Origin of the sequence: Erythrobacter sp. NE805, assembly GCF_046452355.1 — a bacterium.
Classification (GTDB): domain Bacteria; phylum Pseudomonadota; class Alphaproteobacteria; order Sphingomonadales; family Sphingomonadaceae; genus Erythrobacter.
In genome coordinates, this window is the sequence record NZ_JBKFDI010000001.1 from 1 (window position 1) to 54399 (window position 54399).

A 54399-nucleotide genomic window follows, 5' to 3' on the forward strand; every position below is an offset into this window, starting at 1 on the left:
CGCGTTCGGGCGCGCTTCAGCCCCCTCGCTTCAGCCCCCTCGCTTCAGCCCCCTCGCTTCAGCCCCCTCGCTTCAGCCCCCTCGCTTCAGCCCCAGCGGACCCTCTCCTCGTCGGCGGGAGCCTCGGCACGCGCGCAGCGGGAGAACCTCGCCTCCTCGCGCGCGGACAAGCGAAAGGGGCCGGCGATCCCTCGCCGGCCCCTTCTTCGTTCGCGCCGTCGACAGGAGATCAGAACGACAGCGCGAGCGAAGCCTGCACCGTGCGGCCGTTCGCCGCGCGGGCGAAACCGATGCCGTTGGCGGGGACGGTGGCCTGGTTGACCTCGTAGATGCCGAGCGTGTCGAACAGGTTCTGCGCGCTCACCGTGAGGCGCAGGTGCTCGGCCGGCTGGACCTCGAGGAAGGCTCCGACCTGGGTGAAGCCGGGCATCCTGAGCTGGTTCACGTCCTGCGCATAGCTGCCGGTGATGGTGACGATGTTCGCCCCCAGCGCGACCTTGCCGAAATCGAGCTGCGGCACTGCGACCAGCACCCAGTCGGGCTGGTGGCGCGGTTCCTTGCCGGTGAACACCCCGCCGATCCGGTCCTCGGTGATCTTGGCCTGGGTGTAGGTCGCCGAGGCGGTGAGGCTGAAGACCCCGCGGGTGAAGGTCCCCTCGAGCTCGACACCGTCGGCCTCGTAGACGCGGTTGGTCGAGGCGGCCGCGCCGTTGAGCACGTTCTGGTCCTCGGCCTCGACGTGGAAGGCCGTCGCGTTGACCGTCACCCCGTTCTTGCGGAACTTGAACCCGCCTTCGTACTGGATGACCGTGTCGTCCTTGTCGCCCGGGTTGACGACCGCCCCGGTGACGCTGCTCACCGCCGGGGTGAACAGCACCTTGTCGGCCGCCGCGCGGTGCCCGCGGCTGTAGCGGGCGAAGACCGAGAAGGGCTCGGCGAAGCGGTAGTTCACCCCGACCGAGTAGCTGAGGTAGCTGTAGTCGTAATCGACCGGCGCGGGGCGATCGAGCGGGAGGAAGGCGACGCGCTGCTCGGCGCGGCTGATCGTGCCGTTGCGGTCGATGTCGAAGCTGCCGAGGCCGACCCGGCCCCCGCCGAGATCGGCGCCGAACAGCTGGCCGCGCACCTTGCCGGTATCGTAGCGCAAGGAGCCGCCGATCGCGAGCTTGCCGACGTGCCAGTTGATCGAGCCATAGGGCGCGAGCACGTCGTAGCCGACGTCGAAGATGCGCCGGAACTGACCGGAATTGCCGCGCCCGTAGGCGAAATAGCCATTCTGCGTCTGCGCGACCCCGGCCGAATTGAAGATGTCGACCATCGCGGTCCGCCCGCCGCCCGCCACGTCGATGACCTGCGAGGTGTGCAGCCAGGTCGAGGAGATGTCCTGCGCCGCGTAGTAGAGCCCGGCGGTGGTGGTGAGCTTGCCGCCGCCGACGTTCCACACCCGCGTCGCGCGCAGGTCGTTGGTGAAGTTGTCGAGCGAGGAGGCGCGGTTGAACGAGGTGAAGTAGAGCGCGAGCAGCCCGTTGCCGTTGGCGTCCGTCGGCACGAGCTGGCCGGTCAGCGGTCCGCTCGCATAGCGCGCCGTCGCCCCCGCCCCGCCGATCGAGGCGGCGAAGTTTGCCACCGTGTCGGCGCGGTTCGGGAAGGTGCGGCTGAAGTCCCCGCCGTTGACCGCGTAGCGCGCCTTCTCGGTGATCGTCCAGCCGGCGACGTCGAACTGCGCCTCGATGCCGAGCGACTTCGACTTGACGCTCTGCCCGGTGTTGATGGGGTAGGCGGCGGGATTGTTGTTGCGGTCGAGCGTGATGATCGGGCCGAGGTTCGGCGAGAGCACCGCATCGTCCCTCAGGTCGAAGCCCGGAAAGTTGCGGTAGACCGGCTTGTCGTCGGTCCCGGTGATGTTGACGAAGTAGGGCGCATAGGTCGGCGAGCGGTCGTCGAGATACTTGAGATAGGCGCGCACGTAGCCGCCCGCGAACTCGCGGGTGATGTTGGCCTTGATCTGGCCGCCCTGCCAGCCGGTGATCCCGATGTCGCGCGGACCCTCGCCCGAGCGGTAGAAGCCGCCGACGTAGAAGCGCGTGTTCTCGCCGAGCTTGGCGCCGTAGTCGAAATCGAGCCGCTTGCTGTCGAAGTCGAGCCCGGCGGTGAGCTGGGCGCGAAAGCCGGTCTCGGTCCCGGTGCGCGAGATCACGTTGACGATCCCCCCCGGCGAGTTCGAGGCGAAGGTCGAGGCCGAGCCGCCGCGGATCGTCTCGATCGCGCTCACGGTGAAGTCGTTCCGCAGGAACACGTCGGTCGAGACGTTGAAGATGTCGCCGAACTCGAGGACCGGCAGGCCGTCCTCCTGGAACTGCATGTATTTCGAGCCGCCCGCCGCGAGCGGCAGCCCGCGCACGGTGTAGTTGTTGTTGCCCTCGCCGATGCCGCTCGCGACGCGCAGGCCCGCCATCGTGCGCAGCACCTCGGAGAGCGGGCGCGGGCCGAAGCGCTGGATGTCGTCGCCCTTCAGGGCGCTGGTCGAGGTCGCGCTGTCGAGCCGGTCGCGGCCCTTGGCCATGCCGGTGGAGAAGATCTCGACCGGCGGCTTGGCGGCGGAGGCATCCCCGGCCTGCGGGGCGGCGGCTTCCTCGGCGCTTTCCTCCGTGCTGTCGGCAGCGGTCTCGCGCTCGCCGGCCTTGGCGGCGACAGCCGGCGCGGCGAGCGCTCCGGTGGCGGCGAAGAGTAGCAGAGTGGTCCTCAGTCTCATGGGCTTGTGCTCCCCCTGTCCTGCCGGTGCCGACACCGGCCCGGCTTCCTCGAGTGCACCCTGCCGATAGTCCGCCGCCGGTTGGCGGAAGCGAAAGGTGCGGCTAGGGGATGGGGGCTAGGGGTTCGCCCGAGGGCGCGGCGAGGCCGTCATGGTCAGTCGAGCCCGCGCCATTCGATCCACTCGCCATAGGGGTGGCACAGCGCCGCGAGCCGCACTTCGCCCGCGCGCGGGCCGCCGTCCCACAGCGTGACCCTGAGCTCGACCGCGGCGCGATCGCCGCGCCATTCCATCCCGACCCTGACGAGCGGGCGCTCGCGCGTCGCCCGCGCCCCGGCGGCGGCGAGCGCCGCATCGAGCCGCGCGCGCTCGTGGGGATCGGCATATTGCATCACCATCGAGTGGAACACGACCCGCCTCAGCCCCGCGAGCTGCGGAGCAGCGAGCGCCCGCTCGAGCCACTCGCCCGCATGGCCCTGCGCGACCGCGGGCGGATGCCGGCGCGCCAGATCGAGCGCCGCGGTTAGGCGCCGGCTGCGGGCGCGCTCGCCGGGCCAGACATAGGCCTCGAGCCGCGCGCAGTCCGCCGGGCTCGCCGGATCGAGCGGATGGAGATCGACCCCCTGCGCGCGCACGACCTCGACCGGGCCGACCGGCGGCAGGCTTCCGCGCCATTCGGGCGCGAGTTCGACCGCGCTCCCCGGCGTGCCCGCGATTTGCTCGCCGATGCGGCAGGCATAGTGCGGGAAGTTGAGGTTGAGCCCGGCGCTCGCGCCCAGCTCGAGCACCTCGCAGGGCATCGCTTCCCCGGCGGCATCGAGCGCCATCAGCACCGCGACGAGCCCGGCGACGCGGGCGACCTCGTTGGTCTGGGTGGGATGGGCGATCCACGCCCCGAGCGCCACCGCGTGCTCGGTCAGCGCGGCGAGCACCGCGGCCTCGAGCGCGAGCGGATCGGGGAGCGCCGCCGCACCCTCCTCCTGCGCCTCGTCGGCAAAGAGAGCAGCGAGCCCCGGCGCGCGGCCGGTGCGGGCGAGCGCATGGAGCCCGGCAGACAGGCGGAAGGTGATCGCGTCCTGCGCAAGGTCGCCCGGCCAGGCGGCAAGCAGCCGGCCGATGGCGCCCGAGCGCGGCACGGTCCGCGCGAGGGCGCGCATCAGCAGCGCCGCGCGCGGCTTGCCGAAGGCATCGGCCTTGGCGGCCTCGACAAGCAGCTGGCGCGCGACGCGAACCTCGCCCTCGGCCGCGCGGGGCCCGCGCAATGCGGGCGCGAGCGGCGTGCGGGCGGCGGGGGGAAGAATCAAGAGCGGGGCACTTTCGCGAGATGGGGTGTCGTCCCGGCCATTAGCCCCCGCGCCCCAACAGCTTGCCACCGGCGCCTAGGGGAAAGCGCGCAGCCCGCACCCAGGCGCCGCCATCGTAGCAATACCGAGCCCCGCGCCCGCGCCGGGTTAAAGGGCGCGGGCTATCCGGCAGGCTGAAACCCCCACAAGAGCTCAAGGAGCCAGCCCTCTCATGCGTCACCTGCCTCTCCTCGCCGGAATGCTGCTCGCCAGCAGCGCCCTCGTCCCCGCGACCGCCTTCGCCGCAGAGAAAGGGGCAGCCGACGACAGCGGCGCGGATGGCGGCGCGGAGGGCGCGCAGGACAGCTCCGGCGCAAGCGCCCCCGCGCCCAAGGCCTTCACGACCGGCGTCGCCAAGGGCCGCGACCTCCTCGACACCGCGATCTCGGCGAGCGTCCTCGACGATCACGATCTCGCCCAGCTTTCGGTGAGCTCGATCGCCGCGATCATGCAGAACATCCCCGGCATCCGCTCCGAGACCTCGGACATCGACGGCTTCTCGGCGATCACCATCCGCGGCCTGCCGCTCGCCGCCGAGGGCTCGAAGTTCCTCCAGCTCCAGGAGGACGGCCTGCCGGTGCTCGAGTTCGGCGACATCCAGTTCGCCGGGATCGACCAGTTCCTGCGCGCCGACCTCACGCTTTCCCAGGTGCAGGCGATCCGCGGCGGCTCGGCCTCGACCTTCGCCTCGAACTCGCCGGGCGGGCTCATCAACTTCATCTCGAAGACCGGCGAGACCGCGGGCGGGGTGATGCAGGTTTCGAGCGGCGTCGGCTTCGACCTGAAGCGCGTCGACTTCGCCTATGGCGGCCCGCTCGGGGGCGGCTGGCGCTTCCACGCCGGCGGCTTCTACCGCAGCGGCGAGGGCCCGCGCGACATCGGCTACACCGGGTTCAAGGGCGGCCAGATCAAGGCCAACCTCACCAAGGAATTCGACGGCGGCGGCTACATCCGCTTCTACGCCAAGTATCTCGACGACCGGCAGCCCAACTACGGCACCGTCCCGGTGATTGTGACCGGCACCAACGCCGACCCGACGATCGGCTTCGTGAACGGCTTCGATCCGCGCAATCGCGCCTACCTGTCCGGGCTCACCGCGAGCATCCCGGAGGTCGACCGCAACAACAACCGCACCCTCATCGACACCAGGGACGGGCTCGCCGCGAAGGTCAAGTCGCTCGGATTCGAGGCGCAGTTCGACGTCGCCGGGTGGACCTTCACCAACCGCTTCCGCTTCTCCGACGTGAGCGGCGAGTACAACGACAACGTACCCTTCGTGACCGCGCCCGCGCCCTTCTTCGCGCAGTTCGGCGGGCCGGGCGGACGGCTCAGCTACGCGGGAGGTCCGCGCGCCGGACAGGCGATCACCGATGCGCGGCTGCTGGCGCTGTCGGCGCGGATCTATGCCGATCTCGAGAGCCTCGACAACGTCACCAACGACCTGCGCGCCACCCGCGTGTGGAATGCGGGCAAGGGCAAGCTGACCACGACCCTCGGCATCTACAATTCGCAGCAGGACATGCGGATGTTCTGGAACTTCGCCAGCACCCTGCAGGACCTCGCCGGCGGCAGCCGCAACGCGCCGGTCAACATCGCCACCGCCGGCGGTGTGCCGGTCACCGACGCGGGCCTGCTCGCCTACGGCTTTGCGGTGGGCCTGCCGTTCAGCATCTACCACAACCGCTACGACGTCACCTTCGACGTGCTCGCCCCCTATGGCTCGATCAACTACCAGATCGGCCGGCTGGCGATCGGCGCGAGCCTGCGCTGGGACAAGGGCGACGTGCAGGGCCAGGTCTTCTCCCCCGGCTTCGGCGGCGGCCGTCCGCAGTTCGTCGCCTTCGACGTCAACGGCGACGGTCAGGTCTCGATTCCCGAGGGCCGGGTCCCGGTGCTCCCGCTCTCCCGGCCCGCGGCGGTCGACTACGGCTACGACTATGTCTCCTGGTCGGCGGGGGTGAACTACCGCTTCGCCGACAGCCTCTCGGCCTTCGCCCGTTACAGTCGCGGCGGCCGCGCGACGGCGGAGAACGCGATCGGCACCGAGACGCTCGATCCGATCGCCGGGCGCCCGGCCAATCCGGAAATCCTCGTCTCGGTGGTCAAGCAGGCCGAGGCGGGCGTGAAGTACCGCAAGAACGGCCTCTCGCTGTTCCTGACCGGCTTCTGGGCCTCGACCGACGAGCGCAACGCGCAGATCACCGCCGATGCGACGGGACAGGCCTTCGTCGCCCAGATCAAGCGCACCTACAGCGCCAAGGGTCTCGAATTCGAGGGCGAATGGAAGAAGGGCCCCTTCACCCTGGTGGTCGGGGCGACCTACACCGACGCCAAGATCGACAAGGACGTGCTCGACCCCGCCTTCAACGGCAAGACCCCGCGCCACATCCCCGACCTCGCCTTCTTCGCGAGGCCCTCGGTGGAGCTCGGCCGGTTCACCCTCGGCGCCGCGGTCAACGGCACCACCGAGAGCTTCGCGCAGGACTCCAACCAGCTCGTCCAGCCCGGTTACGTGCTGGTCAGCCCCTTCGTGCAGTATCGCCCGACGGACAGCCTGACGGTCGCCGTCAACGCCTTCAACGTCTTCGACGAACTGGCGGTGGTGAGCCTCGGCGCGCCGACGATCCCGGCCTCGGGGATCGTCAATGCGCAGGTCATGAACGGCCGCACCGTCACCGCGTCGCTGCGCTACGCCTTCTGACGCAGGCCCTGCCCACCCCGGACGAGAGGAACCCGTGAGCCATGCTTGATCGTCTCAACATCCCGCGCCGCCTCGGCTTTGCCTTCGTGGCGCTCAACGTGGTCGCCGCGGCGGTGATGGTGGCCTGCGGCGTAAGCCTGGCGATGATCTCCTCGGTCACGGCGCGCAATTCCGAGAGCCAGGACATCCTCGCCGATGTCCTGGCGCTGGAGACCGCGCTGCTGCGCCAGAACAGCCAGCTGCGCGGCTTCCTCGTCACCGCCGACACGAGCTACCTCAAGTCCTACTACGAGGGCCGCGACGATTACGACAAGGCCTCGGCCGCGCTCGAGAAGCAGCTCGCCGACCCGCGCCTCGTCGACCTCGTCAAGCAGTCGCGCGCCGAGACCCTCAAGTGGCGCGCGGACTGGGGCGACAAGTATGTCGCGGTGGTCAAGGCCGGCAACCGCGACGGCGCGCAGGAGGCGATCCGGCAGGCGGGCAAGAAGGTGCTGATCAGCGCCGCGGTCAATCCCCTGCGCGACATCCGCGACGCCCAGCACGCCGCGATCGCGGAGCAGAGCGAGCGGCAGGAGACGGTCATCACCTGGGCCTGGATCGCGCTCGGCGCGGGCGCCGCGATCCTGATGGGCCTCGCGCTGGTCCTCTCGCGCAGCCTCGCCAACTCGATCGCCAAGCCGATCGCCGCGCTCACCCGCGCCGTCACCGACCTGTCGCGCGGGCAGAACGCGATCGACATCCCCGGCACCGAGCGCAGCGACGAGCTCGGCGCGATGGCCGAGGCGATGCTCGTCTTCCGCGACGCCGCGGTCGAGCGCCAGCGCGCTGTCGCCGAGCGCGAGGAGGCGGTCGCCCGGCTCGGCCGCAACCTCGCCGCGGTCGCCCATTCGGACCTCACCGTGCGCCTCACCGACATGCCGCCCGCCTTCCAGTCGCTCGCCAACGACTTCAACGACGCGATGGCGCGGCTGTGCGAGGCGATGGGCACGGTCAACGAGAGCATCGGCGCGATCAACCTCACCAGCGGCGAGATCGAGCACGCGATGACCGACCTCGCGAGCCGCTCGGAAGACCAGGCGAGCCGCCTCCAGCTTTCCTCCACCACCATGGCGAGCCTCACCGCCAATATCGAGGAGAACGCCCACCTCGCGGTCGGCGTCAGCGGCTCGATGCGCACCGCGCGCGAGGAGGCCGAGAGCGGCGGCGAGGTGGTCGGCCGCGCGATCCAGGCGATGGGCAAGATCGAGACCGCGACGGTCGAGATTTCCGAGATCACCGCGATGATCGACAACATCGCCTTCCAGACCAACCTGCTGGCCTTGAACGCCGGGGTCGAGGCGGCGCGCGCGGGCGAGGCGGGCAAGGGCTTCTCGGTGGTCGCCTCCGAGGTGCGCGCGCTCTCGATGCGCGCCACCGAGGCCGCGAACGAGATCAAGAAGCGCATCGAGGCGGTCGGCGCGCACGTCCAGACCGGGGTCAGCCTCGTCAACGAGACCGGCACCGCGCTCCAGACCATCAACGCGCGCGTCGCCGAGGTCACCGAGGCGGTCTCGCGCATCGCCGAGGCGGTGAGCGAGCAGAGCATGCAGCTGCGCCGCGTCTCCGAGACGATCGGGGCGATGGACAAGATGACCCAGCAGAACGCCGCGATGGTCGAGGAGACCAACGCCGCGACCAAGAACCTCAACCACGAGGCGCGCCAGCTCGCCCAGACCTTCGCCGCGTTCCGCATCGGCGATGCAAGCCCGGGCGCAGGCTACGGGGAGCCCGCCGGCTGGTCGCAGGCCCAGCTTCCCCCACCCGCGCGGCGCCACGCGGCGTGAGGTGCCCGAACTAGGGGCTTGCGCATAGGCGAGGCACAAGCCCGCCTTATCGCAGGTCCTGCAAAATCAGCGATGTGAACCCGCCCGCATTCCTTGCGGGTCAGGCCAGCACAGGACCAAGGCAGTCATGACGATCGAAAAGATTTCGCGCCTCGGGGCGCTCGCGCTGGGCGCAGTGATGGCGATCATCATCCTCGCGATCGGACTGTCGGTGAACCACCTGCGGGTGGGCGGTGCGCTCGACAAGCAGGAAGAGGCTGTCGCCGATTTCAGCGCCGACTTCATGCCGCCCTCGCTGTTCCTGGTCGAAGCCTTCGCCAATGCCAGCATCATGACCATCCACCGCGATTCCTACGCGGTCAATGATCAGCGCCTCAAGGTGCTGGAGCAGGAGTTCGATGCGGCTGCGCGCAGCTGGGCGGAAAAGCCGGTTTCCGAAAAGCTCAAGGCCGACATTGCGGCCAATGTCGAAACCAACGGCAAGGCCTTCTGGGAAGAGGTCAACCAGCGCCTCAAGCCGGCGGTGCAGCGCGGGGACGAGGCGGCGATCAAGGCCTCGCACAGCCGCCTGCTGGAAATCTACCGGGCGCAGCGCAAGGCCAATGACGCCCTGCGCGGGCAGATCGCCGAGCTGCGTCAGGAGACCCAAGACCAGATCGCCTCGACCACCATGCTGATCATGGGCGGCGCGCTCGTCGGCGCGCTGCTGCTGTTCGCGGCGCTCGCCGGGGCCTATTTGTGGGTGCGGCGCTCCATGCTCGCGCCGGTCGAGGCGATCGGCACCACCATGCGCGCCATGGCCGACGGCAACCACGATGCGGGGGTCACCACCCAGCACCGCAGCGACGAATTCGGCACCATGACCCGCGCGATCGAGACCTTCCGCGCCGCGCTGAAGTCCAACACCTCGCGCGCTGCCGCCCAGACCGAGATCGTCGAGACCATGTCGACCGCGCTCGACCGGCTGGCGAACGGCGATCTGACCTACCGGATCGACTATCTGCCCGAAGTGGTCGTCGAGGTCGAACGCCGGGCACAGCCGCGGCCCAATCTGCGCGAGATGTACAACACCTCGATCGCGCGGCTCGAAGACATGCTGAGCAAGGTGCGGGCGACGGCGGTGGGTGTCCAGACCAGCTCGGACGAGATCCGCGCCGCTTCGGAGGATCTGGCGCTGCGCAACGGGCAGCAGGCCGCGAGCCTCGAGGAGACCGCCGCCTCGGTCGGATCGACGGTCGCCCTCACCCGCCAGTCGGCCGAGAACGCGGTCCAGGCCCGCTCCGCCATCGCCCATACCCATGCGCGCGCCACCGAAGGCGGCGCGGTGGTCGGCAAGGCGGTCGCGGCGATGGACGCGATCGAGCAGTCGGCGAAGGAGATCACCCAGATCATCGACGTGATCGACGGGATCGCCTTCCAGACCAACCTCCTCGCCTTGAACGCGGGCGTCGAGGCGGCGCGTGCGGGCGAGGCCGGCAAGGGCTTCGCGGTGGTCGCCAACGAGGTGCGCGCCCTCGCCCAGCGCTCGGCCGACGCGGCGCGCGACATCAAGGCGCTGATCGGCAAGTCGACCGCCCATGTCGGCGACGGCGTGGCGCTGGTCGGCGAGACGGGCACGCTGCTCGCCGAGATCGTCGCGCAGGTCGGCGCGGTCACCGCGCAGGTCAACGAGATCGCCGAGACCACCGCCGCGCAGGCGAGCAACCTCGAGCAGGTCAATGTCGCGGTCGGCACGATCGACCGCATGACCCAGCAGAACGCGGCGATGGTCGAGCAGTCGACCGCGGCGACCCGCAGCCTCTCCTCCGAGGCGCAGCGACTGGGCGAACTGGTCGCGCAGTTCCGGGTGAGCGGGATCGGCGCGGGCGCAGGCGCGGGCGTCGCCAGCGCGCCCCCGCCCCCGCGTGCAGCCCAGGCGGCGCGCAAGGCCCCTGCGCCGCGCAAGCCCGCCGCGTCGCCCCCGCCGCCGCCGCCCGCTCCGCTTCCCGTCACCGGCAACCTCGCCCGCAAGCCCGCCCCGGCACCCGCACCCGCACCCGCCCCCACCCCGGGCCCCGCCAGCCTCCCCGACGAGGACGACTGGAGCGAATTCTAGGCGGATTGAGACCCCTCCCAGACCTCCTCCAGGCCCCTCCACACCCCGCTCGCCCCCCTTCGACCCCCCTTCACCCCCTTCAGACCCCCCTAAAATGCGCATGAGGTGGCAAAAATGATCGCCCTTCCCCCCGTCTGCGACCGCAGCGCCGCCGCCGCGCTCTACCCGGAAATCGCCGAGAGCCTCGGCACGAGCGCCCTCGGCGTGGACGCCGGGCGGGTCGAGAAGATCGGCCAGGCGATGCTGCAACTGCTTGTTTCGGCAGCGAGAAGTGAGGGCGGGATCACGGTCCACAACCCCAGCGCCGCCTTCACCGCGGCGCTCGCGCTGACCGGGCTCGAGCTCGTCATCTTGGAAGGGGGGATCGCGGCATGACCGAAGACGAAATCCAGCAGATCTTCTTCGTCGAATGTGACGAAGCCCTCGAAGCCGCCGAGACGGGCCTCGCCGCCTGCCGTGAAGGAACCCACGACGGGGAAACCATCAACGCGATCTTCCGCGGGGTCCATTCGATCAAGGGCGGCGCGGGGGCTTTCGGCTATATCCCGCTCCAGACCTTCACCCACCATTTCGAGACCCTCCTCGCCGACGTGCGCGAGGGCAAGGTGCCGCTCGAGCCGGGGCTGGTCGATCTGCTGCTGCTGTCGCTCGACTGCCTGCGCGACCATGTCGAGACCGCGCGCGGCGGCGGCACCCCGCCCGACGACGCGGACCTCATCGCCCGGCTCGAGGCTGCGCTCGCCTGCAATGCGGGCGCAGCGCCCGCCCCGATCCCCGTCGCCGCCGAGGCTCCCCCGGCCCCGCCCGCACCGCCCTCGCCCGCCTTCGACGACCTCGACGATCTCCTCAACGAGCTCGCCGCACCCGCGCCCGCACCCGAAGAGCCCGAGAGCTGGCTCGTCCACGTCCGCCCCCACGCCGGAGCCATGACCAAGGGCAGCGAGCCGCTGCTGTGGCTGCGCGAGCTCACCGATCTCGGCGGCACTTGCGAACTGTGCGACATCGCCGCGGTGCCGACCTTCGAGCGCCTGCTGGTCGAGCAGGGCTACCTCGGCTGGAGCTTCCGGATGCCCGGCCACGTCACCCGCGAGGCGGTCGCCGAGATCTTCGACTTCGTCGGCGACGAGGTCGCGCTCGCCTATGGACCCGAGGGCACCCTGCCGCCGCCGCGGATCGGCGCCCCGGCGGCCGCACCCGCTGCCACGCCCCACGCCGAGCCCGCCCCCGGCCCGGTCAGCGCCCCCGCGCCGCTCGCCGCGAGCCCCAACGAGGCCGGCGCCCCGGCCCCCGTCGCCGGCGCCGCCGCAGCTCCCGCCCCCGCCAACCAGTCGGTACGCATCGACCTCCGCAAGCTCGACATGCTGATCGACGGCGTCGGCGAGCTGGTCATCGCCCAGGCGATGCTCGCCCAGCGCCTCACCAACGAGGACCTCGCCCATATCGAGGAGCTCGCCCTGATCGAGACCCTCGTGCGCGACATCCAGGAGCACGCGATGGCCTTCCGCGCCCAGCCGATCAGCTCGGTGTTCGGGCGCGTCCCCCGCCTGCTGCGCGAGCTCGGCGCCTCGACCGGCAAGCACGTCAAGCTCGAGGTCGCGGGCGAGACCACCGAGCTCGACAAGACCGTGATCGAGCGCCTTTCCGAGCCGATGACCCACCTCATCCGCAACGCCGTCGACCACGGGATCGAGAGCCCCGAGGAACGCCGCGCCGCGGGCAAGGACCCGGAAGGCACGCTCACCCTTTCGGCCGAGCAGAAGGCGGGCCGCATCATCATCCGCATCGCCGACGACGGGCGCGGGATCGACCGCGATCGGGTGCTGGCGAAGGCGATCGCCAATGGCCTCGTCGCCCCCGAGGCGCAGCTTTCCGACGACGATATCCACCAGCTGATCTTCGCCCCCGGCTTCTCGACCGCCGCGCAGGTCTCGAACATCTCGGGGCGCGGCGTCGGCATGGACGTGGTCAAGCAGAACGTGAAGGAGCTGGGCGGGCGCATCACCATCGAGAGCGTGCCGGGCAAGGGCACCACCTTCAGCCTCGCCCTGCCGCTGACGCTGGCCATATCGGACGGGATGATCGTGCAGGTCGGCGACCAGTCGCTGGTGATCCCGCTCACCCACGTGATCGAGAGCCTCCGTCCGACCCCTGCCGACGTCAAGGGCATGGGCACTTCGGCGCAGGTGCTCAACGCGCGCGGGAGCTTCGTGCCGATCATCCCGCTGGGCGTGCTGACCGGGGCCTACGAGGCCACCACCAACCCCTGCGAGGGCGTGCTGGTGCTGGTCGAGACCGAGGGCCACGGCCGCGCCGCGCTGCTCGTCGACACGATCACCGACCAGCGCCAGTTCGTCATCAAGGCATTGGACGCGCACTACCGCCAGATCGACAGCGTGGCGGGGGCGACGATCCTCGGCAACGGGCAGGTGGCGCTGATCGTCGACGTCGACTTCATCGCCAGCACCGCCGCGCGCAGCGTCGCCGGCCCTGCGCTCGCGGTCGCGGCCTGACGATGGAGGGCGCATCCGCCGAGGCGGCATCCGGCAGCATGGTTCCCGGCGTCAGCCCGGCGATCTACGGCGAGGAGGACTTCCGCCGCATCGCCGACCTGATCCACGCCGAGACCGGCATCGTGCTCTCCGAGCGCAAGAAGATGCTCGCCTATTCGCGCCTCGCCCCGCTGGTGCGGCGCAGCGGGCTGACGAGCTTCGGCGCCTTCCTCGATGCGCTTGGGCACGACCCGACGACCTTCACCGAGGTGGTCGCCGCGCTCACCACCAACCACACCTATTTCCACCGCGAGCCGCACCACTTCGACCACTTCGAGAACGTGGTGCGCCCCGCCCTGCTCGCCCGCGAGCAAGGGGGCGCGCCGGTGCGCATCTGGTCGGCGGGCTGTTCGACGGGGGAGGAGATCTTCACCCTGCTGATGGTGCTCGCCGGCCCGTCCCGCGAGGAGGGCCTGAGGATCGCGCGCGGCCGCATTCTCGCGCTCGCGAGCGACATCTCGGTCAATGCGCTCGCCGGCGCGCGGGCGGCGAGCTACCCGGCGGGCGCGCTCGACGCCCTGCCCGAGGAGCTGCGGCGGCTGTGGTGCACCCCCGTCACCGTCGGCGGCGAGCAGCGCCTCGCGATCGACCCGGCGCTGGTGGCGATGGTCCGCTTCCGCGTCCTCAACCTGATGGGCGAATGGCCGATGAGCCGCGCCTTCGACGTGATCTTCTGCCGCAACGTGATGATCTATTTCGACCTCCCCACCAAGGAGCGGCTCGTCGAGCGCTTCGCCCGCCAGCTGATACCCGGCGGCTATCTCTACATCGGCCATTCCGAGCGGGTCAGCGGCCCGGCGAGCGCGCTGCTCGAGCCGGTCGGCCCCACCATCTACCGCAGGAGCGGCGCGGCATGAGCATCAGGGTCCTGATCGTCGACGACAGCCCGCTGATGCGCGCGCTGCTCCAGCGCCGTCTCGAGCGCGAGAGCGACATCATCATCGCCGGCACCGCCGCCAACGCCGCCGAGGCGCGCCAGCTCATCAAGTCGCTCGATCCCGACGTGGTGACGCTCGACATCGAGATGCCGGGGATGGACGGGCTGTCCTTCCTCGAGAAGATCATGGAGCTGCGACCGACCCCGGTGATCCTCGTCTCGGGCGCGACCGAGGCCGGGGCGAGCGCGACGGTGCGCGGCCTCAGGCTTGGCGCGATCGGCTGCATCCCCAAGTCGCAGCTCAAGATGAACCCCTCCGAGGCGGACGACGGCGCGCTGGTCGAGATGGTGCGCGAGGCCGCGCGGGTGCGCTTCGTGCGGGCGCCCGCGCGCGCCGCGCCGCGCGCCGCGGCATCGCCAGCTCCGACCGCCGCTACGCCGCCGCCCGCCGCGGCCGGGGGCGGCGGCGGAGCAAACCTCCCCGAGGTGATCGTGATCGGCGCCTCGACCGGCGGGGTCGAGGCGCTCCACACCGTGCTCTCGGGCTTTCCCGCCGATTGCCCGCCGACCCTCGTCGTCCAGCACATCAACGGCTGCTTCGCCGGGGCGATCGCCCAGTCCTTCGACCGCGCGGTGCGCCCCAGGGTGATGCTCGCCGAGAGCGACATGCCGCTGGAGCGCGGCATGGTGCTGCTCGCCCCGGGCAACGACCGCCACCTCCAGGTCGCCTCGGCAGGCTCGCGGGGCATGCGCTGCGTGCTGCGCGAGGGCGAGCCCGCCGCCGGCCACCGCCCGAGCGTCGACCGCCTGTTCGCCTCGCTGGCCGCCACGCTCGGCGCGGCGCGCGGCGGGCGCGGGCTCGGGGTGCTGCTTACCGGCATGGGCCAGGACGGCGCGCAGGGCATGGTCCAGCTCGCCAGCATCGGCGCGCGCACCATCGCCCAGGACCAGGCGAGCTGCGTCGTCTTCGGCATGCCTCGCGCCGCGATCGAGATGGGCGCGGCGCGCGAGGTGCTGCCGCTCCAGCGGATCGCATCTGCGATCTTCGCTCCGGCCACGGCGGCCCTGTCATGAGCGACATGACCCCCTTCCCCCCCCTCCTCGCCGGAGCGTCGCCCGACATCCTGCGGATGACAATCGTCCAGGGCGAGGCCAAGGCGAGCACCGACCCGCGCGTCGAGATGAGCACCATCCTCGGCAGCTGCGTCGCGACCTGCCTGTTCGATCCCGTCGCGCGGGTCGGCGGCATGAACCACTTCCTGCTCGCCGAACCGCCCGCGCACATGCGCAGCGCCGCCTTCGACAGCGACTACGGGTTGTTCCTGATGGAGCTGCTGATCAACGAGATGCTCTCCCTTGGCGCGCACAAGAGCCGGATGCGCGCGCGGCTCTACGGGGGGGCGAACCTCAACCCCGATCTCTCCCCGATCGGCACCGCCAACGCCGCCTTCGCCCGCCAGTTCCTCGAGCGCGAGGGCATCCCCAAGGTCTTCGAGGACCTCGAGGGCACCCAGGCGCGGCGTATCCAGTTCCGCCCGGCGAGCGGCCAGGTCCGCGCCCGGCTGGTCCCGGCCGAGACCGCCCCTACGCAGAAACCACTGGGGCGGCCGCAATCGGCGCTTGGCACGGTCGAACTATTCTGAGCCCAAACGGAGCCTATCATGCAAGCGAGCAACACTGCCCCCATCCGTGTCCTCACGGTCGACGACAGCGCCTCGATGCGCGCGCTGTTGCTCGGCGCGCTGACCTCGCGCGGGTTCGCGGTCGAACAATGCGTGGACGGCCAGGAGGCGCTCGAGTGGCTGGCCTCGAACGAGGTCGACGTCATCATCACCGACATCAACATGCCGCGCCTCGACGGCTTCGGCCTGATCGAGAAGCTGCGCACCAGCGCGCTCCATGCCGAGCGCCCGATCCTCGTGCTCACCACCGAGAGCTCGGACGAGAAGAAGCAGCGCGCGCGCAACGCCGGGGCGACGGGGTGGATCGTCAAGCCCTTCGACGCCGACAAGCTCACCGCCGCGCTGCGCCGCGTGATCCACTGATCCGCCTGACTTTCCCGCGAGGAGCCGTCCCATGCGCCACGAACTCATCACCTTCGGCATCGCCAACCAGCGCTTCGGCATCGACATCATGACGGTGCGCGAGATCCGCGCCTGGTCGCCGGTGACGCGCCTGCCGCGCGTGCCCGACTATGTCGCGGGCGTCGTCAACCTGCGCGGCGCGGTGCTGCCGGTGATCGACCTTGCCGCGCGGCTCGGCTGGCAGCCGACCGACGCGACCCCGCGCAACCCGATCATCGTCATCGAGCACCAGGGCCAGATGCGCGGCCTGATCGTCCATGACGTCGCCGACATCGTCTCGATCGAGGCGGGCACGCTCCAGCAGCCCGACGCGATGGGCCACGAGACCATCACCCATTTCCTCGAGGGCATCGCTCCGCTCGGCGAGGACATGGTGATGGTCCTCGACCTCGCCCGGCTCATGTCCGACGAGCCGATCGAGATGGCGGCCTGAGCATGAGCGGCCCTGCACCATCCCTGTCCGCGCCCGCGCCGCATTCGCCCGCGCTGCTCGCGGGGATCGCCGCGCAGCTCGCGAGCCTTGCCGCGGAGTCCGAGCAGTTCGGCACCGTGCTGTGCAGCGATGCGGTGGTCGCGGGAAGCTACCTTGTCCAGCTCCAGCAGATCGACCGCCTCGCCCAGTCGCTGCGCGAGATGGCGGACGTGCTCGCCGCGCCCGATCCGCAGGCGGCGGTCGCCGGGATCCGCCTCGGCGACCTGCGGCTCGCGCTCGACCGGGCCGATGCCCACTGACCGGGCCCTGATCGGCACGCAAGGCGCGGCCGCGGCGCTGGCTTGAGGCCTACTTCTTGCCGTCCATGATCGGCGGGGCCGAGGGCATCGGCGACCCGGTCAGGATCGCCGTCCCCTCGTTGGCGAGGATCCCCACCACCTGAGTCCACACCGCGACGTTCTGGCGCAGCTGCGCGGGATCGATCTTGTCGAGCGTGTCGTCGGGCGTGTGGTGGAGGTCGAAATAGCGGGTGCCGTCCTGCTGGAGGTCGACCAGCGCGCCGTTCTGGTCGCGTACGATGTTGAGGTCCGCGCCCCCGCCCGCGACCTCGCTCCCCGCCGACACGCCGAAGCGCGCCACGGCGGCCGCGATGCGCTTGTGGAGGTCGGGGTTGGTGGTCCGGAAGTTCGAATCGAAGCGCCAGATCCGGTCCGCGCCGAAATCGCTCTCGATCCCGACCGCGATCGGCTCGCCGAGGTGAGCGGCGCTATAGGCCTTGCTGCCCCACAGGCCGGTTTCCTCGGCGCCCGCGAAGAGCACGCGCACTGTCCGCAAGGGCTGGCCCGCCTTGGCGACGTTGAGCGCCGCGGCGGCGATGATCGCGCAGCCCGCCCCGTCGTCGACCGCGCCCGTGCCGAGCCACCAGCTGTCGAGGTGGCAGGCGAGCAGCACCGGCGGAAGCGAGGGATTGCGCCCGACGATCTCGCCGACGACGTTGCCGCTTTGCGTCTCGCCCAAGTCGCGCGGGGTCAGCACCAGCTTCATGGTGATCGGCTTGCCGCCCGCCCGCTTGAACATCCGCTCGAGGTTCGCCGCATCGGGGTTGCTGAGCGCGCCCGCGGGCGTGGGCTTCACGCCCGCGGGGAAGCTCGTGCCGCCGGTGTGGGGGTTGCGATGACTGTCGGTGCCGACCGACTTGATGACCGTCGCGACCGCGCCCTTGCTCGCGGCGATCCCGGCGGCGACCCAGCGCGTCGGTCCGGCGAAGCCGTACTGGCTGCCGTCTTGTGTGCGGGTCATGGCGTTGCTCACATAGGCGATCCTGCCCGCAAGGCTCCCCGCCGGCGCGGCTTGCAGGTCGGCGACGGTCCTGAACATCAGCACCTCTGCGGTGATGCCCTCGGGACCGGTCGAGGCGCTGTCGCCGAGCGGGGCGACCGCGAGGCTCTGCGGGAAGGGGCCAAGGATCTCGGCGCGGCCCGGCTCGCCCGGCACCCAGGTTGGCATCATGTAGTGCTCGTCCGCGACGTTGCGGAAGCCGTTCTGCTTGAGCCACGCCGCCGCCCAGGCGCGCCCGCGCGCCTCCGCCTCGGTCCCGGCCTGGCGCTGGCCGACCTCGGTGGTGATCCCCTCGACGAAGTCCCAGGCGCGCTCGTCGCGGACGAGCGCCTCGTCGGCCACCTGCTCGAGGTTCGGCGGCGGCGGGGGTGCGGCGGGCGGAGTCTTGGCGGCGGCGGGAACGGCGAGCGAGAGCGCGGCGAGCACAGGTGTGATACGGTTCATGGCCCCGGGTGCTAGGCCGCCCTCGCCAGCCTGTCTAGCCGCTTGCCCTCGCCCCTGCCCTTCCCTATCTGCACGCCCGAACCTCCCCGCTCTGCGATTTCTCTCGATCCCGAAGGACGAACCGATGGCCGCGCAATATGCCTATGTCATGAAGGGCATGACCAAGACCTTCCCCGGCGCCCAGAAGCCGGTGCTCAGCAACATCAACCTGCAGTTCTACCAGGGCGCCAAGATCGGCATCGTCGGCCCCAACGGCGCGGGCAAGTCGACGCTCATCAAGATCATGGCCGGCATCGACAAGGACTTCACCGGCGAGGCCTGGCCGGGCGAGAACATCACCGTCGGCTATCTCGAGCAGGAGCCCGAGCTCGATCCCACCAAGACCGTGCTCGAGAACGTCAAGGACGGCGCGCGCGGGATCGCCGACATGGTCGACCGCTTCAACGAGATCAGCGCGCTGATGTGCGAGCCCGACGCCGACTTCGAGACCCTCGGCGCGGAGATGGGCGAGCTTCAGGACAAGATCGACGCGGTTGACGGCTGGACGCTCGACAACCAGCTCGAGGTCGCGATGGAGGCCCTGCGCTGCCCGCCCGGCGACTGGAGCGTCGAAAGCCTCTCGGGCGGCGAGAAGCGCCGCGTCGCGCTGACCCGCCTGCTGATCCAGAAGCCCTCGATCCTGCTGCTCGACGAGCCCACCAACCACCTCGACGCCGAGAGCGTCCAGTGGCTCGAGAACCACCTCAAGGAATATGCCGGCGCGGTGCTGATGATCACCCACGACCGCTACTTCCTCGACAACGTGGTGGAGTGGATCCTCGAACTCGACCGCGGGTCCTACTATCCCTACGAGGGCAACTACTCGACCTATCTCGAGAAAAAGGCCAAGCGGCTCGAGCAGGAAAGCCGCGAGGAAAGCGGCAAGCAGAAGGCGCTCGCCCGCGAGCTCGAGTGGATCCGCCAGACCCCGGCCGCGCGCCAGACCAAGTCCAAGGCGCGCATCCGCAAGTTCGAGGAGCTCCAGAACAGCCAGGACAACCGTCAGGTCGGCAAGGCGCAGATCGTCATCCAGGTGCCCGAGCGCCTCGGCGGCAAGGTGATCGAGGCGAAGAACATCTCCAAGGCCTATGGCGACAAGCTGCTGTTCGAGAACCTCAGCTTCATCCTGCCCCCGGGCGGGATCGTCGGCGTGATCGGCCCCAACGGCGCGGGCAAGTCGACGCTGTTCAAGATCCTCACCGGCAAGGAACAGCCCGACAGCGGGACGATCGAGATCGGCTCGACCGTGCACCTCGGCTATGTCGACCAGAGCCGCGATCACCTCAACCCCGCCAACAACGTGTGGGCCGAGATCAGCGACGGGCTCGACTACATGAAGGTCAACGGCCAGGACATGAGCACGCGCGCCTATGTCGGCGCGTTCAACTTCAAGGGCGCCGACCAGCAGAAGAACGTCGGCAAGCTCTCGGGCGGCGAGCGTAACCGCGTGCACATGGCGAAGATGCTCAAGCAGGGCGGCAATGTGCTGCTGCTCGACGAGCCGACCAACGACCTCGACGTCGAGACGCTCGCCGCGCTCGAGGACGCGATCGAGAACTTCGCGGGCTGCGCCGTGGTCATCAGCCACGACCGCTTCTTCCTCGACCGCCTCGCCACCCACATCCTCGCCTTCGAGGGCAACAGCCACGTCGAATGGTTCGAGGGCAACTTCGAGGCCTACGAGGAAGACAAGCGCCGCCGCCTCGGCGACGCCGCCGACCGCCCGACGCGCCTCGCCTACAAGAAGTTGACGCGCTGACGAGCATTGCGCGGCGGGCAGGCCAGTGGCCGCTCGCGGCCGGCTTCGCGGTTGCCGCACGACGCTGAGGGGGTCATGAGGGGCTCTTTGGCCCCTCCTGCCGGCGCGCCCTTCGGTCTGTCAGGCCGCCAGCGCGGCCTGAACGCTCAGGGCGAGACCCAGCGCCCCTCCCAGGCCGCCGCGGCGCCTTCGCGCGCGAACTGTGCGCGCACGTGCCCGGTGTGGGCGAGATAGAACCAGTCGAGCGCGGTCAGCGTGATCCGGAGCAGCGCGAAGTTGTCGCGGGCGGGAACCAGCTGCGCATCGTCCGGCTCGACCCCCTCGAACTCCGGCGGCAGGCCGGAGGTGGGCGCATCGCTCGCCGTGCCGGGGCCGTCGCCGAGATAGCAGCGCCGCGCGAAGTTGGTGCTCGCCGCCCACGCGGCCTCGACCTCGGGGCCGTCCGCGAGGATCTCTGCAAGCCCGCGCGCGCGTATCTGCACCTTGGCGCCCTTGTCGTAGAACAGCACCGCCGCGCGGGGATCGGCGGCGAAGACCGCGGCCTTGGGGGCGCGGGCATCGGTGTGGAAGCGCAGGTGCCAGCCTTCCGCATCGAAGGCGCGCAGCACCATCACCCGCGCGTCGACATCGCCGCTCACCACCACCGGCGTATGCATGAGCGAGCGCCGGTCGCGCGGCGCGCGGACGAGCCGGTTGCGGCAGTCGGCGAGGCAGTCTTCGAGGCTCTCGAACATGGCGCGAGCCTTCGGCCGCAACGCCGCGCAGGTCAAGCATGGGCGCGCCTATTCACTTTACGCGCATTTTTTCTGAACATCGGCCGCCCGGTTCATCCCTGCGACAGATCGCTCGCGATAGGAAAGCCGCATCACAACCAGCCGCTTGTGGTGGGCGGGCGCAAGTGGAGGCACTATCCGATGATGACCCTCTTTGCGAAGAGCGGATCGCTGGCGGCGCTCGCCGCGGCGCTCGCCGTCGCTCTCCCCGCCGTCCCCGCCGCCGCGCAGGACGCGGCCGAAATCCGCGCCGAGCCTGCGCCCCGTGCTCCGGGTTCGAGGCCGATGCGTGCGGAGCGGCCTGCCCCGGTGCGAGCCGAGGTGGTCCGCCCGGAGCGCGGCCCACGTGCCGAGCGGCCCGCACGCTTCGAGCGCTCGGCCGCCGCGCCGGCCCCCGCCTATGCTCCGCCCCCTGCCGCTGCGGCGACCTACACCCCGCCGACCCGCATCGACCCCGATGTCGCGGCCGGCGCGGGCTTCGGCCCCCGCGAGGGGCGCGGCGCCGGAAGGCGTGATCGCGGCGGTTTCGGCGCGGGTCCGGCCGCGCGCCCCGAGCGCATCGAGCGCCGCGGCGAGGAGCGGGCGGAACGGGTCGACCGCCGCAGCGAATGGCGCGCCGAGCAGGTCGATCGCCGCAGCGAACGTCGTGCTGACGCGGTCGAGCAGCGCGGCGACGCGCGCGCCGACCGGCTCGAATGGCGCGGCCGCGACGGCGCCGCGGAGCGGGTCGACCGCCGCACCGAGTGGCGCGCCGACCGCATCGAGGACCGCGGGGATCGCCGCGCGGACCGCATCGAGGACCGCGGCGACGCGCGCGCCGACCGGATCGAGGACCGCACCGAGCGCCGCGCCGACCGCGTCGAGGATCGTCGCGGGCGCGGCGATGCCGGGTGGCTCGGCACCGGCCGCGACACCCGCCAGGGCGACTGGCGCGACGGGCGCCGCGACGATTGGCGCGATGGGCGCCAGGGCGACTGGCGCGGCGACCGTGACGGTCGGCGGGACGGCTGGCAGGGCGGTCGCCGCGGCGATTGGCGCGCGGACCGGCGCGACTGGCGGCGCGACGATTGGCGCTGGGGCTGGAACGGCCGCCCCGGCTGGGACAACCGCGACTTCCGCCGCTGGGACAACCGCTGGCGCTCCAACCGCAACTACAACTGGTACGGCTGGCGCAACGACAACCGGCTGCTGTTCCGCCCCGGCCCCTACTACGCGCCGTTCCGGAGCCACCGCTACAGCCGGCTCTCGATCGGGCTGTTCCTCGACAGCCTGTTCTTCCAGCCGCGCTTCTTCATCAACGACCCCTGGGCCTATCGCCTGCCCCCGGCCTACGGCCCCTACCAGTGGGTCCGCTATTACGACGACGTGCTGCTCGTCGACATCTACTCGGGCGAGGTGGTCGACGTGATCTACGACTTCTTCTGGTGAGTTCCCGCCAGATGCGCGAAGCCCCGCCGGAGCGATCCGGCGGGGCTTTCCCGTGCGCGGCGCGCGGCGCTCAGCCCTTGACCCTGCCGAAGGGCAGCATCCGGAACAGCGTGCCGTCCTTGTCGACCAGCGTGTGCTTGAGCGCGGCGAGCGCGTGGATCGCGATCAGCACGAGCAGCGTGATGCCGGCCGCACCGTGGATCTCGAAGATCGCCTCGCCGCGCGCCTCGTCGATCCCCACGGGGAGCGGCGGGAGCTCGAACAGGCCGAAGACGCTGATCGGCCCGCCGAAGCTCGACAGCGCCACCCAGCCGGCGATCGGCATCACCAGCAGCAGCGCGTAGAAGGCGAAATGGACGAGCCGCGCGAGGGTGCGCTCCCAGCCCCGGTGACCCGCCACCGGCGCCGGCGGCGGGCTCACCTGCCGCCACACCAGCCGCGCCGCGACGAGCGCGAAGATCACCACGCCGAGCGCGAAGTGGTTGCTCATGATCGCGCCCTTGGCCTCGCGCGTCGCGGCGCCCTCGGCCGCTTCGGCGATCCGCCAGGTGGCGATCACCAGCACCGCGATCGTCCAGTGGAGCAGCATGGCAAGGCCCGAATACCTGGCTTGCGAATTCATCGGATCGTCCCTTTCCCCGATTTGACCGGGTCCAAGCCTATCACTCCGGGCGCATCGCGCAAGCTTGCGCCAGCGAGCGGGCTTGCTAGCTGTGGCGGCGATGCGCGCGTCCGACCTTGTTCCCGATCAAGCCGCCCTCGCCCGGCTCGGCGAGCAGGTGCGCGCGCGGCTTGCCGCCAACCCCGCTGTCTATCGGGTCGATGTCGAGGGGATGGAGCTTTTCGCCATCGGCGGCTTCCTTTGCGCGGAGGAACAGGAAGGGCTCCGCGCCCGGATCGACGCCGTCGCGAGGCCCTCGGCGCTCCACGAGATCGATTATGCGAGCGGCTTTCGCACCTCCTTTTCCGGCGATCTCGACCCCGCCGACCCGCTCGTCGCTGCGGTCTCGCGACGCATCGACGAGGTGCTCGGGATCGCGGCGGAGATCGGCGAACCGGTGCAGGGCCAGCGCTACCGCGAGGGGCAGGAGTTCAAGCCGCACAACGACTGGTTCTACACCACCGAGAGCTACTGGCCGCAGGAGGCGGCGCGCGGCGGGCAGCGCAGCTGGACGGCGATGGCCTATCTCAATGCGGTCGAGGAAGGCGGCGCGACCTTCTTCGTGCGCGCGCAAATCGCTATCGCGCCGACCCCCGGCGTGTTGCTGCTGTGGAACAATGCCCTTCCCGACGGGCGCCCCAACGAGGGCACGCTCCATGCCGGGCTCCCGGTCGAGCGCGGGGTCAAGCACATCATCACCAAGTGGTACCGCACCCGCGCCTTCGGCCTCGAGGCACGCTGAGCCCTAGTCCTTCGGCGGCTCCGACCCGAGGTGGCGGCCAATCTCCGCCACCTCCTGCGCGAGCCCGTCGAGCCGCCGCGCGAGGCGGATGATCTCGAGCTGGGTGCGCAGGTTGACCTCGTAATCGTGCCGCGCGGTGATGCGGTCCTTCATCGACTGGCGGTTCTGGCTCATCAGGATGATCGGCGCCTGCACCGCGGCGAGCATCGAGAGCATCAGGTTCAGGAAGATGTAGGGATAGGCGTCGAAGGCCTTGAGCCCGAGGTCCGGCAGGAGCCCCGTGTTGATCGCCGCCCAGGCGACCAGCACCACGCCGAAGCCGATGATGAAGCCCCAGCTTCCCCCCACCGCCGCGACCCGGTCGGCGAGGCGATCGGCCCAGGTGGCGTGGGCCTGTGCGAGCTCGTCGGCGTCGCGTCCGGTGAGGGTGCCCGACGCGATGCGGTCCAGCACCCGCTGTTCCTCGACGTCGAGTTCGTCATAGTCGCGCCCGAGCAGGTCGCGGGCGAGGTGGCGGGGATCGGCTGCCAGGGTCATGACGCCGAGACTTAGGCCCTTGCGAGCGCCTCGGCAATCAATCGGCGCGTCGGCTCAATGCCATAGAGCGCGATGAAGCTCCCCATGCGCGGGCCCTGCTCGGAGCCGAGCAGGGTCTCGTAGAGCGCCTTGAACCAGTCGCGCAAGGACTCGAAGCCGAACTCGGGCTGCTTGCCGATCTCGTACACGATGGTCTGGAGGTCCTCCGCCGAGGTGGCCGGGTCCGCCGCCGCGAGCGCCGCGTCGAGCGCCCGCAGCGCCGCGACCTCGCCGCCTGCGGGGGCGCGCTTCGCCAGGGTGGGCGCGACAAAATCGCGGTTGTAGGCGAGCGCCTTGTCGACCAGCGCGTCGAGCGCCGGGTGCGCGGCGGGGTCGGCATCCGCGACATAATTGCCGAGGTAGGACCACACCGCCTCGCGCGTCGCACTCGCGCCGAGCACGCCTACAAGATTGAGCAGCAGGCTGAAGGGCACCGGGAGCGTCTCGCCCTGCCCGGGCGCATCGGCCCCCTCGTGCCGCGCATTGGCGCGCAGGAGGTGCCAGACCGGGTTGCCGAGCCGCTTGTCGACGTCCTGGCCGGGGATCGCGGCGCGGAACTGCCAGTAGTCGTCGACCGCCTTGGGGATCACGCCCGCGTGCAACTGCTTGGCGCTCTTGGGATTTGCGAATATGTAGAACCCGAGGCTCTCCTCGCTGCCGTAGGTGAGCCACTGCTCGATCGACAGCCCGTTGCCCTTGGTCTTGGAAATCTTCTCGCCCTTGGCATCGAGGAACAGCTCGTAGATCAGCCCCTCGGGCTTGTTCCCGCCAAGCACCCGGGCGATCTTGCCCGACTGGATGCCGCTGTCGGTGAGGTCCTTGCCGTACATCTCGTAGTCGACGCCGAGCGCGACCCAGCGCATCGCCCAGTCGACCTTCCACTGGCACTTGGCCATGCCGCCCAGCGCCGATTGTTGGACGACGCTCCCGTCCGCGTCGGTGAAGCGGATGATCCCTTGCGCGGCGTCGACCACCTCGACCGGCACCTGGAGCACGGCGCCGGTGGTCGGGCTGATCGGCATGATCGGCGAATAGGTCCGGCGCCGCTCCTCGCCCAGCGTCGGGAGCATGATGTCGAGGATCGCCTGGAAATTCGCCAGCACCGCCCGCAGCGCGTCGTCGAACCGGCCCGAATTGTAGCAGTCGGACGAGCTCACGAACTCGTAGTCGAAGCCGAAGCGGTCGAGGAAGTCGCGCAGCATCGCATTGTTGTGAGCGGCGAAACTCTCGTACTTTTCAAAGGGATCAGGGATGCGCGAAAGGGGCTTGCCGAGGTGCTCGGCGAGCATCGCCTGGTTGGGGACGTTGCCCGGCACCTTCCTCAGGCCGTCGAGATCGTCCGAGAAGGCGACCAGCCGCGTCGCCACGCCTCCGGTCAGCACCTCGTAGGCGCGGCGGACCAGCGAGGTGCGCAGAACCTCCTGAAAAGTCCCGATATGCGGCAGGCCCGAGGGGCCGTAGCCGGTCTCGAACAGCACCCCGCCGGGCTTGCCCTCCGGCAGGCGCTTGGCGAGGCGCTGCGCCTCCTGGAAGGGCCAGGCCTTGGAGTGCGATGCTGCGGCGAGGAGGTCTTGCGGAGAGATCGTCATGGCGGGCGGGCATTGCGCGAAGCCGGCGCGGCTTGCAAGCGCGATCGCCGGAGCCCGCTTTCCCCGAAAGCCGATGCTTTACGTGAAACATCGCAGAAATGCCGCCCGAGAGGGGGTCTCGAGGGGGTCTAGAGGGGGCTAAGGGGAGTCTGGCAGGGGTCTGGCGCCACCTTCGCCGGGTCTGGCAACCCTCAGGCGAAGACCTCGGCAAAGTCGGCCCGGTGCGCGGCCTTGAAGCGGCGCATCATTCCCGGCATCAGGAACAGGTCGGCAAAGATCCACACGGCCCACACCCCGAGCATCGCCACCCCGAAGGGCGGGAAGATCAGCAGCACCACCATCCCGCCGTAGAACAGCGCGAGTTGATACCACGCGCTCTCGCTCGCGCCGCAATAGAAGCGGTGCATCCCGAGCGGCGAGCAGAAGTTCCACAGCACATAGGCGAGCAGCAGCGAGCGCTTGGCCGGGTCGCCGAAGGTGCCCCACTGCCCCGGCGCGCGGCCGCGGCGGGGATAGGGGATAACCACCTCCTTGTCGTGGTCGCGCCCGGACCCTTCGGCGGCACGGCGGGCGCGCTCGGCAGTGAGGAAGGCCTCGCGCTGGGCGGCGTAGGGATCCTCTGCAAGAGGGGCTGCGGGCCGCACCGGAGCGCCCGCCGGCATCGCGGGCCGCGTCCGCAGCGCCGCGCCGCCCGCCGGGGCCGCCACGCCTCCACCGGCGCCGGGTGCGACGCCCTTCCTGCCGAAACTCATCGCCGCCCTTCCCCTTGCCCGAACTCCCGGAATTCGCTGGGGAAGATGCCAGCCAATCGTTTACTTTGGGTTGCCCAGTCCCCATCCTCGGCCCCGTGAGTCCCCCGGCGAACCTCCCCGATCCCGTGAACCTTCCGGCGCTCCATGCGAGCCACGGCGGACACTGGCTGCGGCCCGCGGGCGGCGCCACCCAGGCGGTCTCCAAGGGCGATGCGATCATGGCCGCCGCCGACACCCCGGCCCTCATCGTCAACGCCCCGCTGGTGGCGAGCCGCCTCGGCTACCCCGACCTCTCGGGGCTCGACCTGCTCGAGGCCTTCGCCTTCATCCACCCCGCGCGTTTCTGCGTGCCGACCCCGCGCGGGCTCGCCGAGGCACTCGGCCTGCCGGTGCCCGCGAGCGATGCCGAAGTCCCCGCGATGCTCCAGCAGGCGGCGGGGGCCTTGATCGCCACCTGCAAGGACCCCGAGTGGTTCGAGCGCGAGGGGGCGTGGAGCGCGGTGCAGTCCCTGGAACGCCTGCGCTGGCCCTGGGCGCAGGTCCTCCGCCCGCACATCGCCAAGCCCGAGAAGGCCGAGCGCTGGCTCTTCGCGCGCCTGCCCGAGTGGGAGGAGGCGGGCGAGCGCCCCGCCCCCCGGCAGGTCGAGCTCTCGTCCGAGGCCGTCCAGCAGCAGCTCGCCCGCCTCACCGGCGCAGGCGCCGAACAGCGCGACGGGCAGCGCGCCTATGCGGCCGACGCCTCGCGCATCTTCGCCCCGCGCTCGGCCCCCGGCCGCCCGCACCTCGCGCTCGCGCAGGCGGGAACGGGGATCGGCAAGACATTGGGCTATCTCGCCCCCGCCTCGCTGTGGGCCGCTGAGGCGGGCGGCACCGTCTGGGTCTCGACCTTCACCAAGAACCTGCAACGCCAATTGCGCGCCGAGAGCAGGCGGGCCTGGCCGGTCAAGCGCCCCGACGGCACCCCGCCGGTGGTGGTGCGCAAGGGCCGCGAGAATTACCTGTGCCTCCTCAATCTCGAGGACGCGCTGCAAGGCGGGTTCGCCGGGCGCCCCGCGATCCTCGCGCATCTCGTGGCGCGCTGGGGCGCCTACACCCGCGACGGGGACATGATCGGCGGCGACCTGCCGGGCTGGCTCGGCACGCTGTTCAGGAAGCGCGGGATCGCCGCGCTCACCGACCAGCGCGGCGAGTGCATCTACGCGGGCTGTCCGCATTACCGGAAGTGCTTCATCGAGCGCGCCGCGCGGGATTCGGCGCAGGCCGACCTCGTCATCGCCAATCACGCGCTCGTCATGGTCAACGCCGCCCGCGCCCGCGACCCGAACCAGCGCCCGACGCGGCTGATCTTCGACGAGGGGCACCACGTCTTCGACGCCGCCGACTCGACCTTCGCCGCGACGCTATCGGGGCAGGAGGCGATCGAACTCAGGCGCTGGATCATGGGTCCGGAGAAGGAATCGCGCGGCCGCCGCCGGGGCCTGTCGGCGCGGCTCGCCGATGTCGCGAGCTTCGATGACGCGGGCGCCGAGGCGATCGCCGCGGCGGTGAAAGCGGGGCAGCTGCTCCCCTCCGACGGCTGGCTCCAGCGCCTCGCCGAGAACCAGCCCTTCGGACCTCTGGAGGCGCTGCTCGCGGCGGTGCGCACCGCGACCTATGCCCGCGACGAGAGCGGCGGGCAGGAGGCGGGCTACGGGATCGAGACCGAGGCGGCGGGCTTGCCGGGCGAGGTGATCGAGGCCGCGGGCCGCGCCGCCGAGGCGCTCGCGAGCATCCGCGTGCCGCTGATCCGCCTCGGGGGGCGGCTGGAAGCGATCCTTGCCGAGCCGCCCGACTGGCTCGACGCGCAGGGGCGCGCGCGGATCGAGGGGGCGCGCTTTGCGCTCGCCTGGCGGATCGAGCTGATCGCCGCCTGGGAGGCGCTGCTCGACCGGCTCGGCGGCCCCGCCGACCCCGAGTTCGTCGACTGGCTCGCGGTCGACCGCTCCGACGCGCGCGAGTTCGACGTCGCGATCCACCGCCGCTGGCTCGACCCGATGAAGCCCTTTGCCCGCGTCGTGCTCGAACCCGCGCACGGAGTGATGCTGACCAGCGCGACGCTCACCGACCGGACGGAGGACGACGACCGGTGGGCTTCCGCGATTCAGCGCTCCGGCGCCGCCCATGTCGAGGTCGCGCCGCTGCTCTCGGCCGCCGAGAGCCCGTTCGACTATGCCGCCCGCGCCGAGGTGCTGATCGTCACCGACATCGCGAAGGGCGACCTCCCCGCGCTCGCCGGGGCCTATGCGCGGATCATCGAGGCGAGCGCGGGCGGCGTGCTCGGCCTCTTCACCGCGATCCGCCGGCTGCGCGCGGTCCACGGCCGCATCGCCGACCGCCTCGCCCGCGCCGGGCTCCCCGTCTATGCCCAGCACGTCGACCCGATCGACACCGGCACCCTCGTCGACATTTTCCGCGACGATCCGCGCGCGAGCCTGATCGGCACCGATGCGCTGCGGGACGGGGTGGATGTGCCCGGCCACTCGCTCAGGTGCGTCGTCATGGAGCAGGTGCCCTGGCCGCGCCCCGACATCCTCCACAAGGCGCGCAGGCTGGCGGGCGGGGGCTCGGCCTATGACGACCGCATCATCCGCGCGCGCCTCGCCCAGGCCTTCGGGCGGCTGATCCGCAGCAAGGATGACGCGGGCCACTTCATCGTCCTATCCCCCGCCTTCCCCTCGCGCCTGCTCAGTGCCTTCCCCAAGGGCACCCCGGTGCGGCGGGTGACGCTCGATGAGGCTTTACAACGCGTGTCGTCTGGTGTTGGGGGCGCAGCGGTGGAGCCAGCAGGAGAGACCTTTCGCCCATGAAGATTCTCGGCCTCCTGCGCCACGCCAAGAGCGACTGGGACGACACCAGCCAGCGCGATTTCGACCGCGGGCTCAACGCGCGGGGCAAGAAGGGCGCCGCGCTGATCGGGCGGCACATCCGCGAGCACGGGGTGAAGTGGGACCGGCTGATCGCCTCGCCGGCGGTGCGGGTGAAGCTCACGCTCGAGGCGGCGCTCCCCGAGGCCGCGCCGATCTGGGACCAGCGGCTCTACCTCGCGAGCTTCGACACCATCGTCGAGACGATCGAGTCCCATGCCGGCTCGGGCGAGGAGGAGGCGAAGGCGATCCTCATCTCAGGCCACAATCCGGGCCTCCAGGACGTGCTCCTCGAGCTGGTCGCGCCCGGCAAGGAGAATGCCCTCTTCAAGGAGGCGGTCGTCAAGTTCCCGACCGCGGCCTATGCGGTGCTCGAGTGCGACATCGCCCACTGGAGCGAGCTGAAGCGCTACTGCGCCGAGCTCGTCCACTTCGCGAGGCCGCGGGACCTCGATCCGGAGCTGGGGCCGGAGGGCTAGGCGAGCAGCGTGCGTGGGCCGGGTCCCTGCTCGGCCAACGCATCCTGCGGGTTCCAGATCGCACAATGCGAAAGGCTCAGGCAGCCGCAGCCGATGCAGCCGTCGAGCCGCTCGCGGGTGCGCACCAGTTCGGCGATCTTCGCATCAAGGCCCGCGCGGACCCTTGCGCTGATCGCCTCCCAGTCCTTCGCCGTCGGAGTGCGCCCCTGCGGGAGCTTCGCGAGCTCCGCCTCGATCTCGCCCAATGACAGGCCGAGGCGCTGGGCGATGAGGATGAAGGAGAGCCGCCGGATGTCGGAGCGCAGGAAACGCCGCTGGTTGCCATTGGTGCGCACCGGCTCGACGAGGCGCTTTTCCTCGTAGAAGCGGATCGCCGAGACCGAGAGCCCGGTGCGGCGCGCGATCTCGCCGATGGGGAGGAGGTCGGTGGGCCGGAGGCGGCGGGCGGCGGGCATGGCGGCGGGGTCCTCGCGGATAAAAGCTTGACCTCAAGTTAGGTTGAGATCGCAAGCTCGGCAAGTTCACCGATTCGCACCCGGCTTCGGGAGTGTTTCATCAACTTGCGAAAGGACCTGCCCCATGCCCCGAGGCCACCTCGAACACGTCAACATCACCGTCAGCGACATCGAGAGGAGCGCGGCCCTGCTGGAAAAGCTGTGCGGCTGGCACATCCGCTGGCGCGGGCCCTCGATGCTCGGCGGCGAGACGATCCACGTCGGCGGGGAGCACGATTACCTCGCGGTCTACACCCATTCGAGCCCCGTGCCGCGCTTCGCCAAGGGCCAGCCGCTCAACCATGTCGGGCTCGAGGTCGACGACCTCGACGCCGCCGAGGCGGTGGTCAAGGAAGCGGGCCTCGTCCCCTTCAACCACGCCGATTACGAGCCCGGGCGGCGGTTCTATTTCTTCGACTGGGACGGGATCGAGTTCGAGGTGGTGAGTTACGCCTAGAACAGGCTTGCCTGCACACCCGCACCCTTGGCCCAGGGCTCGCGCGTGCGGTCGATCGCCAAGGGGCCGTCCCAGGTGCGGCACAGCGCGAAAGCCTCCTCTGGCGAGCCCTCCAGCCACCGTCCGTAGTCCGCAGGCGCGAGCACCACCGGCATCCGGTCGTGCACCGCCTCGGCCTCGCAGCCGGCGGTGTCGGTCATCACCATCGCATAGGCCGCGCCCCACTCGGGCGTGGGGCGCCACAGGCCCGCGACCGCGAACAGGTCCTCGCCCGGGAGCGAGAGCCAGGTGCGGGTCATCCGGCCCTTCGGCCCCTCGGCTTCGGCCCAGGCGTCGAGCGGGATGAGGCAGCGGCGCGTCTCGAAGGCATGGCGCCAGAAGGGGCCGGAGAGCTTGTCGGTGCGCGCGTTGTTGACGGGCCGGGGCTTCAATGCCTGCCCCTTCGCCCCGGTCAGGGCGAGCGGGAAGCCCCAGGTCATCGCCCGCACCTCGCCCCCGGCGACCACCAGCCCGGGATAGCCGGGATAGACTTCCGCACCGAAGTTCGCCCCCGCCGCCGCATCGACCGCCGCGAACCACTTCGCCACCTCGGCCGCGTTCTGCGTCATGCGGTAGAGGTTGCACATCGCGGCCTAGACCCCGGCGTTGCCGACCACGAAGCACGCCGCCGCCATCAGCGCCCCCGCCCAGCGGTTGGAGCGGAAGCGCGCGAGCGGGTTCGCGGGGTCCTCGGCGTCGAGGGTCGCGACCTGCCACGCGAGGTGCCCCGCCACCGGCAGCAGCGCGAGGAGCGCGAGCCAGTCCGCGCGGTAGAGCCAGAAGCCCAGCGCCCAGAGCTTGATCGCGAGCGCATAGAAGCCCCCGATCCCCGCCCGCACCCGCGTTCCCATCGCCAGCGCCGAGGAGCGGATGCCGACCATCGCGTCGTCTTCGCGGTCCTGAAGGGCGTAGATCGTGTCGTAGCCGATCACCCAGGCGATGCACCCGGCATAGAGGCAGGCGAGCGCGTCCCAGTTGTCCCACCGGAGCTCGCTCCAGCCGACCAGCAAGCCCCAGTTGAACACCATCCCGAGCCACGCCTGCGGCCACCAGGTGATGCGCTTCATGAAGGGATAGGCGGCGACGAGCGCGAGGCTGCCGAGCGCCACGAGCTGCGCCTCCAGCCGCAGTTGCAGCAGCACGACGAGGCCGACCATGCACAGCGCGACGAGCCAGCTCCACGCGACGCGCTTCGACACCCGCCCGCTCGCGACCGGGCGCAGCGCGGTGCGCGCGACCTGCCGGTCGAGATCGGCATCGACGATGTCGTTGTAGACGCACCCCGCCCCGCGCATCGCGATGCTGCCGAGGAGCAGCCAGCCGAGCAGCGCCCATTGCGGGCCGGCTCCCGCGAGCCAGACGGCGAAGACGCAGGGCCAGAACAGCAGCCACCAGCCGATCGGCCGGTCGAACCGCGCGAGCAGCGCAAGGTCGCGCGGAAGCTGGGGCAAGCGGGCCACCAGCCCGCGGTGCTCGGTGTCGGGAACGATTCCCTCGCTCACCCCCGCGCCTCCGCCCGCGCCGCCGCGCGCCAGCCGACCAGCGCCAGCACGAGCATCGTGACGTTGCCCGCGAAGTCGAGCATCCCGATGCTGGTCAGCACCCGCACCTCGTAATGAAACCAGTAGTTGAAGACGAAGAAGGGCAGCAGCAGCACCGCGAAGACGAGGAACCCGCGCGCGCTCCAGCGCACCGCCAGCGCCATCAGCCCGAACAGCACCGCCTGCGCGCCGAAGCAGGCGACCGCGAAACGTGCGAAGAAGCCGTCGTCGCGATAGGCCTCGGTGATCGTCAGCGCGATGACGTGCCCCGGCGCGAGCAGCGCCCAGCCGCCGAGCAGCAGGAACACGGCGGCGATCAGCAATTGTGCCCCGGAGGGGATGCGGCGCGCGGTCATGGCTTGCTCCCTAGCCGCCTCGGCGCCTAGTGCAAAGTCATGCCCGCAACCCCCGCCTGGCCCCCGAGGAGCGCCCCGCGCCTGTTCGTCCCGCCCCCGCTCGCGGCGGGCGCGCGCGTGCGGATCGAGGGCAATGCGGCGCACTACCTCGCCCGCGTGATGCGGGCGCAGGCGGGCGACGTGGTGATCCTGTGCGACGACGCCACCGGCGAGTGGGCCGCGCGCGTCGCCGAGGTCGGCAAGCGCGACGTGGTGCTCGAGGTCGCCGAGCGGCTGCGCCCTCGCGAGGCGGTGCCCGACCTGTGGCTGGTGCCTGCCCTCCTCAAGAAGGACCGCTTCGACCTCGTGCTCGAGAAGGCGACCGAACTGGGCACCGCGCGGATCCAGCCGCTCGTCACCCGGCGCTGCGTCGCCGACAAGCTCAACCTCGAGCGCGCGCGGGCGATCACGGTCGAGGCGGCCGAGCAATGCGCGCGCACCGCGCTCCCCGAACTCGCCGCACCGGTGTCACTCGACGCGCTGCTGGCAGGCTGGCCCGAGGACCGCGCGCTGTTCTTCGCCGACGAGCAGGGGGGCGAGCCCGCCGCCGCCGCTTTCGCCGCGCATTCCGGTCCTGCCGCGATCCTCACCGGGCCCGAGGGCGGCTTCGACGAGGCCGAGCGCGCCCGCATCCGCGCGAACTCCGCCGCGCGCCCGATCGGCCTTGGCCCGCGCATCCTCAGGGGCGAGACCGCCGCCCTCGCCGCGCTCGCCGTGTGGATGGCCGCCGCCGGGGACTGGTGAGCGCCGCGCGCCCCGCGTCACGAAGCGGCAAGACAATTCGGCTTGGGCCTTCCAAACACAGATTTGCCTTCCCACCGCACAATCGGTTTTCTAAGGCAACCGGCCAGAGAGGGGCCTGACGGGCAATGAGCACACGCGAAGCATCCAGCGCCGACGATCCGGTGATCGAAAGCCTCGACCAGCTGGTCCTGCCGATGATCGGCGGCGAGAAGCCGCCCGAGCGGTGGCGGATCGGCACCGAGCACGAGAAGCTCGTGTTCCGCACCGCGGACCACCGCGCGCCCTCCTATGACGAGCCCGGCGGCATCCGCGACCTTCTGAAAGGCATGGAGAAATTCGGCTGGAGCCCGGTCGAGGAAGGCGGCAACGTCATCGCGCTCAAGGGCGCCGACGGGGCGGTGAGCCTCGAGCCCGCCGGCCAGCTCGAGCTTTCGGGCGCGCCGCTCGAGAACCTCCACCAGACCTGTGCCGAGACCGGGCGCCACCTCGCGCAGGTCAAGGAGATCGGCGAGCGCTTCGGGGTCGGCTATCTCGGCCTCGGGATGTGGCCCGACAAGACCCGCGCCGCGCTGCCGATCATGCCCAAGGGCCGCTACGCGATCATGCTGCGGCACATGCCGCGGGTAGGCTCAATGGGCCTCGACATGATGCTGCGGACCTGTACCATTCAGGTTAACCTCGACTACCAGTCCGAAGCCGATATGGTGAAGAAGTTCCGCGTCGGCCTCGCGCTGCAACCGCTCGCGACCGCGCTTTTCGCCAATTCGCCCTTCACCGAAGGCAAGCCCAACGGCTTTCTCTCCTACCGCTCGCACATCTGGTCGGACACCGATCGGCTGCGCACCGGGATGCTCCCCTTCGTCTTCGAGGAGGGTTTCGGCTATCAGCGCTGGGCCGACTACATGCTTGATGTGCCGATGTATTTCGTCTTCCGTGACGGGAAGTACATCGACGCGGCGGGGCTTTCGTTCCGCGATTTCCTGGCGGGCAAGCTGTCGGTCCTCCCCGGCGAGCTCCCAAGGATGAGCGACTGGTGGGACCACCTCTCGACCGCCTTCCCCGAGGTGCGCCTCAAGTCCTTCCTCGAGATGCGCGGGGCGGACGGCGGCCCCTGGAGCCGGATCTGCGCGCTGCCCGCCTTCTGGGTGGGGCTCCTCTATGACCAGACCGCGCTCGATGCCGCCTGGGACCTGGTGAAAGGCTGGACGATGGAGGAGCGCGAGGCGCTGCGCTCCGCCGCGCCGAAGCTCGCGCTCGACGCGCCGGTGCCGGGCCGGGGCACCCTGCGCGACATCGGGCGCGAGGCCCTGAAGATCGCCCACGGCGGCCTCGCCGCGCGCGGGCGGCTCAATGCGGCGGGGGACAACGAGACCGGCTATCTCGACACGCTCGACGAGATCGTCGCCAGCGGCAAGGTGCCCGCCCAGCGGCTGCTCGACCTCTATCACGGCGAATGGAACGGGGATATCACCCGCGTCTACGAACAACATTTCTGAGGAGGGGAAATCAACATGCTGATCGTGCTCGCGAAAGCGCAGGTGGGCGAAGGCTCGCTCGAGGCCGCCAAGGCGGCGATTGCCGAGATGGTGGCGGCCTCCAATGCCGAGGAAGGCTGCATCGCCTATGCCTTCACGCAGGACGTGCTCGAGCCGGGCACCCTGCACATCGTCGAGAAGTGGCGGGACGAGGCGGCGCTCGCGGCGCACTTCGCGACGCCCCACATGGCGGCCTTCGGGGCAGCGATCGCGGGGCTCGACTTCAAGGTGGTGGAGGCGCTCAAGTTCCCCACCGATGAAGGATCACCGGTGATGTAATCCTACTCGGCGGGCCTATTCCGCCGGGACACCCTGCGCGGCTTCGGCGCCGCCTGCCCTGCCCCCGCCGAGCCGCCGAGCCAGCCCCGCGAGCGGCGCGGTGATGACGCCGTGCTGCTCCATCCAGGCGTGATATTCGCGGTATTTCGGGTCTTCGGCCAAGAGGTGCGCCTCCTCGGTGCGCGCTCGCCAATAGTATATGCCGTTGACGATCAGTAGGAAAACGCAATTCCGCACCCCCTCGAGCCAGGTGCCGCTGGTCAGCATGAAGGGCATGACCGAGGCCCACCAGAACAGGTTTTTCGACAGGTAGGCGGGGTGGCGGGTGAGGCGATAGGGCCCGTGGGTGAGCACGCCGCGGTAGGTGAGGTTCGAAAAGCGGATCCCGAAGGCGACCGTCGCCCAGGCGTAAATCCCTGTCAGCACGACGAGAATCCCGCCCCACGCCCACAGCAGCGCGTCGTTCCCGGCGAGCCAGTGCGCCCAGCCGGGGGCGGCGTATTCGTAGCTCAGGATCTGGTTGTCCGGGCCGATGATCCCCCACACGAAGGGCGGGTAGCACAGCAGCGCGGCGAGCCACCCGGCGAGGAAGGGATTGCCCGATCGGATGTGCGAATCGAGCGGGCGGAAGGTGACGAGGTAGCCCACGGTGCCGATCTGCACGTCGACGAGGAACAGCAGCGTCACCAGCAGCATGACGAAATCGACAGGCCGGTCAATGAGTTGCACCGGGTCGGCCGTCACCACCTGCGCGAAGCCCGGGGGCAGGATCGAGATCATGAAGGCCCCGAAGAAGCCCTTGATCGCCCAGGCGCGCCAGTGCTTCGCGATCGCGGAGGCCTCCCATTGCTCGCGGCCGAATACCCCGCCCCCGACCACGAAGGCGCCGAAGTGGAAGGCCCCGTCGCGCGGTTCGACGAGGAAGCGGTCGAGCCAGATTACGTAAGGAACTGAGAGCATTACCAGCGGCAGGATGGCGCCGCTCAGCACCTCCATCGCGAACAGGTAGGGGCCCGACCAGTACCAGCGGGCGAGCGCGTAGAAGGCGGCGAGCAGAGCCCAGGTCGCCCACAAGCCGACGAGCTTGACGACCGACACCGGAAGCACCTCGGGCAGCGGTCGCCGGAGGCTCCAGTCGATGCCGGTCGAGGGCCTGAGGTGCACCTTGTCCAACAGCACCGACCACAAGGCCATCGGGACGGCGATGAAGACGATCCCCGCGAGTGCCGCGTAAGGGCCTGACAGGACGCCCCTTTCTCCGGACAACGCCCCGCCGAGGCCGAGCGCTCCGGCGATCGTCGGGTAGGATCGGCAGAAGGCGATCCACACCAGCAGGCCCGCCACCCCGGCAATCCCGACCCCGGTCGAGACGTCGCTCGCCGGGGGCGCAGGGCGCGGAGTTGGAGCGGGCGAGAGGGGCGCGGACATGGCCCCCACCCCTACAGGACAAGGGTTAACAGCTCGGCAAGAGCGGGTCCAAGGCGCGCAAGCGGGGGTCTGGAGGGGGTCTGGCGGGGGTCCGGAGGGGGCAAGCGCGCCTCAGCCGCCAAACCCCCGTTGGACCTCACTTATAGGCGGTGATCGTGCCGCTGTCGTCCAACACGTAGAGCATGCTGTCGGCGACCACCGGCGCGAGGCTGACCGGCTGGCCGATGTCGGCGAACAGCGCCGCCGAGCCCTCGCCCGCGCTCACCCGCCACAGCTCGCCGCGCGAGCTGGCGACCCACAGCTGGCCGCCGGCAAGCACCGGGCCGGTCCAGAAGATCGGGCCCTGCTTGTCCTCCTCGTCGCGGTAGCGCTGGAGCTGGGTGATCCAGCGCACCCGGCCCGAGGACCGGGCGATGGCGAGCAGGCGCGCGTCGTCGGTGAGGGTGAAGATCCACTCGCCCGCGATCGCCGGGGTCGAGATGCCGGCGAGGTTCAACTCCCAGATGCGCTGGCCGGTGACGAGTTCGTAGGCGGCCATGCGCCCGCCCTGCCCGAGCGCGTAGACGCGGCCCGAATCGATGATCGGATCGGCGTCGATGTCGGTGATCGTGCCGACCGTGGTCGAGATGTTGGTGCGCGCGAGCGCGTCCGACCACAGGGTGCGGCCGTTCTCGTAGCGGTAGGCGGAGAGCTCGCCGGAGGAATAGCCCGCGACGATCGAGCCCTGCCCGGCGGCCGGCGCGGCGACGCCGAACACGCCCGACTGGGTGTTCGAGCCGCTCTCGTCCCAAACCAGCGAGCCGTCGGTGATGTTCAGCGAGATGAGCTGATTGTCCTGCGTCATCACGAACAGCTGGCCGAAGGCGATGGTCGGCGAGCCGCGCAGGGGGCCTGCGGGCTTGACCTTCCACAGCACCTCGCCGGTGTCGGCATTCATCGCCTTGACCTCGCCCACGCCGTTGGTGGCGTAGAGCTTGCCGTCGTCGAAGCTCACCCCGCCGCCGAAGGCCGAGGGGCGCATGTCCTTGGTCATGTCGCCATCGCCGCGCTCCCACAGGCGCGCGCCGGTGTTCTTGTCGAAGGCGACGATCACGCCGTCGGTGCCCTCGACGAACACCTTGCCCCCGCCGATCACGGGCGCAGCGGCGAGCCGCTGGCGATTGGTCGAGCCTGCGATCTGCGCGGTCCACACGCGCGTGGGCGTCTCGGCGAGGGACAGGTGCCCATAGGACTTGCTGGCCGAACCGCCGGGCTGCGCCCACTCGGCATTGGTGCGCGCCGGGGGCAGCACCACCGACACGCCGGCGAGCGCGGGATCGACCTCGGCCCCGCTCTCGATGCGGCTGAGGATCGGCATGCGGTTGCCGATGGTGGGCGTGGTCTTGTCCTTGCCGCCGCCGAACAGGCCGCCCTTGCAGCCGGTCAGCCCGGCCGCGAGCACGCCCGCCATGAGCGCGGCGCGCAGCAGTTTCGTCTTGGTCATTCTCTCGCTTCCCATCCCTCGTCCTATTCGCCCGGTGCCGCCGCTGGCGTGGCCCCCGCGTCCCCCTCGGACGTGACCCCCTGGTCCTTCAGAAGTTTCTTCACGTCGACCACCGCGTCGACGCCCATCAGTCCGGCCATCTGCCGCGCGCGGCTGCGCAGGGTCTCGGGCTGGCTCTCGTCCTTGGCGATCGCGGCGAACAGCTTGCCCGCCGCGGCGCGATTGCCGGCCTCGGCCTGCGCCATCGCGACGAGCTCGCCGGCACTGCCGAACCAGGCATTGCCCGGCTGGGCGAGCGGGGAGAGCTGCGCGATCACGTCGGCGGGCTTCATCCGGTCGTAGTTGAGCGTGACGTCGCGGATCTTCGCGAGGTCGCGCAGCGCCGCGGGCGCCTCGGCGTCGCCCGCGATCTCGCGGTAGAGCCCGGTCGCCTTCGCAGTGTCGCCCGCCTCGAGCGCCGCGGCGGCCTGGATGAAGCGCGCCGCGGCCCGGGCGCCGTCTGAGCCGCCCTCGGCGAGCAGCGGGGCGACCTTGTCGGCGGCGCCCTTGACGTCGCGCGCGCTCGCCATGTCGAGCGCCGAGACCAGCGTCTCGGACTGCTGTTCGAGCTTCTGTTCGGCGAAGTGGTCCCACAGGAGGTAGCCGCCCAGCGCCGCGACGCCGAGGGTGACGACGCCCAGCACCTTCAAGCCGTGGTCGCGCATGAACTGGAACAGCGCGTCCTCGCGCACCGCCTCGTCGATCTCGCGGATCAGGACCTGGTCCTCGGCGGAGGGGTCGGGAATCGCGGGAGTGTTGGTGGGAGTGCGCGCCATGATGGGCCAGTGATCCTCGTCGTCGTCCTGTCGCGCCCCGGGCGGGCCGGGGCCTGTGCCGCGCTCTTTAGGCAGGTGCGGCCCCGCGCGCAATGGCAGGTCCGGTTTCGGCGGGGCATGGGGCGCGCGAATTGAACGGGGGATGAAGCGCGGGCCGGCTCAGAAGGGCCGGCCGAGCGCCGCGCCATAGGCGCTCTCGTAGGCGGCGAGCATCGTGGCGAAGTCGAAGGAGGCGCGCGCGCGTGCGGCGTTGGCTTCGCCGAGCCGGGCGCGCAGCGCGGGGTCGGCGGCGAGGGCCCGGAGCGCCGCGCCGAGCGCCGCCATGTCACTCGGCGGGGTGACCAGCGCGCGGTTGTCCTCGGCGAGGATCGCGGCGATGTCGCCCACCGCGGGCGCGGCCACCGGGAGGCCCGCCGCCATCGCCTCGACCACCGAGAGCGGGAACTGCTCGGAGGCCGAGGACAGCGCGAAGATGTCGAACAGGCCGACCACCCGCGCCGGATCGACCGCGCCGGGGAGGTGGACGCGTTCGCTCACCCCGTGCGCGGCGGCGGCGGCGAGGATCGCGGCATATTCCGGCCCCTCGCCGCAGATCACGAGCCGCCATTCGGGCGGGAGCTGCGCGAAGGCCGCGACGAGGCCGGGGAGCTGCTTGACCGGGCGCAGCCCCGCGAGCGTGCCGACCCAGAATTCGCCCGGCGCCTTGCGGAAGGGCAGCGCGGACGGGTCCGGGGGGCCAGCGAAGGCGGCGGTGTCGATGCCGTTGGGGATGCGCAGGAGCCGCTCGTCCGGCTGGCGCCAGGCCTCGCGGGCGACCTCCTCGAGCAGGGTCGAGGGGACGATCACCCGCGCCGCCGTGCCGAGCGCGGCGCGGCGGTAGAGGTTGCGCCTAGGGTCGAGCCCGGCGGCCTCGTCCTCGTTGAAGCCGTCCTCGTGGTGGATCAGCGGCGGGAGCCGGTAGAGCCGCGCGAATACCCGGTGCGCCATCACCGCGTCCATCGCGCCCCAATTGTAGGTGAGCACCAGGTCGAAGGGCTGCATCGCCCGCGCGATGCTCGCCAGCCGTCCGGGGGTGGGGCTGCCCTTCAGCGCGGGGAAGGTCGAGAGGAAGCGGGTCGTCACCGCGCGGTCGATCAGCGCGGCGGCGCCGAAGGCCTGGGGCTCGGCCGAGACGATGCCGTGTTCGGCGCGCGGCCCCCAGGCGTTCATCATCCGCACCGCGCGCACCTCCTTGCCCCCGGCCGAGAAGGTCGAATGGCAATGGAGGATGCGGGGCAATATGCGCGGCACGCCCGGTGCCGGCGCGTCGCTCACTCCGCGCCGTCCAGCAGCGCGAGGATCGCCGCGCGCACCTCGGGCTCGTCGAGGGTCGGGGCATGGCCGACGCGCGGGACGGTGACGGTGGTCATCGCCGGGTTCCGCGCCTTCATCTGCTTGACCGTGTCCGGGCCGAGGAGGTCCGAAAGCTCGCCGCGCACCAGCAGCATCGGCACGCCGCGCAGCGCCTCGTAGGCGAGCCATAGGTTCGGCGGCGCGGCGTTGCCGGGTTTGGCGAAGGGTTCGGCGATCGCCATGTCGTAGTCGAACACGATCCGTCCGTTCTGGCTCACCACCATCGTGCGCTTGGCAAGGTCAAGCCACTGGTCGAGGTCGTAGTCGGGGAAGGCCGCCGCGTGCGCCTCGGCGAGCCCGCGCGCGGCGTGGACCCAGGTGGGGTAGCTGCGCCCCTGCCCGACATAGCCCGAGATGCGCGCGACGCCCGAAGGATCGACCTCGGGGCCGATGTCGTTCATCACCACCGCGGCGAGGCGCCCGGGCTTCATCGCCGCCATCAGCATGGTCATCAGCCCGCCCATCGAGGTGCCGATCGCGACCCAGCGCTCGATCCCCTGCTCGGCGAGCAGCTTCTCGACGTCGGCGACATAGGTGACAGGCGAATAGGTGTCCGAATCCTTCGCATAGTCGCTCTGCCCGCGCCCGCGCATCGAGGGGACGATCACCCGGCGCGTGGCGGCGAGCGCCTCGGCGAGGGGGCCGAAGTCGCGGGCGTTGCGGGTGAGGCCGTGGAGGCACAGCACCGGGAGCCTGGTGCCGCCCTCGGGCCCCGCGTAGTTGCGGTAATGGAGGTTCAATCCGTCGCTGCTGGTCCAGAAGCGGTCTTCGTACGATGCGGCCATCGGCGGCGATATTCCCCTGTGTTGCCCTCCTCGGCGACTTGCGCGCCCGGAGCCTTCCGCCCACTATCGCGGGATGAGCGAGCCTGTGCAACTCTCCGATGCGTCCGCGCACTATCGCCCCGATCCCGCGATCCTCCCGCTGGCCGGATGGCTCGGCGATCCGGTCGCGGCGGCGGACTTCCCCGAGACGGTGCTGCGCTGGCGCAACGACCGCGCGGCTGAGACGGTGGGGCTGGCGTGGCTCTCGGACGAGCGATGGACGGCGCATTTCGGGCGGTTCCAGCCGCTCGCGGGCAACCTCCCCCAGCCGCTCGCGCTGCGCTATCACGGGCACCAGTTCCGGGTCTACAACCCCGAGATCGGCGACGGGCGGGGGTTCCTGTTCGCGCAGCTGCGCGACGGCGCGGGGCGGCTGATGGACCTCGGCACCAAGGGGTCGGGCCAGACGCCATGGAGCCGCGCGGGCGACGGGCGGCTGACGCTCAAGGGCGCGGTGCGGGAGATCCTCGCCACCGAGATGCTCGAGGCCCTCGGGGTCAACACCTCGAAGACCTTCAGCGTGATCGAGACCGGCGAGGCGCTGTGGCGCGGCGACGAGCCCTCGCCGACGCGCTCGGCGGTGCTGGTGCGCCTCAGCCACTCGCACATCCGCATCGGCACCTTCCAGCGGCTGCTCGCGATCGAGGACGCGGAGGCGATGGCCGAGCTTATCGACTACTGCCTCGTGCACTTCCCCGGCCCGCCCCCGCCCGAGGACGCGCCGGGGCGCGAGGAGCCCGCGATCCGCCTCATGCACCTCGTCACCGAGCGCATGGCCGATCTCGCCGCGAGCTACATGGTGGCGGGCTTCGTCCACGGGGTGCTCAACACCGACAACATGAACGTCACCGGCGAGAGCTTCGACTACGGTCCGTGGCGCTGGCTGCCCGCGTGGGAACCGGGCTTCACCGCCGCCTATTTCGACCACGCCGGGCTCTACGCCTTCGGCCGCCAGCCCGAGGCGCTCCACTGGAACTGCGGGCAGCTCGCGGTCGCCCTCAGGCTCCATGCCGAGACCGCGCCGCTGGTCGCCGCACTCGAGCGCTTCGGGCCGCTCTACATGGCGGCGGTCGCGCGCCGCTGGTGCTGGCGGCTGGGGGTCGTGTCGCAAGGCGTCGAAGCCGACACGCAGCTCGTTGCTGCCTGCGAGAAGGTGATGCGTGAGGGCCAGCTCCAGCCCGACGCCTTCTTCTTCGCCCACCGGGGCGGGCGCGGCGGGGCGACGGGCGCGCTCGGCGAGGCGCTCGCCCGCTACGATGCGTTCCCCTCCGATCACCCCTACTGGTCCGACGCCGCGCCGCAGTCGATGCTGATCGAGGAGGTCGAGGCGATCTGGAGCGCCATCGCCGCGGATGACGACTGGGCCCCGCTCCACGCCAAGGTCGCCGCGCTCCGCCGCATGGGAGAGGCGCACGGCCCCGCCCCGGCGCCTGCGGGTCACACCTAGGCCCATCCCCCTATCTTTTCAGCCCGATCGGGATTAGGGCCGGGCGCGAAGGAACGGGGCAGAGCGAACGGCAATGGACCGATGAGCGGTGACGCAACCGACCAGATCCTGATCTCCCACGAGCCCGCGACGGGCGCGGAATTGTGGCGCGGGCCGCACGGCGATGTCGAGGCGGCGGTCAGCCGCGCGCGGCGCGCCTGGGCGCCCTGGGCGGCGCGGGCGCTCACCGAGCGGATCGAGATCATGCGCGCCTTCGCCAACGCCGTGCGGCGCGAGGGGGAGGCGCTCGCCGAGCTGATCGCGCGCGAGGCGGGCAAGCCCCTGTGGGAAGCGCGCAGCGAAGTCGACGCGGTGGTCGGCAAGGTCGACATCGCGGTCCAGGCCTATGCCGAACGCACCGGCAAGAAGAAGCTCGACGCGGGCGTCGGCTCGAGCGCCGCGCTGCGCCACAAGCCGCATGGGGTGATGGCGGTGCTCGGCCCCTACAGCTTCCCCGCGCACTTGCCCAACGGCCACATCGTCCCTGCGCTGATCGCGGGCAACGCGGTGATCTTCAAGCCCTCCGAGAAGACCCCCGCCGTGGGCGAGGCGCTGGTCGCGGCGCTCCACCGCGCGGGCGTTCCCGAGGGCGTCGTTCAGCTGCTCGTCGGCGGACCCGAGGAGGGCAAGGCGCTGGTCGCCCACCCCGGCGTCGACGGGGTGCTGTTCACCGGCTCGGCGCAGGTCGGCATTGCGATCAACCGCAAGCTCGCCGCCAACCCGGGCAAGATCGTCGCGCTCGAGATGGGCGGCAACAACCCGATCGTCGTCACCGACACCCCGAGGCTCGCCGACGCCGCGGCGCTGATCGTGCAGAGCGCCTTCGCCACCGCCGGACAGCGCTGCACCGCGGCGCGGCGGCTGATCGTGGTCGAGAGCATCGCCGAGCCGCTGCTCGCCGAGCTCGTGCCGCTGGCGCGCAAGCTGATCGTCGGCGACCCGCTCGGCGAGCCGCAGCCCTTCATGGGCCCGGTGATCGACAACGACACCGCCGACGGCCTCACCGAGAGCTTCCTCGCGCTCATCACCGCAGGCGGCCGCCCGCTGCTCCACATGCGCCGCACCGTGCCCGACCTGCCCTTCCTCAGCCCCGGGATCATCGACGTCACCGACATCCCCGAGCGGCCCGACATGGAGCTGTTCGGCCCGGTGCTCCAGGTGATCCGCGTGCCCGATCTCGACAGCGCCATCGCCGAGGCGAACAACACCCGCTTCGGCCTCTCGGCCTCGCTGATCGGCGGCTCGCCCGACGATTACGGGCGGTTCTGGGCGAATGTGCGCGCGGGGATCATCAACTGGAACGGGCCGACCAACGGGGCCTCCTCGAAGGCGCCCTTCGGCGGGGTGGGCCTCTCGGGCAACCACCGCCCGGCGGCCTATTACGCCGCCGATTACTGCGCTTACCCGGTCGCCAGCACCGAGATGGACCAGCCGCGCGCGAGCATCAATGTGGGCCTCAGGCCCTAGGGCGCGCGGTAGACGAGGGTGACCCCGCTGAGCCCGTGCGGCGCGGGTCGCACATGGACCGCCAGCGCCTCGCCCGCCTTGCTTCTGGCGAGAACGATGTCCTCCGGCGCAGCGAAGCGCCTCGCCGCCAGCCCCGCCCGGCTGGCCCGGGTGAGGTGGTATTGCAGCAGGTCCTCGACCGGCGCCGGGCTGCGGTAGCGGATGATGCGGACACGGCACCCCCGCGCCTCGCTGCCGCCCGCCTGGAGCACCATCGCCCCCGGCGGGATCGCGGCGGGCCCCGGCAGGCTGGCGGCGAGCGCGAAATCTTCCTTCAGCGCCCCCGCGCAAGCCTCGGGCGCGCCGGCCGCGGCGAGCAGCGTCGCCGGCCCCGCCATCGGTCCCAGCGCCGGGCCACCCTCGCCCTCGCGCGGATCGGGGAGTTCGGGGATCGGCCCGCCCGCGAGAAGCTCGAGCCGCAGCGCCTCGCGCGCCGCCTGCGCGGCTTCCGAGGAGCCGCGCAGCACCGGCAGGGCGTGGCTGTCGGGAAAGCCGACCGCGGCATTGGCCTCGTTGCGGCTGGCGAGATCGGGGTCGCTCATCAGCGGATCGTGGAGCGCGCGGGCGATCACCGGGTCCTCTGCGATCGCCGGGTCGTCGGCCGGCGTCACGCCCTCGCCCCGCCCGCAGGCGGCGGCGCCGAGGCACAGGAGGAGGACGGCGAGACGGGTCACCCTGCCGCTATGCCCGAAGATGGTTAAGACCCGCCTCACGCGGCTTGGAAGCGCCCCCGGTGTCGCCCGACCCCGGAGGCGCTTCCCACGGCGGCATATTGCCCCCGCGCCCGCGGCCATGTGGTGGGACATGACCGCAAGTTGATGAAAGCCGTGCGGATCGCGCCTTCGTGCGACTCGCGGGCTTTCGAATGTTGTTCATTTATAGACCTTGGAATCTGAACAGGCGGGCATCGCAACCGACAGCCGTCGTTCAGCGACGGGCGCGCCCTTGCGCGCCGGCCCGCGCGCTCCTAACCCCGCCCGCGACATGAAGAGCCCCGCCCCCTCGCCTGCGCCTCACGGCCTGTTCGCCTCCGGGCTCGCACCCGCGCTCGGCGCCTACCTGATCTGGGGTTTCCTCCCGCTCTACCTGATGCTGGTGAAGAGCGTCCCCGCCTTCGAGTTCGTCGGCTGGCGGATCATCTGGACCCTGCCGCTGTGCCTGCTGATCGTCGCGGCGCGCCGCCAGTTCCCCGAGCTCCTCGCCGCCTTGAAGTCGCCGCGCAGCCTGCTCGCGCTGCTCGCGAGCAGCGTCCTGATCGGCATCAACTGGTTCGTCTACATCTGGGCGATCATGGCGGGCGAGGTCTATGCGACCTCGATCGGCTATTACCTCAACCCGCTGGTCAACGTGCTGCTCGGCACGCTGGTGCTCGGCGAGCGGCTGTCGCGGCGCCAATGGCTCGCGGTCGCGATCGCCGCCCTCGCGGTGGCGCTGCTGGCGACCGGCGCCGAGACGATGACGAGCCTGTGGATCAGCCTCTCACTGGGTTTCAGCTTCGCGCTCTATGGCCTTGTCCGCAAACAGGTTGCGGTCGGCTCGCTCCCGGGCCTGACGATCGAGAGCGCGATCCTCCTGCCGGTCGCAGGGAGCATCGCCTGGTGGTATGCGGCGAGCCCCCAGGGCTCCTCCTTCGGGCAGGACTGGTGGATGAGCGGGCTCATTATCTTCTCGGGCGTGGTCACCGCCGTGCCGCTGCTGATGTTCGCGCTCGCCGCGCGGCGGATGGATTACTCGACCCTCGGCTTCATCCAGTATCTCTCGCCGACGATCGTGTTCTTCCTCGGCCTGTTCGTCTTCCACCAGCCCCTCGCCCCCGCCAAGCTCGCGAGCTTCGTGCTGATCTGGGTGGCGGTCGGGGTGTTCGTCTGGGACCTGTGGGCGAAGCGGCGGGGGATTTCGGCCTGATCCCGACCCCGTTCGTGTCGAGCGAAGTCGAGACACCTTACCCAAGCCTCTCGACGACGCTCGAGGCGAAAGGGCAGCGGGCAGTTACCCGATGAACTTCCACCCCAGCACCTGTCCGCCGTGCCACGGCACGATCTCCTCGCCGGTGACGTGGAGATATGGCGGCACCGCCACCTCGGCGCGTTCGAGCGTCACCGTCTCCTCGTTGACCGGCAGCCTGTAGAAGGCGGGCCCGTGGAGCGAGGCGAAGCCCTCGAACCTGTCCAGCGCCCCCTCCTCGTCGAACACCGTGACATAGCTCTCGAGCGCATAGGGTGCGCCGAAGATGCCCGCGCAGCCGCAGGCGGTCTCCTTGGCGCTCCTGAGGTGCGGCGCCGAGTCCGTGCCGAGGAAGAACTTCGGCGAGCCGCTCGTCGCCGCGCGGCGGAGCGCCAGCCGGTGCGTCTCGCGCTTGGCGACGGGGAGGCAGTAATTGTGCGGCTGGATGCCGCCGACCAGCATCGCGTTGCGGTTGATGTGGAGGTGCTGCGGGGTGATGGTCGCGGCCACATTCGGCCCCGCCTCCAGCACGAAGTCGACCGCGTCCGAGGTGGTAATGTGCTCGAACACCACGCGCAGCTTCGGGAAGGCGGCAACAATCCCGCGCAAGTGCCTGTCGATGAACTCTTTCTCGCGGTCGAAGACGTCGACCGAGTGGTCGGTCACCTCGCCGTGGATGCACAGCACGATGTCCTCGGCCTCCATCCGCGCAAGCACCGGGTAGATCCGCTCGACATCGGTCACCCCCGCCGCCGAGTTGGTGGTGGCGTTGGCCGGATACATCTTGGCCGCGGTGAACACGCCCTCGGTGGCGCCGCGGGCGAGGTCGTCGGGGTCGGTCGTGTCGGTGAGGTAGCAGGTCATCAGCGGCTCGAACCGCACCCCCTCGGGCACCGCCGCACGGATGCGGTCGCGATAGGCCGCCGCGAGCTGCGTGGTGGTCACCGGCGGGGTGAGGTTCGGCATCACGATCGCCCGCGCGAACTGGCGCGCGGTGTAAGGCACCACCTCCCGCATCACCGCGCCATCGCGGAAGTGAAGGTGCCAGTCGTCGGGGCGGCGGATGGTGATGCGGTCGCTCATGGCTTCCCCTTAGCTGTGCCCGTGCCTATCTGTCACCCATGACTGCAACCCTGCTGACCACCCGCGCCGTGGTGCGCCTCTCCCCGCTGGACGAGAGCGAGAATGTCGCTGACTTCCTGCAAGGCCTCGTCACCAATGACGTGACCGGCCCGCTCCCCTGCTACGCCGCGCTGCTCTCCGCGCAGGGCAAGCATATGTTCGATTTCCTCGTGTGGGGCGACGGAGCCGACCTGCTGCTCGATTGCGAGGCCGCCCATGCCGACGAGCTGGCGAAGCGCCTCTCGATGTATCGCCTGCGCCGCCAAATCGCGATCACCCGCGACGAGAGCCTCGCCGTCCACTGGAGCCCCCTGCCCCACGAGGGCCTCGCCCATGATCCCCGCCTCCCCGAACTCGGCCACCGCTGGCTCGCCGCGCCCGGGGGCGAACCTGCCGACGCCGCGTGGCTCGCCCACCGCCTGTCGCTCGGCGTGCCCGAGGGGCGCGCGGAGATGGGGGACATCCTGTGGCTCGAGACCAACGCCGTCGAACTGAACGGCGTGAGCTTCACCAAGGGCTGCTATGTCGGGCAGGAGAACACCGCGCGGATGAACTGGCGGCAGAAGGTCAACCGCCGGCTGGTGGTGGTGCCGCTCGCCGCCTCGGACGAAGCGCGGCGGGTGGCGGAATATCCCGCGCTCGGCCTCGCGGTCGATCACCTGCGGGTCGAAAACCTCGATCCCGCAACCCTCCCCCCCTGGCAGCGCGCCGGGGTGCTCGCGAACGAGAGCTAGACCTCCTGGTGCTCGGCGAAGCTCGCCTCGAGCATCGCCGCCGCCCGCTCGCGCGCCGCATCGCGCGGCAGCCCGAGCGACTTCGCCAGCGCCGCGCCGATCAGCGCGTCCCCGAGCGCGAGCAGCACGAGGCTCAGCGTCTCGCGGTGCAGCCGCCGCTCGGCGACGTGCGCGGGGGGCTCGGTGGGGGCGAGCTCGTCGATCAAGTCGTGGATCGTCGCGATGATCGGGTCGAGCGCGTCCTCGTTCCCGGTCAGCAGCATCCAGCTGGTGAGCGCGCCCGCGCCCTCGCGGTCGAAGGCGTCGAAGGCGAGGTCGACCACCTCGCGTGGGCTACCGAGCCCGGCGCGGCTGGCGTGGACCGCCTCGATGATCGTCTCGCACACGGTGCGCGCGAGGTGCTCGGCGAGCGCCTTCTGCAGGCCCGAGGCCGAGCCGAAGTGGTGCAGGAGGTTGGCGTGGGTGCGCCCGATCCGCGCCGAGACCGCCTTCAGCGTCACCGATTGCGGCCCGGCCTCGATCAGCAGCGCGCGCGCGGCCTCGAGCGCCGAGGCGCGCGATTCCTCCGGGGTCAACCTCTTGCGACTGGCCATGGGCGAGCGCCTAAACCCTTTCGCAGGCGCGAACAAGCCGCCGCGCGCGCCTTACGCCGCGCGTTGCCGGTCGCCCTCGGCCCCCGCGAGCACCTTGCGGTAGAGGGCGGTCGGCGCATGGCCGCCGCGCCCGCACGACCAGCGCTCCTGCACCAGCCCGGTGGGCTCAAAGCCGAGCTTCCTCAGCACCTTGCCCGAGGCCGGGTTGTCGAGGAAGTGCGACGCCGAGAGCTCGCGGTGGCCGAGGATCGCGGCGATTGCCAGCACCGCCGCGCCCGCCTCGGTGGCATAGCCCTGCCCCCAGTGATCGCGCGCGATCCAGTAGCCGAGCTCCGGCGCGCCAGGATCGTTGGCGGCATCGCTGATCGGCCCGAAGCCGATGCAGCCGACCACCGCCGCATCGGCGGCGCGGGTGATGAGGAAGCGCGGGTGCAGCGGATCGGCGGGACGCGCGGCGAATGCGCGCGCGTCGGCCTCGCGGTAGGGCCAGGGGGCGGTGGCGAGGTTGCGGACCACGCCCTCGTCGGCGATGCCGGCGAGGAGGTCCTGCCAGTCCTCGGGCCAGATCGGCCGCAGCAGCAATCTTTGACTGCGATGGAACACGTGCCTTCTCCCTTCCTCGCCCCGCGCCGCCTCTAGGATCGACGCATGACAGTTTGGCGGCCGCGAAACATTATGATTCCGCAGCTTTTTCGAGGGAGAATGCGAAAAGGGAGACGGACCCCCTCGGCTGAGGACGGTCCTGTCTCCCTCGCATGGCAGGTCTTGCACCTGCCGGGACCGTCCTGTCCGGACGATCCCTTTATCGAATCGTCCGCTTACTCTGCGGCTTCGGCCATGGCGTCTACGGAGACGTATTTGCGGCCGAGCTTGCCCGCGTGGAAGCGCACCACGCCTGCCTCGAGCGCATAGAGGGTGTGGTCCTTGCCCATGCCCACGTTGACGCCCGGATAGACGCGGGTCCCGCGCTGGCGGATGATGATGTTGCCGCCGATCACTTCCTGACCGCCGAACTTCTTCACGCCGAGACGACGACCGGCCGAATCACGACCGTTGCGCGACGAACCGCCTGCTTTCTTGTGTGCCATGGTCCGGGTGCTCCTTATTCGGCCGAGGCGGCGGCTTCTTCAGCCGGGGCTTCGGTCTTGGTCTTCTTGGCGGCGGCCTTCTTGGCCGGCTTCGCGGCCTCGGCGGCGCCGACGGCGGTGATGCGCAGCAGGGTCATCTGCTGGCGGTGGCCGTTCTTGCGGCGGTAGTTGTGCCGGCGGCGCTTCTTGAAGACGATCACCTTCTCGCTCTTCGCCTGGGCGATGATCTCGGCCGAGACGGTCACCGCAGCGGCATCGGCGAGGGTGTCGCCTTCACCGGCCAGCAGGACATCGCCCAGCGTGATCGTGTCGCCGGCTTCGCCCGCGAGCTTTTCAACGGCAATCTTGTCTCCGGCGGCAACCCGATATTGCTTGCCGCCCGTGCGCACTACAGCGAACATGGCTCTCTACTCTCAACTCTGGCTGGTCCGGCCAAGGAGGCAATCACGCCACGCCAACCGAACGGCAATGCGAGGCCCGCGAAGGTGCGAGGCCCCGGGAAGATGGTGGCCGATAGGGGAAAGGCGCCGCCAAGTCAACGCCCCGCAGGGTGCGCCCTTGGCAAAAAGTCGGACGCGCCGATGTGTCACGATGCTTTGCCATTCCCGGGTGTCATGGTAAGCGGACTTGGGATCTTTATGCGACGGAACGGGACACGAGGACTGGCTTTCGCGGCGCTGCTACCGGCAGCGCTGTCGGCGTGCGCCTCAGGGGAGCACAGCTATCCCTCGCTCGCGCTGCGGCCCTTCGAGACGGGGGGACCGGTGCCCGCCGCCACCCCCGCGCCCACCGCGCCGACTCGGAGCCCGACTGCACCGGGGCGCATCGCCGCGCTGCGCCAGCAGGGCGCCACCGCCGCCCGGGCTTTCGCCGCGCGCGAGGACGAGGCCGCGCGCCTCGCCCGGGCCGCCGCCGGCCAGCCCTTCGAGAGCGAGGCCCGCGCCGCGGCGCTGGTGGCGATCGCCGACCTCGATTCGCGGCGCGCCGCGACCGCGAGCGCACTCGCCGCGCTCGACCGCCTTGCCGCCGAGGCCGCGACGGCGCTCAGCCCCGATCCGGGGGTCGAGGACGCGCAGCGCGACCTCGCGGCGCAGCTCGCCCGGCAGGATGCGGCGATCGCGCGGCTCTGGGAGGTGATGGGGACATGAACCTTGCGTGCAGCACCTGCCCGGTGAAGGACAACGCCGCCTGCGCCGTGCTCACCCCCGAGGAGCGCGACGCGATGGCCGCCGCGGGCCGCACCCGCACCTTGAGGCGCGGCGAAATGCTGTTCGCCGCGGGCGACGAGGAGGCGGCCTGCGCGACGCTGCTGACCGGCGCGCTCAAGGTCTCGGCGATCGATGTCGACGGCAACGAGCAGATCCTCGCCCTCGTCCACCCGGCGGGCTTCATCGGCGAGCTGTTCGCGCCTTTTGCGCATCACGACGTGGTCGCGCTGACGGATTCGCGGCTGTGCACCTTCGCGCGCGCCGACATCGAGCGGGCGATCGAGGACTACCCCGCCCTCGCCCGCGCGCTGCTGCGCCGCAGCCAGGCGGACCTGCTCGCGACGCGCAACCTGCTCGAGCTGACCGGCCACGCCAGCGCCGAGGCGCGGCTCGCCGCGCTGCTCCACGACTTCGCGGCCGCCGCGAGCGAGAGCTCGTGCCACGTCGCGCGCTTCTTCGAGCTGCCCCTGACCCGCGGCGAGATCGCCAACATGCTCGGCCTCACCATCGAGACCGTCAGCCGCAAACTCGGCGAGCTCGAGGACATGGGCGCGATCAAGCGCGAGGGAAAGCGCGGCATCGCGCTGCGCAGTCCCGAACTGCTGCACGAGATCTCGGGGCGCTAACGAAACCAGTTCCGCTCGTGCCGAGCTTGTCGAAGCACCGTCCTTCTCTTCGACCGAGGATGAGAAGAAGGACGGCCCTTCGACAAGCTCAGGGCGAACGGACTTTGTTCTCAGTTGAACAGACCTCCCGCTCCGACTCCCCACCCGGACACCATACCCTCATGGTACACTTGGTGGCCGGGTGGGGAGGCGGAGCAGGAGGTCTGTGCTTCGCTTCAGCGAAGCCCAAAGCAGGGGGTTTCGGGGCGGCGGCAGGGGAGAGGGCCGCCGCCCCGAGGGGAGAACGTCTCAGCGGACCACCGCGGCGATCACCGCGACCGTGAGCCCCCAACCCACCAGCAGCACCGGCAGGATCAGCATCTGGATCGTCGCGTCGCGCGCGGTGAGGCGGCCGGTGGCGGTCATGATGCCCTTGAGCCCGAACTCGCCGAGAGTCGCGGGCTCGCTGGTGTTGCCGGCGAGGCGCGTCCAGATCGCCGGCACGCCGAAACCGGCGACGATGAAGAACACGAAGATCGCCATCGGGATCGCCAGCGTCGGGCTGGCGAAGGCGGTGCCGACCACCGCCAGGAAGCCGAGGTAGCAGGCAACGGTCGCCCCGTAGAGCGCCTTGGGCAGGCCGAAATTGCGGTCGCTCTCGACCTGGTGGCGGACGGGCGCTGCGGCTGCGGGCTGCGCGACGATCCGCGCGCCGCCGGCGGCGATGCGGTCGTGGACGATGTGGCTCATGGGTGTCCTCCTTGATGTCGGAAGGAGGATTAGCCGGGGCAGTTCCTACCGGCTTTGACGGGAATCAAATCAGCCCTGCCAGCGGGCAAGATCGGTGTGGTCCTGCTCGCGCGGCTCGATCCAGCGCCATTGGCCGCCCTCTTTCTGGCGCTTCCAGAACCATGCGGCGCTCTTGAGGTGGTCCATGCAGAAGTCGACCGCATCGATCGCGTCGCGGCGGTGGAGCGCGGCGGCCGAGACGCAGACGATCGGCTCGCCCGGGCGCATCAGCCCGACGCGGTGGACCATCAGGAGGCCCATCAGCTCGAAGCGCGCGAAGGCCCGGTCGGCGAGTTCGTGCATTCCGGGCAGGGTCAGCGGCTCGTAATGGGTAAGCTCGAGCGCCTCGACGCCGCCGTCGGGCCGCACCTCGCCGACGAAGGTGCAGACGCCTCCGAGGCCGGGGTTGGCATTGGTGAAGGGCCCGATCAGCATGCCCGGCAGGAAGGGCTGGTCGAGCAGGCGGATGTCGCGCATCGGCGTGCGGCTTGTCATATGACTAGCCACCCGACACGGGCGGGAGCAGCGCGATTTCGTCGCCCCCGCCCGCCCGGAGCGCCGCCTTGTCGGCGATCAGCGCGCCGTTCACCGCCACGCGGTTCCTCGGATCGTCGAGCACCGCCGCGAGCGCCTCCGGGAGCGCCGCCTTGAGTCCTGCCCAGTCGAGCGGGCCCGCCACCTCAAGCGAGGGCGCGCCCGCGAGGTCGGCGAGCTTGCCGAGGGGGACGACGGTGATCATCCTCTCCCTTTCTCGTCATTGCGAGGAGCCGCAGGCGGAGTCGAAGACGGCGCGGAGCGCCACCCGGCAATCCATGGACTGTCGGCGCGCCAGGACGAGCGGCCCGGTCCATGGATTGCTTCGCTGCGCTCGCAATGACGAAGCATTGCTCTAGCCCCCCGTCATCGACATGTGCCGCGCGAGCGCCGGGGCGGCGCCGCGCTGGTCCATGCGGAAGTGGTGCTTCTCGGGCTTGATCCTGAGCGCCTCGTCGAGCGCGGCGGCGAGCGCCGTCTCGGGGTCCTGCGAGCGCAGCGCCGCGCGCAGGTCGACGCGCTCGCCGCCGCCGAGGCAGGGGTAGAGCTGGCCGGTCGCGGTCACCCGCAGCCGGTTGCACCCCGAGCAGAAATTGCCGGTGTGCGGCGTGATGAAGCCGAGCCGCCCGCCGGTCTCGGCGATGTCGACATAGGTCGAGGGACCGCCGGTGCGGTAATGGCTCTCGGTCAGCGTCCAGCGCGCCGCGAGCCGGGCGCGGACCCTGTCGAGCGGGAGATACTGGTCGAGCCGCTCCTCCTCGACATCGCCGAGCGGCATGACCTCGATCAGGGTCACGTCGTGGCCCTGCGCGTGCCCCCAGGCGATGAGCTCGGGGAGCTCCTCCTCGTTGACGCCCTTCAGCGCCACGGCGTTCAATTTGACCCTGAGCCCCGCCGCCTTGGCTGCCGCTATCCCGTCGAGCACCTGCGGCAGGCTGTCGCGCCGGGTCAGCGCGGCGAACTTTGCGCGGTCGAGCGTGTCGAGCGAGACATTGACCCGCCGCACCCCCGCCTTGGCCAGCGCCTCGGCATGGGTGGCAAGCTGGGTGCCGTTGGTGGTGAGCGTGAGCTCCTGAAGATCGTGCCCGAGACGGCGGCCGAGCGCGCTGAACAGGTCGACGATGTCGCGCCGCACCAGCGGCTCCCCGCCAGTGATGCGGATCTTGGTGACGCCGCGCGCGATGAAGCCGGTGGCGAGGTCGTAGAGCTCCTCGAGGCTCAGGA

At 70.7% G+C, this 54399-nt stretch carries 53 protein-coding genes (1 of these 53 only partly in view); 26 read left to right on the plus strand and 27 right to left on the minus strand.

All coding sequences use genetic code 11. The features are described from left to right. Window positions 1-229: 229 nt before the first annotated feature. Together ACLBKU_RS00005 and ACLBKU_RS00010 are read right to left on the minus strand one after the other, a co-directional pair. Entirely contained in the window at window positions 230-2752 is a 2523-nt protein-coding gene (locus ACLBKU_RS00005) for a TonB-dependent receptor domain-containing protein (protein ID WP_410177475.1), read from the minus strand. 155 nt (window positions 2753-2907) lie between these two features. Beyond that, window positions 2908-4056, minus strand: coding sequence for a DUF2332 domain-containing protein (locus tag ACLBKU_RS00010; protein WP_410177476.1), 1149 nt, complete (start codon window positions 4054-4056; stop codon window positions 2908-2910). 211 nt (window positions 4057-4267) lie between these two features. On the opposite strand from ACLBKU_RS00010, the gene ACLBKU_RS00015 reads away from it, so the two are divergent. The 11 genes from ACLBKU_RS00015 to ACLBKU_RS00065 all read left to right on the plus strand — a co-directional run bounded on the left by ACLBKU_RS00015 (window position 4268) and on the right by ACLBKU_RS00065 (window position 16956). Next, complete coding sequence (locus tag ACLBKU_RS00015) at window positions 4268-6796, plus strand: TonB-dependent receptor domain-containing protein (RefSeq protein ID WP_410177477.1); 2529 nt, start codon at window positions 4268-4270, stop codon at window positions 6794-6796. A gap of 41 nt (window positions 6797-6837) precedes the next feature. Further along, window positions 6838-8619, plus strand: a complete 1782-nt coding sequence (locus ACLBKU_RS00020; protein WP_410177478.1) for a methyl-accepting chemotaxis protein — start codon at window positions 6838-6840, stop codon at window positions 8617-8619. A 127-nt stretch (window positions 8620-8746) separates the two neighbouring features. Continuing rightward, window positions 8747-10714 carry a methyl-accepting chemotaxis protein gene (locus ACLBKU_RS00025; RefSeq protein WP_410177479.1) on the plus strand — a complete coding sequence of 656 codons (1968 nt, stop codon included), beginning with the start codon at window positions 8747-8749 and terminating at the stop codon, window positions 10712-10714. Between the two features lie 114 nt (window positions 10715-10828). Further along, complete coding sequence (locus tag ACLBKU_RS00030) at window positions 10829-11089, plus strand: STAS domain-containing protein (protein ID WP_410177480.1); 261 nt, start codon at window positions 10829-10831, stop codon at window positions 11087-11089. Continuing rightward, window positions 11086-13224, plus strand: a complete 2139-nt coding sequence (locus ACLBKU_RS00035) for a chemotaxis protein CheA (RefSeq protein WP_410177481.1) — start codon at window positions 11086-11088, stop codon at window positions 13222-13224. The genes ACLBKU_RS00030 and ACLBKU_RS00035 overlap by 4 nt, the downstream gene beginning before the upstream one ends. A 2-nt stretch (window positions 13225-13226) precedes the next feature. Next, window positions 13227-14120, plus strand: coding sequence for a CheR family methyltransferase (locus tag ACLBKU_RS00040; RefSeq protein WP_410177482.1), 894 nt, complete (start codon window positions 13227-13229; stop codon window positions 14118-14120). After that, the gene (gene cheB, locus ACLBKU_RS00045) at window positions 14117-15214 is read left to right on the plus strand and encodes a chemotaxis-specific protein-glutamate methyltransferase CheB (RefSeq protein WP_410177483.1); all 1098 of its coding nucleotides are present in this window, start codon (window positions 14117-14119) and stop codon (window positions 15212-15214) included. Before ACLBKU_RS00040 ends, cheB begins: the two co-directional genes overlap by 4 nt. After that, window positions 15211-15783: a chemotaxis protein CheD gene (locus tag ACLBKU_RS00050; protein WP_410177484.1), complete on the plus strand. Its 573-nt coding sequence runs from the start codon at window positions 15211-15213 to the stop codon at window positions 15781-15783. The genes cheB and ACLBKU_RS00050 overlap by 4 nt, the downstream gene beginning before the upstream one ends. An 18-nt stretch (window positions 15784-15801) precedes the next feature. Continuing rightward, complete coding sequence (locus tag ACLBKU_RS00055) at window positions 15802-16185, plus strand: response regulator (RefSeq protein ID WP_410177485.1); 384 nt, start codon at window positions 15802-15804, stop codon at window positions 16183-16185. A 31-nt stretch (window positions 16186-16216) separates the two neighbouring features. After that, window positions 16217-16657: a chemotaxis protein CheW gene (locus ACLBKU_RS00060; protein ID WP_410177486.1), complete on the plus strand. Its 441-nt coding sequence runs from the start codon at window positions 16217-16219 to the stop codon at window positions 16655-16657. 2 nt (window positions 16658-16659) lie between these two features. Beyond that, window positions 16660-16956 (plus strand): hypothetical protein, encoded by a 297-nt coding sequence (locus ACLBKU_RS00065; protein ID WP_410177487.1) that lies wholly within the window; start codon window positions 16660-16662, stop codon window positions 16954-16956. 49 nt (window positions 16957-17005) lie between these two features. On the opposite strand, the gene ACLBKU_RS00070 is transcribed toward ACLBKU_RS00065, so the two are convergent. Next, window positions 17006-18439, minus strand: coding sequence for a M20/M25/M40 family metallo-hydrolase (locus tag ACLBKU_RS00070; RefSeq protein ID WP_410177488.1), 1434 nt, complete (start codon window positions 18437-18439; stop codon window positions 17006-17008). A gap of 124 nt (window positions 18440-18563) precedes the next feature. Between ACLBKU_RS00070 and ettA the strand changes: the two genes are divergently transcribed. Continuing rightward, window positions 18564-20237 carry an energy-dependent translational throttle protein EttA gene (gene ettA, locus ACLBKU_RS00075; protein ID WP_410177489.1) on the plus strand — a complete coding sequence of 558 codons (1674 nt, stop codon included), beginning with the start codon at window positions 18564-18566 and terminating at the stop codon, window positions 20235-20237. 146 nt (window positions 20238-20383) lie between these two features. Here the strand turns inward: ettA and ACLBKU_RS00080 are convergent, their stop codons facing one another. Continuing rightward, the gene (locus ACLBKU_RS00080; RefSeq protein WP_410177490.1) at window positions 20384-20971 is read right to left on the minus strand and encodes a pyridoxamine 5'-phosphate oxidase family protein; all 588 of its coding nucleotides are present in this window, start codon (window positions 20969-20971) and stop codon (window positions 20384-20386) included. Window positions 20972-21151: 180 nt separating this feature from the next. Here ACLBKU_RS00080 and ACLBKU_RS00085 point away from each other — a divergent pair, with 180 nt between their 5' ends. Beyond that, on the plus strand, window positions 21152-22438 hold the full coding sequence (locus ACLBKU_RS00085; RefSeq protein ID WP_410177491.1) for an RcnB family protein: 1287 nt from the start codon (window positions 21152-21154) through the stop codon (window positions 22436-22438). Window positions 22439-22508: 70 nt separating this feature from the next. On the opposite strand, the gene ACLBKU_RS00090 is transcribed toward ACLBKU_RS00085, so the two are convergent. Continuing rightward, window positions 22509-23060: a cytochrome b gene (locus tag ACLBKU_RS00090; protein ID WP_410177492.1), complete on the minus strand. Its 552-nt coding sequence runs from the start codon at window positions 23058-23060 to the stop codon at window positions 22509-22511. A gap of 100 nt (window positions 23061-23160) precedes the next feature. Here ACLBKU_RS00090 and ACLBKU_RS00095 point away from each other — a divergent pair, with 100 nt between their 5' ends. Beyond that, window positions 23161-23841, plus strand: coding sequence for a prolyl hydroxylase family protein (locus ACLBKU_RS00095; RefSeq protein ID WP_410177493.1), 681 nt, complete (start codon window positions 23161-23163; stop codon window positions 23839-23841). Between the two features lie 3 nt (window positions 23842-23844). Here the strand turns inward: ACLBKU_RS00095 and ACLBKU_RS00100 are convergent, their stop codons facing one another. The 3 genes from ACLBKU_RS00100 to ACLBKU_RS00110 form a co-directional block, all read right to left on the minus strand. Beyond that, on the minus strand, window positions 23845-24378 hold the full coding sequence (locus ACLBKU_RS00100) for a DUF1003 domain-containing protein (RefSeq protein WP_410177494.1): 534 nt from the start codon (window positions 24376-24378) through the stop codon (window positions 23845-23847). Window positions 24379-24389: 11 nt separating this feature from the next. Beyond that, window positions 24390-26006 (minus strand): lysine--tRNA ligase, encoded by a 1617-nt coding sequence (locus tag ACLBKU_RS00105; RefSeq protein ID WP_410177495.1) that lies wholly within the window; start codon window positions 26004-26006, stop codon window positions 24390-24392. A gap of 191 nt (window positions 26007-26197) precedes the next feature. Next, a complete protein-coding gene (locus ACLBKU_RS00110; protein ID WP_410177496.1) occupies window positions 26198-26758 on the minus strand; it encodes a TM2 domain-containing protein in 561 nt (186 codons plus the stop codon). Between the two features lie 218 nt (window positions 26759-26976). On the opposite strand from ACLBKU_RS00110, the gene ACLBKU_RS00115 reads away from it, so the two are divergent. Both ACLBKU_RS00115 and ACLBKU_RS00120 read left to right on the plus strand, forming a co-directional pair. After that, a complete protein-coding gene (locus tag ACLBKU_RS00115) occupies window positions 26977-29604 on the plus strand; it encodes an ATP-dependent DNA helicase (RefSeq protein WP_410178975.1) in 2628 nt (875 codons plus the stop codon). Beyond that, a complete protein-coding gene (locus tag ACLBKU_RS00120) occupies window positions 29601-30140 on the plus strand; it encodes a SixA phosphatase family protein (RefSeq protein WP_410177497.1) in 540 nt (179 codons plus the stop codon). Before ACLBKU_RS00115 ends, ACLBKU_RS00120 begins: the two co-directional genes overlap by 4 nt. On the opposite strand, the gene soxR is transcribed toward ACLBKU_RS00120, so the two are convergent. Then, complete coding sequence (gene soxR, locus ACLBKU_RS00125; RefSeq protein WP_410177498.1) at window positions 30137-30595, minus strand: redox-sensitive transcriptional activator SoxR; 459 nt, start codon at window positions 30593-30595, stop codon at window positions 30137-30139. The two genes, ACLBKU_RS00120 and soxR, sit on opposite strands and share 4 nt — an antisense overlap. 124 nt (window positions 30596-30719) lie before the next feature. Between soxR and ACLBKU_RS00130 the strand changes: the two genes are divergently transcribed. Beyond that, on the plus strand, window positions 30720-31091 hold the full coding sequence (locus tag ACLBKU_RS00130) for a VOC family protein (protein ID WP_410177499.1): 372 nt from the start codon (window positions 30720-30722) through the stop codon (window positions 31089-31091). Here the strand turns inward: ACLBKU_RS00130 and ACLBKU_RS00135 are convergent. From ACLBKU_RS00135 to ACLBKU_RS00145, 3 genes are read right to left on the minus strand one after another with little or no spacing between them, the layout of a single operon-like run. Beyond that, window positions 31088-31717: an SOS response-associated peptidase gene (locus ACLBKU_RS00135; protein ID WP_410177500.1), complete on the minus strand. Its 630-nt coding sequence runs from the start codon at window positions 31715-31717 to the stop codon at window positions 31088-31090. The genes ACLBKU_RS00130 and ACLBKU_RS00135 overlap by 4 nt on opposite strands. A gap of 6 nt (window positions 31718-31723) precedes the next feature. Next, window positions 31724-32632: a 4-hydroxybenzoate octaprenyltransferase gene (gene ubiA, locus ACLBKU_RS00140; protein ID WP_410177501.1), complete on the minus strand. Its 909-nt coding sequence runs from the start codon at window positions 32630-32632 to the stop codon at window positions 31724-31726. Continuing rightward, entirely contained in the window at window positions 32629-33027 is a 399-nt protein-coding gene (locus ACLBKU_RS00145; RefSeq protein ID WP_410177502.1) for a hypothetical protein, read from the minus strand. The genes ubiA and ACLBKU_RS00145 overlap by 4 nt, the downstream gene beginning before the upstream one ends. A 39-nt stretch (window positions 33028-33066) precedes the next feature. Here ACLBKU_RS00145 and ACLBKU_RS00150 point away from each other — a divergent pair, with 39 nt between their 5' ends. The 3 genes from ACLBKU_RS00150 to ACLBKU_RS00160 all read left to right on the plus strand — a co-directional run bounded on the left by ACLBKU_RS00150 (window position 33067) and on the right by ACLBKU_RS00160 (window position 35624). Continuing rightward, the gene (locus ACLBKU_RS00150) at window positions 33067-33810 is read left to right on the plus strand and encodes a 16S rRNA (uracil(1498)-N(3))-methyltransferase (RefSeq protein ID WP_410177503.1); all 744 of its coding nucleotides are present in this window, start codon (window positions 33067-33069) and stop codon (window positions 33808-33810) included. A 125-nt stretch (window positions 33811-33935) separates the two neighbouring features. Continuing rightward, window positions 33936-35306 (plus strand): glutamate--cysteine ligase, encoded by a 1371-nt coding sequence (locus ACLBKU_RS00155; RefSeq protein WP_410177504.1) that lies wholly within the window; start codon window positions 33936-33938, stop codon window positions 35304-35306. Window positions 35307-35321: 15 nt separating this feature from the next. Further along, window positions 35322-35624 carry a putative quinol monooxygenase gene (locus ACLBKU_RS00160; protein ID WP_410177505.1) on the plus strand — a complete coding sequence of 101 codons (303 nt, stop codon included), beginning with the start codon at window positions 35322-35324 and terminating at the stop codon, window positions 35622-35624. A 15-nt stretch (window positions 35625-35639) separates the two neighbouring features. Here the strand turns inward: ACLBKU_RS00160 and ACLBKU_RS00165 are convergent, their stop codons facing one another. The 5 genes from ACLBKU_RS00165 to ACLBKU_RS00185 form a co-directional block, all read right to left on the minus strand. Then, window positions 35640-37052 (minus strand): methyltransferase family protein, encoded by a 1413-nt coding sequence (locus ACLBKU_RS00165; protein ID WP_410177506.1) that lies wholly within the window; start codon window positions 37050-37052, stop codon window positions 35640-35642. A 136-nt stretch (window positions 37053-37188) separates the two neighbouring features. Beyond that, the gene (locus ACLBKU_RS00170) at window positions 37189-38535 is read right to left on the minus strand and encodes a PQQ-binding-like beta-propeller repeat protein (protein WP_410177507.1); all 1347 of its coding nucleotides are present in this window, start codon (window positions 38533-38535) and stop codon (window positions 37189-37191) included. A 23-nt stretch (window positions 38536-38558) separates the two neighbouring features. Continuing rightward, a complete protein-coding gene (locus ACLBKU_RS00175) occupies window positions 38559-39350 on the minus strand; it encodes a tetratricopeptide repeat protein (protein ID WP_410177508.1) in 792 nt (263 codons plus the stop codon). A 159-nt stretch (window positions 39351-39509) separates the two neighbouring features. After that, window positions 39510-40628 (minus strand): glycosyltransferase, encoded by a 1119-nt coding sequence (locus ACLBKU_RS00180; protein WP_410177509.1) that lies wholly within the window; start codon window positions 40626-40628, stop codon window positions 39510-39512. Window positions 40629-40660: 32 nt separating this feature from the next. Continuing rightward, window positions 40661-41527 (minus strand): alpha/beta fold hydrolase, encoded by an 867-nt coding sequence (locus ACLBKU_RS00185; RefSeq protein WP_410177510.1) that lies wholly within the window; start codon window positions 41525-41527, stop codon window positions 40661-40663. Between the two features lie 73 nt (window positions 41528-41600). Between ACLBKU_RS00185 and ACLBKU_RS00190 the strand changes: the two genes are divergently transcribed. Together ACLBKU_RS00190 and astD are read left to right on the plus strand one after the other, a co-directional pair. Continuing rightward, window positions 41601-43013 (plus strand): protein adenylyltransferase SelO family protein, encoded by a 1413-nt coding sequence (locus ACLBKU_RS00190; protein WP_410177511.1) that lies wholly within the window; start codon window positions 41601-41603, stop codon window positions 43011-43013. Between the two features lie 81 nt (window positions 43014-43094). Then, window positions 43095-44519, plus strand: a complete 1425-nt coding sequence (gene astD / locus ACLBKU_RS00195; RefSeq protein WP_410177512.1) for a succinylglutamate-semialdehyde dehydrogenase — start codon at window positions 43095-43097, stop codon at window positions 44517-44519. Here the strand turns inward: astD and ACLBKU_RS00200 are convergent. Continuing rightward, window positions 44516-45232 carry a hypothetical protein gene (locus tag ACLBKU_RS00200; RefSeq protein WP_410177513.1) on the minus strand — a complete coding sequence of 239 codons (717 nt, stop codon included), beginning with the start codon at window positions 45230-45232 and terminating at the stop codon, window positions 44516-44518. The two genes, astD and ACLBKU_RS00200, sit on opposite strands and share 4 nt — an antisense overlap. A gap of 310 nt (window positions 45233-45542) precedes the next feature. Between ACLBKU_RS00200 and rarD the strand changes: the two genes are divergently transcribed. Next, window positions 45543-46463, plus strand: coding sequence for an EamA family transporter RarD (gene rarD, locus ACLBKU_RS00205; protein ID WP_410177514.1), 921 nt, complete (start codon window positions 45543-45545; stop codon window positions 46461-46463). An 84-nt stretch (window positions 46464-46547) separates the two neighbouring features. Here the strand turns inward: rarD and pyrC are convergent, their stop codons facing one another. Continuing rightward, window positions 46548-47585: a dihydroorotase gene (gene pyrC, locus ACLBKU_RS00210; RefSeq protein WP_410177515.1), complete on the minus strand. Its 1038-nt coding sequence runs from the start codon at window positions 47583-47585 to the stop codon at window positions 46548-46550. 38 nt (window positions 47586-47623) lie between these two features. Between pyrC and ACLBKU_RS00215 the strand changes: the two genes are divergently transcribed. Next, the gene (locus ACLBKU_RS00215) at window positions 47624-48358 is read left to right on the plus strand and encodes a YgfZ/GcvT domain-containing protein (protein WP_410177516.1); all 735 of its coding nucleotides are present in this window, start codon (window positions 47624-47626) and stop codon (window positions 48356-48358) included. On the opposite strand, the gene ACLBKU_RS00220 is transcribed toward ACLBKU_RS00215, so the two are convergent. From ACLBKU_RS00220 to rplU, 4 genes are all read right to left on the minus strand, one after another. Further along, complete coding sequence (locus ACLBKU_RS00220; RefSeq protein WP_410177517.1) at window positions 48355-48951, minus strand: TetR/AcrR family transcriptional regulator; 597 nt, start codon at window positions 48949-48951, stop codon at window positions 48355-48357. The genes ACLBKU_RS00215 and ACLBKU_RS00220 overlap by 4 nt on opposite strands. A 51-nt stretch (window positions 48952-49002) precedes the next feature. Continuing rightward, window positions 49003-49554, minus strand: a complete 552-nt coding sequence (locus ACLBKU_RS00225; protein WP_410177518.1) for a GNAT family N-acetyltransferase — start codon at window positions 49552-49554, stop codon at window positions 49003-49005. 215 nt (window positions 49555-49769) lie between these two features. Continuing rightward, a complete protein-coding gene (gene rpmA / locus ACLBKU_RS00230) occupies window positions 49770-50039 on the minus strand; it encodes a 50S ribosomal protein L27 (protein WP_267621410.1) in 270 nt (89 codons plus the stop codon). A 14-nt stretch (window positions 50040-50053) separates the two neighbouring features. Then, the gene (gene rplU / locus ACLBKU_RS00235; RefSeq protein WP_410177519.1) at window positions 50054-50428 is read right to left on the minus strand and encodes a 50S ribosomal protein L21; all 375 of its coding nucleotides are present in this window, start codon (window positions 50426-50428) and stop codon (window positions 50054-50056) included. Between the two features lie 375 nt (window positions 50429-50803). Here rplU and ACLBKU_RS00240 point away from each other — a divergent pair, with 375 nt between their 5' ends. Both ACLBKU_RS00240 and ACLBKU_RS00245 read left to right on the plus strand, forming a co-directional pair. After that, the gene (locus ACLBKU_RS00240) at window positions 50804-51187 is read left to right on the plus strand and encodes a hypothetical protein (protein ID WP_410177520.1); all 384 of its coding nucleotides are present in this window, start codon (window positions 50804-50806) and stop codon (window positions 51185-51187) included. Beyond that, the gene (locus tag ACLBKU_RS00245) at window positions 51184-51873 is read left to right on the plus strand and encodes a Crp/Fnr family transcriptional regulator (protein WP_410177521.1); all 690 of its coding nucleotides are present in this window, start codon (window positions 51184-51186) and stop codon (window positions 51871-51873) included. Before ACLBKU_RS00240 ends, ACLBKU_RS00245 begins: the two co-directional genes overlap by 4 nt. A 288-nt stretch (window positions 51874-52161) precedes the next feature. On the opposite strand, the gene ACLBKU_RS00250 is transcribed toward ACLBKU_RS00245, so the two are convergent. The 4 genes from ACLBKU_RS00250 to moaA form a co-directional block, all read right to left on the minus strand. Further along, window positions 52162-52602: a hypothetical protein gene (locus ACLBKU_RS00250; protein ID WP_410177522.1), complete on the minus strand. Its 441-nt coding sequence runs from the start codon at window positions 52600-52602 to the stop codon at window positions 52162-52164. Between the two features lie 69 nt (window positions 52603-52671). Continuing rightward, complete coding sequence (locus ACLBKU_RS00255; RefSeq protein WP_410178976.1) at window positions 52672-53118, minus strand: molybdenum cofactor biosynthesis protein MoaE; 447 nt, start codon at window positions 53116-53118, stop codon at window positions 52672-52674. A gap of 22 nt (window positions 53119-53140) precedes the next feature. Continuing rightward, on the minus strand, window positions 53141-53380 hold the full coding sequence (locus ACLBKU_RS00260) for a MoaD/ThiS family protein (RefSeq protein ID WP_410177523.1): 240 nt from the start codon (window positions 53378-53380) through the stop codon (window positions 53141-53143). A gap of 150 nt (window positions 53381-53530) precedes the next feature. After that, on the minus strand, window positions 53531-54399 hold the 3' portion of the coding sequence (gene moaA / locus ACLBKU_RS00265; protein ID WP_410177524.1) for a GTP 3',8-cyclase MoaA. 199 nt of this gene lie beyond the right edge of the window; only the last 869 of its 1068 coding nucleotides appear in the window; its start codon lies off the right edge, out of view; it ends in the stop codon at window positions 53531-53533.

Coding starts and splice junctions, on each gene's coding strand:
- ACLBKU_RS00005 (WP_410177475.1), bottom strand. CDS start 2,752: ATGAGACTGAGGACCACTCTGCTACTCTTCGCCGCCACCGGAGCGCTC.
- ACLBKU_RS00015 (WP_410177477.1), top strand. CDS start 4,268: ATGCGTCACCTGCCTCTCCTCGCCGGAATGCTGCTCGCCAGCAGCGCC.
- ACLBKU_RS00020 (WP_410177478.1), top strand. CDS start 6,838: ATGCTTGATCGTCTCAACATCCCGCGCCGCCTCGGCTTTGCCTTCGTG.
- ACLBKU_RS00025 (WP_410177479.1), top strand. CDS start 8,747: ATGACGATCGAAAAGATTTCGCGCCTCGGGGCGCTCGCGCTGGGCGCA.
- ACLBKU_RS00030 (WP_410177480.1), top strand. CDS start 10,829: ATGATCGCCCTTCCCCCCGTCTGCGACCGCAGCGCCGCCGCCGCGCTC.
- ACLBKU_RS00035 (WP_410177481.1), top strand. CDS start 11,086: ATGACCGAAGACGAAATCCAGCAGATCTTCTTCGTCGAATGTGACGAA.
- ACLBKU_RS00040 (WP_410177482.1), top strand. CDS start 13,227: ATGGAGGGCGCATCCGCCGAGGCGGCATCCGGCAGCATGGTTCCCGGC.
- cheB (WP_410177483.1), top strand. CDS start 14,117: ATGAGCATCAGGGTCCTGATCGTCGACGACAGCCCGCTGATGCGCGCG.
- ACLBKU_RS00050 (WP_410177484.1), top strand. CDS start 15,211: ATGAGCGACATGACCCCCTTCCCCCCCCTCCTCGCCGGAGCGTCGCCC.
- ACLBKU_RS00055 (WP_410177485.1), top strand. CDS start 15,802: ATGCAAGCGAGCAACACTGCCCCCATCCGTGTCCTCACGGTCGACGAC.
- ACLBKU_RS00060 (WP_410177486.1), top strand. CDS start 16,217: ATGCGCCACGAACTCATCACCTTCGGCATCGCCAACCAGCGCTTCGGC.
- ACLBKU_RS00065 (WP_410177487.1), top strand. CDS start 16,660: ATGAGCGGCCCTGCACCATCCCTGTCCGCGCCCGCGCCGCATTCGCCC.
- ACLBKU_RS00070 (WP_410177488.1), bottom strand. CDS start 18,439: ATGAACCGTATCACACCTGTGCTCGCCGCGCTCTCGCTCGCCGTTCCC.
- ettA (WP_410177489.1), top strand. CDS start 18,564: ATGGCCGCGCAATATGCCTATGTCATGAAGGGCATGACCAAGACCTTC.
- ACLBKU_RS00080 (WP_410177490.1), bottom strand. CDS start 20,971: ATGTTCGAGAGCCTCGAAGACTGCCTCGCCGACTGCCGCAACCGGCTC.
- ACLBKU_RS00085 (WP_410177491.1), top strand. CDS start 21,152: ATGATGACCCTCTTTGCGAAGAGCGGATCGCTGGCGGCGCTCGCCGCG.
- ACLBKU_RS00090 (WP_410177492.1), bottom strand. CDS start 23,060: ATGAATTCGCAAGCCAGGTATTCGGGCCTTGCCATGCTGCTCCACTGG.
- ACLBKU_RS00095 (WP_410177493.1), top strand. CDS start 23,161: ATGCGCGCGTCCGACCTTGTTCCCGATCAAGCCGCCCTCGCCCGGCTC.
- ACLBKU_RS00100 (WP_410177494.1), bottom strand. CDS start 24,378: ATGACCCTGGCAGCCGATCCCCGCCACCTCGCCCGCGACCTGCTCGGG.
- ACLBKU_RS00105 (WP_410177495.1), bottom strand. CDS start 26,006: ATGACGATCTCTCCGCAAGACCTCCTCGCCGCAGCATCGCACTCCAAG.
- ACLBKU_RS00110 (WP_410177496.1), bottom strand. CDS start 26,758: ATGAGTTTCGGCAGGAAGGGCGTCGCACCCGGCGCCGGTGGAGGCGTG.
- ACLBKU_RS00115 (WP_410178975.1), top strand. CDS start 26,977: ATGGCCGCCGCCGACACCCCGGCCCTCATCGTCAACGCCCCGCTGGTG.
- ACLBKU_RS00120 (WP_410177497.1), top strand. CDS start 29,601: ATGAAGATTCTCGGCCTCCTGCGCCACGCCAAGAGCGACTGGGACGAC.
- soxR (WP_410177498.1), bottom strand. CDS start 30,595: ATGCCCGCCGCCCGCCGCCTCCGGCCCACCGACCTCCTCCCCATCGGC.
- ACLBKU_RS00130 (WP_410177499.1), top strand. CDS start 30,720: ATGCCCCGAGGCCACCTCGAACACGTCAACATCACCGTCAGCGACATC.
- ACLBKU_RS00135 (WP_410177500.1), bottom strand. CDS start 31,717: ATGTGCAACCTCTACCGCATGACGCAGAACGCGGCCGAGGTGGCGAAG.
- ACLBKU_RS00145 (WP_410177502.1), bottom strand. CDS start 33,027: ATGACCGCGCGCCGCATCCCCTCCGGGGCACAATTGCTGATCGCCGCC.
- ACLBKU_RS00150 (WP_410177503.1), top strand. CDS start 33,067: ATGCCCGCAACCCCCGCCTGGCCCCCGAGGAGCGCCCCGCGCCTGTTC.
- ACLBKU_RS00155 (WP_410177504.1), top strand. CDS start 33,936: ATGAGCACACGCGAAGCATCCAGCGCCGACGATCCGGTGATCGAAAGC.
- ACLBKU_RS00160 (WP_410177505.1), top strand. CDS start 35,322: ATGCTGATCGTGCTCGCGAAAGCGCAGGTGGGCGAAGGCTCGCTCGAG.
- ACLBKU_RS00165 (WP_410177506.1), bottom strand. CDS start 37,052: ATGTCCGCGCCCCTCTCGCCCGCTCCAACTCCGCGCCCTGCGCCCCCG.
- ACLBKU_RS00170 (WP_410177507.1), bottom strand. CDS start 38,535: ATGACCAAGACGAAACTGCTGCGCGCCGCGCTCATGGCGGGCGTGCTC.
- ACLBKU_RS00175 (WP_410177508.1), bottom strand. CDS start 39,350: ATGGCGCGCACTCCCACCAACACTCCCGCGATTCCCGACCCCTCCGCC.
- ACLBKU_RS00185 (WP_410177510.1), bottom strand. CDS start 41,527: ATGGCCGCATCGTACGAAGACCGCTTCTGGACCAGCAGCGACGGATTG.
- ACLBKU_RS00190 (WP_410177511.1), top strand. CDS start 41,601: ATGAGCGAGCCTGTGCAACTCTCCGATGCGTCCGCGCACTATCGCCCC.
- astD (WP_410177512.1), top strand. CDS start 43,095: ATGAGCGGTGACGCAACCGACCAGATCCTGATCTCCCACGAGCCCGCG.
- rarD (WP_410177514.1), top strand. CDS start 45,543: ATGAAGAGCCCCGCCCCCTCGCCTGCGCCTCACGGCCTGTTCGCCTCC.
- pyrC (WP_410177515.1), bottom strand. CDS start 47,585: ATGAGCGACCGCATCACCATCCGCCGCCCCGACGACTGGCACCTTCAC.
- ACLBKU_RS00215 (WP_410177516.1), top strand. CDS start 47,624: ATGACTGCAACCCTGCTGACCACCCGCGCCGTGGTGCGCCTCTCCCCG.
- ACLBKU_RS00220 (WP_410177517.1), bottom strand. CDS start 48,951: ATGGCCAGTCGCAAGAGGTTGACCCCGGAGGAATCGCGCGCCTCGGCG.
- rpmA (WP_267621410.1), bottom strand. CDS start 50,039: ATGGCACACAAGAAAGCAGGCGGTTCGTCGCGCAACGGTCGTGATTCG.
- ACLBKU_RS00245 (WP_410177521.1), top strand. CDS start 51,184: ATGAACCTTGCGTGCAGCACCTGCCCGGTGAAGGACAACGCCGCCTGC.
- ACLBKU_RS00250 (WP_410177522.1), bottom strand. CDS start 52,602: ATGAGCCACATCGTCCACGACCGCATCGCCGCCGGCGGCGCGCGGATC.
- ACLBKU_RS00255 (WP_410178976.1), bottom strand. CDS start 53,118: ATGCGCGACATCCGCCTGCTCGACCAGCCCTTCCTGCCGGGCATGCTG.
- ACLBKU_RS00260 (WP_410177523.1), bottom strand. CDS start 53,380: ATGATCACCGTCGTCCCCCTCGGCAAGCTCGCCGACCTCGCGGGCGCG.